52 protein-coding genes and 1 tRNA gene (1 of these 53 running past the window's edge) are annotated in these 57671 nt (G+C 41.9%); 43 read left to right on the forward strand and 10 right to left on the reverse strand.

All coding sequences use genetic code 11. From position 1 onward, the window contains the following. Positions 1-2: 2 nt before the first annotated feature. Positions 3-75 (reverse strand) — tRNA-Lys (locus P0106_RS04780). A gap of 99 nt (positions 76-174) precedes the next feature. After that, a complete protein-coding gene (locus P0106_RS04785; protein ID WP_004114090.1) occupies positions 175-438 on the reverse strand; it encodes a glutaredoxin domain-containing protein in 264 nt (87 codons plus the stop codon). Between the two features lie 151 nt (positions 439-589). On the opposite strand from P0106_RS04785, the gene ftsY reads away from it, so the two are divergent. The 10 genes from ftsY to P0106_RS04835 all read left to right on the forward strand — a co-directional run bounded on the left by ftsY (position 590) and on the right by P0106_RS04835 (position 11576). Then, the gene (gene ftsY / locus P0106_RS04790) at positions 590-1711 is read left to right on the forward strand and encodes a signal recognition particle-docking protein FtsY (RefSeq protein ID WP_410313977.1); all 1122 of its coding nucleotides are present in this window, start codon (positions 590-592) and stop codon (positions 1709-1711) included. A 114-nt stretch (positions 1712-1825) separates the two neighbouring features. Further along, the gene (locus P0106_RS04795; protein WP_285064499.1) at positions 1826-3649 is read left to right on the forward strand and encodes an ammonium transporter; all 1824 of its coding nucleotides are present in this window, start codon (positions 1826-1828) and stop codon (positions 3647-3649) included. Between the two features lie 357 nt (positions 3650-4006). Then, a complete protein-coding gene (locus P0106_RS04800) occupies positions 4007-5398 on the forward strand; it encodes an MATE family efflux transporter (protein WP_075038464.1) in 1392 nt (463 codons plus the stop codon). A 128-nt stretch (positions 5399-5526) separates the two neighbouring features. After that, positions 5527-7002: a replicative DNA helicase gene (gene dnaB, locus P0106_RS04805; protein ID WP_410310682.1), complete on the forward strand. Its 1476-nt coding sequence runs from the start codon at positions 5527-5529 to the stop codon at positions 7000-7002. Positions 7003-7067: 65 nt separating this feature from the next. Next, entirely contained in the window at positions 7068-8396 is a 1329-nt protein-coding gene (locus P0106_RS04810) for a MurT ligase domain-containing protein (RefSeq protein ID WP_422118835.1), read from the forward strand. Positions 8397-8412: 16 nt separating this feature from the next. Then, on the forward strand, positions 8413-9219 hold the full coding sequence (locus tag P0106_RS04815; RefSeq protein WP_048730808.1) for a type 1 glutamine amidotransferase: 807 nt from the start codon (positions 8413-8415) through the stop codon (positions 9217-9219). Between the two features lie 80 nt (positions 9220-9299). Continuing rightward, positions 9300-9497 carry a type II toxin-antitoxin system HicA family toxin gene (locus P0106_RS04820; protein ID WP_004116413.1) on the forward strand — a complete coding sequence of 66 codons (198 nt, stop codon included), beginning with the start codon at positions 9300-9302 and terminating at the stop codon, positions 9495-9497. Beyond that, positions 9497-9916: a type II toxin-antitoxin system HicB family antitoxin gene (locus P0106_RS04825; protein ID WP_004116411.1), complete on the forward strand. Its 420-nt coding sequence runs from the start codon at positions 9497-9499 to the stop codon at positions 9914-9916. The genes P0106_RS04820 and P0106_RS04825 overlap by 1 nt, the downstream gene beginning before the upstream one ends. Positions 9917-10135: 219 nt before the next feature. Next, positions 10136-11158: an amidase domain-containing protein gene (locus P0106_RS04830; RefSeq protein WP_473730512.1), complete on the forward strand. Its 1023-nt coding sequence runs from the start codon at positions 10136-10138 to the stop codon at positions 11156-11158. After that, a complete protein-coding gene (locus P0106_RS04835; protein ID WP_018617206.1) occupies positions 11124-11576 on the forward strand; it encodes a hypothetical protein in 453 nt (150 codons plus the stop codon). The genes P0106_RS04830 and P0106_RS04835 overlap by 35 nt, the downstream gene beginning before the upstream one ends. 132 nt (positions 11577-11708) lie before the next feature. Here the strand turns inward: P0106_RS04835 and upp are convergent, their stop codons facing one another. The 5 genes from upp to P0106_RS04860 all read right to left on the reverse strand — a co-directional run bounded on the left by upp (position 11709) and on the right by P0106_RS04860 (position 16995). Next, entirely contained in the window at positions 11709-12347 is a 639-nt protein-coding gene (gene upp, locus P0106_RS04840; RefSeq protein ID WP_004120306.1) for a uracil phosphoribosyltransferase, read from the reverse strand. A 297-nt stretch (positions 12348-12644) separates the two neighbouring features. Then, positions 12645-13307, reverse strand: coding sequence for a hypothetical protein (locus tag P0106_RS04845; protein ID WP_004114101.1), 663 nt, complete (start codon positions 13305-13307; stop codon positions 12645-12647). A gap of 46 nt (positions 13308-13353) precedes the next feature. After that, entirely contained in the window at positions 13354-14508 is a 1155-nt protein-coding gene (locus tag P0106_RS04850; RefSeq protein ID WP_048730804.1) for an NUDIX hydrolase, read from the reverse strand. 383 nt (positions 14509-14891) lie between these two features. Then, positions 14892-15614 carry an RloB family protein gene (locus P0106_RS04855; protein WP_473730513.1) on the reverse strand — a complete coding sequence of 241 codons (723 nt, stop codon included), beginning with the start codon at positions 15612-15614 and terminating at the stop codon, positions 14892-14894. A gap of 55 nt (positions 15615-15669) precedes the next feature. Further along, positions 15670-16995 carry an AAA family ATPase gene (locus P0106_RS04860; RefSeq protein WP_473730514.1) on the reverse strand — a complete coding sequence of 442 codons (1326 nt, stop codon included), beginning with the start codon at positions 16993-16995 and terminating at the stop codon, positions 15670-15672. A gap of 375 nt (positions 16996-17370) precedes the next feature. Here P0106_RS04860 and P0106_RS04865 point away from each other — a divergent pair, with 375 nt between their 5' ends. Further along, the gene (locus P0106_RS04865; RefSeq protein ID WP_473730515.1) at positions 17371-18738 is read left to right on the forward strand and encodes an ATP-binding protein; all 1368 of its coding nucleotides are present in this window, start codon (positions 17371-17373) and stop codon (positions 18736-18738) included. A gap of 89 nt (positions 18739-18827) precedes the next feature. Here P0106_RS04865 and P0106_RS04870 read toward each other — a convergent pair whose 3' ends face one another. Next, complete coding sequence (locus P0106_RS04870) at positions 18828-21065, reverse strand: RNA degradosome polyphosphate kinase (RefSeq protein WP_004114108.1); 2238 nt, start codon at positions 21063-21065, stop codon at positions 18828-18830. A 575-nt stretch (positions 21066-21640) separates the two neighbouring features. Here P0106_RS04870 and P0106_RS04875 point away from each other — a divergent pair. From P0106_RS04875 to P0106_RS04885, 3 genes are all read left to right on the forward strand, one after another. Continuing rightward, positions 21641-22372 (forward strand): MIP/aquaporin family protein, encoded by a 732-nt coding sequence (locus tag P0106_RS04875; RefSeq protein ID WP_004116393.1) that lies wholly within the window; start codon positions 21641-21643, stop codon positions 22370-22372. Positions 22373-22534: 162 nt separating this feature from the next. Next, positions 22535-23584: a glutamyl-Q tRNA(Asp) synthetase gene (locus P0106_RS04880; RefSeq protein ID WP_065189706.1), complete on the forward strand. Its 1050-nt coding sequence runs from the start codon at positions 22535-22537 to the stop codon at positions 23582-23584. 34 nt (positions 23585-23618) lie between these two features. Continuing rightward, a complete protein-coding gene (locus tag P0106_RS04885) occupies positions 23619-24419 on the forward strand; it encodes a YggS family pyridoxal phosphate-dependent enzyme (protein ID WP_101886652.1) in 801 nt (266 codons plus the stop codon). 49 nt (positions 24420-24468) lie between these two features. Here the strand turns inward: P0106_RS04885 and P0106_RS04890 are convergent, their stop codons facing one another. Then, positions 24469-25284, reverse strand: coding sequence for a fumarylacetoacetate hydrolase family protein (locus P0106_RS04890; protein WP_421785949.1), 816 nt, complete (start codon positions 25282-25284; stop codon positions 24469-24471). 218 nt (positions 25285-25502) lie between these two features. On the opposite strand from P0106_RS04890, the gene clpB reads away from it, so the two are divergent. The 11 genes from clpB to P0106_RS04945 all read left to right on the forward strand — a co-directional run bounded on the left by clpB (position 25503) and on the right by P0106_RS04945 (position 36990). Next, positions 25503-28097: an ATP-dependent chaperone ClpB gene (clpB, locus tag P0106_RS04895; RefSeq protein WP_473730516.1), complete on the forward strand. Its 2595-nt coding sequence runs from the start codon at positions 25503-25505 to the stop codon at positions 28095-28097. A gap of 255 nt (positions 28098-28352) precedes the next feature. Then, positions 28353-28541, forward strand: coding sequence for a hypothetical protein (locus P0106_RS04900; RefSeq protein WP_016812439.1), 189 nt, complete (start codon positions 28353-28355; stop codon positions 28539-28541). 44 nt (positions 28542-28585) lie between these two features. Then, positions 28586-29341: an ABC transporter ATP-binding protein gene (locus P0106_RS04905; RefSeq protein WP_032836330.1), complete on the forward strand. Its 756-nt coding sequence runs from the start codon at positions 28586-28588 to the stop codon at positions 29339-29341. 273 nt (positions 29342-29614) lie between these two features. Beyond that, the gene (locus P0106_RS04910; RefSeq protein ID WP_162860817.1) at positions 29615-29761 is read left to right on the forward strand and encodes a hypothetical protein; all 147 of its coding nucleotides are present in this window, start codon (positions 29615-29617) and stop codon (positions 29759-29761) included. Between the two features lie 110 nt (positions 29762-29871). Next, complete coding sequence (locus P0106_RS04915; protein WP_101887801.1) at positions 29872-30966, forward strand: hypothetical protein; 1095 nt, start codon at positions 29872-29874, stop codon at positions 30964-30966. Beyond that, entirely contained in the window at positions 30956-31687 is a 732-nt protein-coding gene (locus P0106_RS04920; RefSeq protein ID WP_004137763.1) for a hypothetical protein, read from the forward strand. The genes P0106_RS04915 and P0106_RS04920 overlap by 11 nt, the downstream gene beginning before the upstream one ends. 54 nt (positions 31688-31741) lie before the next feature. Then, positions 31742-33082 (forward strand): DNA recombination protein RmuC, encoded by a 1341-nt coding sequence (locus tag P0106_RS04925; RefSeq protein ID WP_004137617.1) that lies wholly within the window; start codon positions 31742-31744, stop codon positions 33080-33082. A gap of 57 nt (positions 33083-33139) precedes the next feature. After that, positions 33140-33988, forward strand: coding sequence for a hypothetical protein (locus P0106_RS04930; RefSeq protein ID WP_473730517.1), 849 nt, complete (start codon positions 33140-33142; stop codon positions 33986-33988). A gap of 57 nt (positions 33989-34045) precedes the next feature. Beyond that, positions 34046-34852 carry a TrmH family RNA methyltransferase gene (locus P0106_RS04935; RefSeq protein ID WP_004116368.1) on the forward strand — a complete coding sequence of 269 codons (807 nt, stop codon included), beginning with the start codon at positions 34046-34048 and terminating at the stop codon, positions 34850-34852. A gap of 132 nt (positions 34853-34984) precedes the next feature. Next, positions 34985-36004, forward strand: coding sequence for an ATP-binding cassette domain-containing protein (locus P0106_RS04940; RefSeq protein WP_004573631.1), 1020 nt, complete (start codon positions 34985-34987; stop codon positions 36002-36004). Then, entirely contained in the window at positions 36001-36990 is a 990-nt protein-coding gene (locus P0106_RS04945) for an ABC transporter permease subunit (protein WP_473730518.1), read from the forward strand. The genes P0106_RS04940 and P0106_RS04945 overlap by 4 nt, the downstream gene beginning before the upstream one ends. A gap of 129 nt (positions 36991-37119) precedes the next feature. On the opposite strand, the gene vly is transcribed toward P0106_RS04945, so the two are convergent. Then, positions 37120-38670: a cholesterol-dependent cytolysin vaginolysin gene (gene vly / locus P0106_RS04950; RefSeq protein ID WP_004573633.1), complete on the reverse strand. Its 1551-nt coding sequence runs from the start codon at positions 38668-38670 to the stop codon at positions 37120-37122. Between the two features lie 500 nt (positions 38671-39170). Here vly and gatC point away from each other — a divergent pair, with 500 nt between their 5' ends. From gatC to P0106_RS05040, 18 genes are all read left to right on the forward strand, one after another. Then, the gene (gene gatC / locus P0106_RS04955) at positions 39171-39467 is read left to right on the forward strand and encodes an Asp-tRNA(Asn)/Glu-tRNA(Gln) amidotransferase subunit GatC (protein ID WP_004114131.1); all 297 of its coding nucleotides are present in this window, start codon (positions 39171-39173) and stop codon (positions 39465-39467) included. 3 nt (positions 39468-39470) lie between these two features. Further along, the gene (gene gatA / locus P0106_RS04960; RefSeq protein WP_020760446.1) at positions 39471-41012 is read left to right on the forward strand and encodes an Asp-tRNA(Asn)/Glu-tRNA(Gln) amidotransferase subunit GatA; all 1542 of its coding nucleotides are present in this window, start codon (positions 39471-39473) and stop codon (positions 41010-41012) included. Between the two features lie 32 nt (positions 41013-41044). Next, positions 41045-42544: an Asp-tRNA(Asn)/Glu-tRNA(Gln) amidotransferase subunit GatB gene (gene gatB, locus P0106_RS04965; protein ID WP_004116355.1), complete on the forward strand. Its 1500-nt coding sequence runs from the start codon at positions 41045-41047 to the stop codon at positions 42542-42544. 221 nt (positions 42545-42765) lie between these two features. After that, complete coding sequence (locus P0106_RS04970; RefSeq protein WP_004114137.1) at positions 42766-43689, forward strand: GNAT family N-acetyltransferase; 924 nt, start codon at positions 42766-42768, stop codon at positions 43687-43689. Next, the gene (locus P0106_RS04975; protein ID WP_004105898.1) at positions 43686-44000 is read left to right on the forward strand and encodes a DUF2469 domain-containing protein; all 315 of its coding nucleotides are present in this window, start codon (positions 43686-43688) and stop codon (positions 43998-44000) included. The genes P0106_RS04970 and P0106_RS04975 overlap by 4 nt, the downstream gene beginning before the upstream one ends. Positions 44001-44103: 103 nt before the next feature. Further along, on the forward strand, positions 44104-45720 hold the full coding sequence (locus P0106_RS04980) for an NAD(P)/FAD-dependent oxidoreductase (protein ID WP_004114139.1): 1617 nt from the start codon (positions 44104-44106) through the stop codon (positions 45718-45720). Between the two features lie 179 nt (positions 45721-45899). After that, a complete protein-coding gene (gene rho / locus P0106_RS04985; protein ID WP_473730519.1) occupies positions 45900-47894 on the forward strand; it encodes a transcription termination factor Rho in 1995 nt (664 codons plus the stop codon). A 432-nt stretch (positions 47895-48326) separates the two neighbouring features. Next, positions 48327-48824 carry an Lrp/AsnC family transcriptional regulator gene (locus tag P0106_RS04990; protein WP_004114142.1) on the forward strand — a complete coding sequence of 166 codons (498 nt, stop codon included), beginning with the start codon at positions 48327-48329 and terminating at the stop codon, positions 48822-48824. Positions 48825-48831: 7 nt separating this feature from the next. After that, a complete protein-coding gene (locus tag P0106_RS04995; protein ID WP_004573640.1) occupies positions 48832-49191 on the forward strand; it encodes a chorismate mutase in 360 nt (119 codons plus the stop codon). Positions 49192-49289: 98 nt separating this feature from the next. Then, positions 49290-50342 carry a class II fructose-bisphosphate aldolase gene (gene fbaA, locus P0106_RS05000; protein ID WP_473730520.1) on the forward strand — a complete coding sequence of 351 codons (1053 nt, stop codon included), beginning with the start codon at positions 49290-49292 and terminating at the stop codon, positions 50340-50342. Between the two features lie 104 nt (positions 50343-50446). Then, a complete protein-coding gene (locus P0106_RS05005; protein ID WP_473730521.1) occupies positions 50447-51748 on the forward strand; it encodes an adenylosuccinate synthase in 1302 nt (433 codons plus the stop codon). A 47-nt stretch (positions 51749-51795) separates the two neighbouring features. After that, the gene (locus P0106_RS05010) at positions 51796-52353 is read left to right on the forward strand and encodes a fluoride efflux transporter FluC (RefSeq protein ID WP_473730522.1); all 558 of its coding nucleotides are present in this window, start codon (positions 51796-51798) and stop codon (positions 52351-52353) included. Next, a complete protein-coding gene (locus P0106_RS05015) occupies positions 52350-52769 on the forward strand; it encodes a fluoride efflux transporter FluC (RefSeq protein ID WP_004114152.1) in 420 nt (139 codons plus the stop codon). The genes P0106_RS05010 and P0106_RS05015 overlap by 4 nt, the downstream gene beginning before the upstream one ends. Positions 52770-52881: 112 nt before the next feature. Beyond that, positions 52882-54240 (forward strand): ClC family H(+)/Cl(-) exchange transporter, encoded by a 1359-nt coding sequence (locus P0106_RS05020; RefSeq protein ID WP_004114154.1) that lies wholly within the window; start codon positions 52882-52884, stop codon positions 54238-54240. 117 nt (positions 54241-54357) lie between these two features. After that, the gene (locus P0106_RS05025) at positions 54358-55539 is read left to right on the forward strand and encodes a CpaE/TadZ family protein (protein WP_004114156.1); all 1182 of its coding nucleotides are present in this window, start codon (positions 54358-54360) and stop codon (positions 55537-55539) included. Further along, positions 55520-56578, forward strand: a complete 1059-nt coding sequence (locus P0106_RS05030; RefSeq protein WP_473730523.1) for a CpaF family protein — start codon at positions 55520-55522, stop codon at positions 56576-56578. Before P0106_RS05025 ends, P0106_RS05030 begins: the two co-directional genes overlap by 20 nt. Before the next feature lie 30 nt (positions 56579-56608). Beyond that, the gene (locus tag P0106_RS05035; RefSeq protein ID WP_415686401.1) at positions 56609-57247 is read left to right on the forward strand and encodes a type II secretion system F family protein; all 639 of its coding nucleotides are present in this window, start codon (positions 56609-56611) and stop codon (positions 57245-57247) included. Positions 57248-57277: 30 nt separating this feature from the next. Next, a protein-coding gene (locus P0106_RS05040) for a type II secretion system F family protein (RefSeq protein WP_048730761.1) crosses the window boundary here: on the forward strand, positions 57278-57671 show its 5' portion. 224 nt of this gene lie beyond the right edge of the window; the window shows 394 of its 618 coding nt (coding positions 1-394); the start codon lies at positions 57278-57280; its stop codon lies beyond the right edge, outside the window.

The following is a 57671-nucleotide window of genomic DNA, read 5'->3' on the forward strand; positions in this document are numbered from 1 at the left end:
AGTGCCCCCTGTGGGACTCGAACCCACAACCCAAGACTTAAAAGGACTCTGCTCTGCCAATTGAGCTAAAGGGGCAACAAATGCCTAGTGTACTACATTTTGTAGACTAATCCAACTCATGTCTACATGTAGCGTGTGTTTTGTGGCAAGTTGCTGCAAAATTGCAGGCAAAAATCACAAATTGATCTGTCCTAATTCTTCAAGTTTTTCTTTAATCTGAGTTGCAGTCGGCTCAACCATAAAACTTCCATCGCTAAAAGTAACGACAGGAATATGCTTCTGCCCACTAATATCAATAGCCTTTTGTTCGGCGCCTTCTTCAGATTCAATGTTATGCCAAGTAAAAGCAGCATTAAACTTATTAAGCGCAGCTTTAGCTCTGATGCAATCGCCACACCAATCTGCTCCATAAACATCAATCAATGGCGAGTTTTCCATACGCAATACCCCAATTCAATTTCTGATTACAAAATTAACTTACAAAAGCATTGTATTAAAATGCTAATATTTACGTGATTTTTGCTTACTGTAGCAACAGTCTTCGTTACATTCTAATCAACTGTCCCTTTAATTTCATAGTCTTTATTATATGAATATAGTTATGGATTTAGATTTGATTATATGGTCCACTGTTGGCACAGTTGTTTTAGCAGTGCTTTTAGTGACTGCGGCAGTTGTGCTGAGAATTATCAGTAAGTCGCGAGGTCCTTTAATACCTACTAGCAAAGATAATCCACTGCCTAGCGTAGCTAAAAGTGATAGTAATGTTGATCAATCTGCGCCCGAAAACGTTGCCTCTCGAGTTACAAGATTGCGTTCTAAACTTGCTAATAGTGCGAATCCTTTTGGTCGTGCTCTGTTCAATATATTGAGCAAAGATAATCTTAGTGAAGACGATTGGCAAGATGTAGAAGATACGCTTTTAATGGCAGATGTTGGAGCACAGGCAAGTGATGAGTTGGTTGAATCACTTAGAAAAGATGCTAGGATTTCTGGAACAGCAAGCGCACAAGATGTACGTGAAATACTTCGTGCAAAATTGCTGGATATCGTTGGTGCCAAAACAGATAGAAGCCTAAATGCGGATTCTTCTAAAGCTCATAAGCCAAGTGTAATCATGATGGTTGGTGTAAATGGCACTGGTAAAACCACTACTGCTGGAAAGCTTGCGCGACTAATGGTTTCTAAAAATCGTTCTGTAATATTAGCTGCAGCAGATACTTTCCGCGCTGCAGCTGCCGACCAGCTTGAAACTTGGGCAAATGTTGTAGGTGTTAAAATCGTTCGATCCGAAAAAGACGGTGCAGATCCGGCTTCTGTAGCATTTGACGGTGCCGCCAAAGCTAAGGAATCCAATTCAGATGTTTTGATTGTAGACACGGCTGGAAGGCTGCAAAATAAGGCAAATCTTATGGACGAGCTTGGCAAAATTCGCCGAGTTATTGAAAAAACTGTTCCTGTAGATGAAGTCCTTTTGGTTCTTGATGCTACAACTGGTCAAAATGGCATGGTCCAGGCAAAAGTTTTTGCTGAGGCAATTGGAATTACAGGTGTGGTTTTAACTAAGTTAGACGGTTCCGCGAAAGGCGGTATCGTGGTTTCTGTTCAAAAAGAGCTAGGCGTTCCTGTGAAGCTTGTCGGATTGGGAGAAGGTCCAGACGATCTAGCTCCATTCGATCCAGAAAGTTTTGTGGATGGAATATTGGATTAATCTATCGTAATTAGTTATTAATCACGCAGCGCTAGTTGAGTAGAATATAAAAGAACATATAAAATAGAATATTGAAGACATAACCGCCGAGGGTTGTGTATTGTGAGGTGAAAGATGACCGCAATGGATCCGCAATGGGCATTATTGGCCGCTGCTTTAGTGTTTATAATTACGCCAGGGATTGCTCTATTTTATGGCGGTCGCGAACGAGCAACATCTATGGTCAATATGATGATGCTTTCTGCTGGAGCTATTGCGGTAACAACCATAGTTTGGACGCTATGGGGATGGTCAATGGCTTTCGCTGGTAAAGACATGATTGGCGGCGTTGTGGGTGATCCTGTGAGTGGTTTGCTTCTACGTGATTCAATGGTTGCAGATCATGGAATTTTTACTTCTATGGACGCAAACACAGGCTTGTCGGGCGGAGGTATTCCAGCAGCCTTTAGATTAGCGTGCGCTGTCGTAGCGGTTGCTCTTATTACTGGTGCGTTGGCTGGACGCGTAAAATACGCAATTTGGCTTATATTCGTGGCGGTATGGGTCACTTTAGTATTTGCTCCTCTAGCGCATATGGTTTGCGGAGGGGGATTGCTTTCCCCTAATGGCGCAATATCACAAGCTTTAGGAATTCAAGTACATGATTTTGCTGGAGGATCGTTGCTGCACCTGACTGCAGCAGTTTCTGCGCTTGCAATCGTGCTAATTATTGGTGGTCATGCGCACTTCCCGTTAAAGCGATTTGTGCTTCATACCAAATCCTCTACTGTTCAAGGTAACAGTAGTAATAATTTTGAGCATAAGGGAAATTTGGTTCGTGCATTGTGGGCTGACGTTGCGAGATTTAGTAAATTAGAGACTAATACGGGTTCATCATCTTCTAAGGCAGAAGATTCTAATGGTTCTGTTGAAGCTGTTAGTGATGTTGCTGATAATTCTGTAAATGTTCTAAAACGCCATCCGCATAATGTACCGTTTGTTGTTCTGGGAATTTTTATTATTTGGTTTGGCTGGCTTGGCTTAATGATTGGATCTTCTGTAGGTCTTCCTGGAGTTGCTGGATATGCTTGGGTTTCATCCACTATTACAGCATCTGCTTCTATGCTTGCTTGGGGTATTACAGAGCGTTTGCGTTCAGGTTGTTTTACTGCTGTTGGCGCCGCGTCTGGAATTATGGCGGGTTTGGCCGCTAGTTCTGCCGCTGCAGATGTGATTGCGCCTTTATGGGCAATGGTATTAGGAGTTATTGTTGGTGTCGTTACATGCCTTGCAACGCATTCTAAGACTTTTGCGCGTTATGATGGAGCGCTTCATGTTGTGAGCGTGAACGGCATCGCTGCTCTTATCGGTATTTTTGCAGTGGGATTATTTGCTGATAGTAGCGGACTGTTTTGCGTTGGTGACTGGCATCAGCTTATCGCGCAGATTTGTTTACTTGTAATCACTGTTCTTTATTCCGGTGCAGTTACTGCTTTAGTTGCATTTGGTTTAGAGAAGCTTTTTGGTTGGAGAATATCGGAAGCTAAAGAGCGTAAGGGTGTTGATTTGGCAGATCAGGGTGAGCGCGCATATGACTTTTCGAGTATTGCTCAAGCTAGAGCTGGAGCTGTTGTAGAAGTTGCTGATTCTGAAGAAGGGAAAACCCAAGTGGCAGTTCTTACTCCAGTAGCTATTTCTGTTGATGAATCAGTTGTAGACGCAGATGGTGATTCTGTAGATGCAGATGGTGATTCAACGGTTGCTGGCGATAATTCAGCTCATTCTGATGATAATGTTTCTGCTCAATCGCAAGACGAAGTTGAATTGGGCGAAGAGAAGATTGAAACTGAAAATGATGGAAAAGAGTCAGAAAATTCAGAAGAATCTGATTCTAGTTCTGTGGAAAATAAGTCAGATAAATCTAGAAGTAATTCTAAGAAATCTCAAAAGAAGCAATAAAATATCAAAGTTTGTGTAAAGTAATCCCCCATTGGTGTGAATATCTCAAGATTATGACACACACGGGCTAAGTGATGTGGATAAAAACTTTGAGTTATCCACATTTTAGGCGTGTTGCTGTGTGTATCTCAAAAAGTTATACACAAATGGGGGATAACATTGTGGATATCCTGCGGATAACTTTTCCAAAAACAATTTTGATTTGCAATTGGCAAATATTTATGATAGCGAAATAAAAAGGAAAAGTCGCAAGCTACCGAACATCAGATTTAGAAAAGTAATGTAATAAGTAATAAAAATAATAGTTTTATTAAATACTTAATCTAATAAGTTTTTTCGACAGTACAATAGTGCATTATGACAATAGCCAAGAGTAACGCAGCTACCAATAGACAAGAAGATAAAGAATCTGCTATAAACAAAAAAGATTTACTGAAGCATATATTTTCTCTAGCTATTCCTACATTTGGACAGCTTATTGCAGAGCCAGCGTTTGTTTTAATAGACACCGCAATAGTAGGTCATTTAGGTAAAACGCAACTTGCAGGGCTTTCAATAGGATCAACTGTGCTTTTAACAACAACGGGACTATGCCTGTTTTTGGCATACAACACCACAAGCCAAGTCGCGAGACTATTGGGTGCTGGGAAAAATCGTCAAGGACTAAGCGTTGGAGTGGACGGTCTATGGCTGGCTCTTGGGTTAGGTGTTGTTTTAACGCTTGTTTTAATGGTGTTCGCAGGTCCGCTTTGTCAAAGCTTTGGTGCAAGTGGAGATACGCTTAAAAACGCGATTATTTACACTCAAACTGTTATGCCAGGATTGCCTGCGATGCTACTAATTTACGCGGCAAATGGCATATTCAGAGGACTTAGCAAAGTAAAAATCACACTTTTTGCTGCAATAAGTGGAGCTGTGCTAAACGCTATTTTAGATATTCTATTTGTGTTTGGAATGAATCTTGGCATTTTTGGATCTGGAATAGCAACAATGATAGCGCAATGGTATATGGGTATTGTTTTAACGCTTCCAGCGATTTTTTGGGCAGCTCGCGAAAAAGCACGTTTGCGTCCGCAAGCGCATAGCATACTTAAAAGCGCTGGAAGTGGTATTCCGCTGTTTATACGCACATTGGCGTTGCGCGCGTGCATGGTTGCCACTGTTGCAGCGGCTGCTCGTCTTGGAACAAATACTTTAGCTGCATACCAAGTTGCAAATTCTTGCTGGAATTTTGTTATGAACATATTAGACGCTATAGGGATTGCTGCTCAAACAATAGTCGCCTCTGCGCTTGGAGCTGGATTATTAAAACGCGCTAACATAATCACAAAAATATGCGCACAAGTAGGCGCATTAAGTAGCGTAATCGTTGGAATTTTAATGATATTTGCAGGATGGCTACTATCCCCGTTATTTAGCCCAAACGTAGAAATACAACTTTTAGTTTCAATAGGAATGACGATTCTTGGAATTTTCTTGCCGTTATCTGGATTTATGTGGGCTTTAGACGGAGTGCTAATCGGAGCTGGAGACCACAAGTATTTGGCCAAATCGTGCTCGATTACAGCTATTGTGTACCTTCTTGCGATTAGTGCAATGTGCTTTGTAAATATAGCTTTCTGCTCTACTGACATAATTAGAACCGTGTCATTGTGGGTGGCTCTGAACCTTGTATACATTGGTGGAAGAGCTTTAGGAAATTCTCATAGGGTTAAAACAGATGATTGGATGAAGTCTGCAAGTCTGTAAGTATGTAAATATGTGAAATATTCAAATATGTGAAATATTCAAATATGTGAAATATTCAACTTGCGACTTGTGTTGGTTTATATCAACTTTTGTTGGTGTGCTCCGTGCAGGCGTTTATACTCGATTCTATGGCAGGTAATGATATGTGGAAGTCAAGTAGAAATGACGCAAACCAGTCAGGCAACGCATCATATAACAGTATTTTGTTTGACAAGGTTCCGCCTCACGACGAAGACGCGGAAATGGCCGTTTTAGGTGGAATGCTAATGAGCAAAGATGCCATTGGCGAAGTTTCGCAAATCCTAGAAACAGCAGACTTTTATGTGCCAAAACACCAAACAATTTACGACGCGATCATAAGCTTATTTTCTGGTTCACAACCAGTAGATGTTGTTTTAGTCGCAAACGAGCTTCTAAAAGACGAAAACCTGGAGAAAATTGGTGGAGCAGACTACCTGCATAGTCTAGTTGCATCAGTTCCAACAGCTGCAAACGCGTTATATTACGCGGATATTGTACACAAAAATGCGATTTTGCGAAATGTGATTGCTGCTGGAACAAAGATTGCGCAAATGGGGTATTCTGCCACGGGAGATCAAGCAGAAGACGTTGTAAATCTTGCACAATCCGAAGTTTACGAGATGAGTTCTGGCAAAGTTCGCCAGGATTATTCTGCTATTGGTCCTGTTGTTCAAGATGCTCTCGAACAATTAGACAAGTTGCAAAGTAACGAGATTGAAAAAGGCGTTCCAACAGGATTTAGAGATATTGACGAGATGACGCAAGGCTTGCAACCAGGGCAAATGGTAGTCGTAGCTGGTAGGCCTGCAATGGGAAAGTCAACTCTTGGAATCGACTTTGCGCGTTCTGCAGCGTTGCATCACAATATGACAACAATCGTGTTCTCGCTAGAAATGAACAAATTGGAGCTTGCTCAAAGGATAATTGCAGCCGAAACGGATATTCCAATGACGGCAATGCATCGCGGGACTTCAGAAGACATTACAACAGATAGATGGACTAAGCTAAATGCGTTTTGGTCAAAAATGAAAGACGCTCCGCTTTTTATAGACGATAGCCCAAATATGAGTCTTATGGAAATTCGCGCAAAATGCAGGCGACTAAAGCAAACGAACGATCTAAAGTTGGTTGTAATCGACTATTTGCAACTTATGACTTCTGGAAAGAAAGTTGAATCGAGGCAGCAAGAGGTCTCGGAGTTTTCGCGTGCATTAAAGCTTTTAGCAAAAGAGCTAGAAGTGCCAGTTGTTGCGCTAAGCCAGCTAAACCGCGGACCAGAAATGCGAAACGATAAAAAGCCTCAGCTTTCAGATTTGCGCGAATCGGGATCTATTGAACAGGATGCTGACGTTGTGTTTCTTGTGCATAGACCTGATTTTTACAACAAAGAAGATCGTCCAGGCGAAGCAGACATTATTATGGCAAAGCATCGTAATGGCCCTACAGAAACATTTAATCTAGCTTTTCTTGGAGCAACGTCTAAGTTTAAAGATATGCCGCAAGGATACCAGCCGCAATCATATTCGCAAGGTAATGATGCTCAAGGTTATGATTCGCATCAGTCTCAGGCATATCAGCAGTAGAGTTAATAGGGGGATTGATGATCGTCAAAAATAAAGTGGTAAAACGCTGTTGTTTTGGATTCATAATGCCAGCTGTAGGGAAACTGGTTAGGATGATTTCGCGCGCGACAAACCACGGAGGAAGTGCTTTACCAGGCAAAGTTGTGGAAACACTAGACCCTGGGTTTTTGGCTAGAACGCTAGGAAAATTACCTTATGGTGTTGTGTTAATTTCTGGAACTAACGGTAAAACCACTACAACTCGCATGGTTGCGTCTATGCTTAGAGATGCTGGATTGCGCGTGTTTACAAATCCTACGGGATCGAATTTTACACGTGGAGTTGTAGCAGCATTGGTGCAAGAAATGCCTGTTTTTGGCACAAAGTTAGATGCGGATATAGCTGTTTTAGAGCTTGATGAAGCTTATGCGGTGCATTTTGTAAATCAAATAAAGCCGCGCTATTCGCTTCTTCTAAACGTTATGCGAGATCAGTTAGATAGATTTGGCGAGATTGACACTACAGCTAAATTGTTGAGCAATGTTGCGCACGCAACTAAGCGAGTAGTTGTGTTAAATCGCGAAGATCCGCGAATTTCTGCGCTTTCTAAAGATGTTTTGCCGTCTTGTAAGGTAAAATATTTCGGTTTGGACGAATCGCTAAGAAGCATGTTTCCAACTGACGACGATTTGCATAGTGATTTGGGTTGCGATTTTAATGGCGATTCGCGTAATCTTCCGCATGCAGATGTTGTTTTGGCAAAAGTTGCAGATAATAAAGCCGATTTTTTGATTGATGGGCATAGAAAAACCACTAGCGTTAAGCTGCGAGGCGTGTATAACGTTTTTAACGCGGCTGCTGCGTCTACGATTGTGCGCGCTATTTTGGCAGATGCTGCTAAAAAAGATGCAACACTCGCAAAATTCGACGACGATGCGCTTATGGAAGCTATTTCTCGTGTAACGCCAGCATTTGGTCGAGGCGAAGTAATCGAAGTTAACGGCGCTCCTGTGGAGCTTGTTCTAGTGAAAAATCCTATTGGATTTAGACTTGCGCTCGCTTCGGATAAGCCTGCAAATCATGACACAATGATTGCGATTTGTGACGAATACGCGGATGGGCGAGACATGAGCTGGCTGTGGGACGTTGATTTTACATGCTTTAGTGGCACTGGAGTCACTTGTGTTTCTGGCACGCGCGCGTGGGATATGGCTTTGCGTTTACAATACGACAAAGTTGCCTCTAGAAATGTGAACACTGATTTAGAAGAAGACGTTAAAGCTTTTGTGAATGGCGATTTTAGTAGCAATGCTAAAAACGCAAAATGCATATATTGCACATACACTGCAATGCTTCGCGTGCGAGCTGCATTAGGGCAAATCGCAAGCGTTAAAGACGTTGGAGTTGGAAAGTAGCAAGAAAGTAGTCGTCATGAATGATATGAGTGATGTTAATTATATTAGTCAAGCGAATGCTACTAATAAAGCCGAAAATCGTGTATTAGATATTGTGTCGCTGTACCCGAAAGACATGAATATTTACGGTGACTATGGCAATGTACTTACGATTATGCGTCGAGCGGAATTGTACGGTTACAAGCCTGTGCTTCACGAGTACAACGTTGGCGATGATTGGCCAAAGCGAGTAGATATGGTTCTTGGTGGCGGCGGTCAAGATCATGGTCAAAGTAGAGTTACGGATGATTTATTTGCGCGCGCGGACGCGATTCGCGAGCTTGCAAAAAATGGCGTTCCAATGCTTATGATTTGCGGTCTTTACCAGCTTTTTGGAGAGTACTTTGAGACTATTGAAGGCCAAAAGCTTAAAGGCATAGGCATACTCGGAGAGCATACGGTTGGTCAAGACGTGCGCATGATTGGAAATCTTGTTGAGCATAGCCGCGATTTTGGAGATATTGTGGGATACGAGAACCATTCTGGTCGCACAAGTTTGGAGAGTGGTACGCAGCCACTCGGCTCAGTTGATGGCGAAAATTGCGGAAATAACGGCGAAGATCATACGGAAGGTGCGCGCAAATACAACGTTATCGGCACTTATATGCACGGATCAGTTTTGCCAAAAAATCCGCGTTTGTCTGACTTTTTAATTTGTACAGCTGCGCAGAATCGTTACGGAGAATTTGCGCCAAAGCAGACTAATGCTCAGCGTGCGGAGCTTGAAAAATTGGACGAATTAGCAGATCGCGCTCGCGAAGTGGCAGTAACTCGTCCGCGGTAAATTAACATAGGCGTATGCGCGATTTAGTAAAAATTTGATTGATTATTTTATTTTATGCGCATAGTGTGTATAATCTTTTTATGAGATACAAAGAGATTGAAAAACGTCTTAAGAAGGACGGCTGGATACTTTTTGCACAGCGTGGAAGTCATTGCCAATTCGTACATAAAACTAAAGCGGGTAAAGTCACAGTGCCTAAACATCCAGGTGATATTAACCCATCTGTTGTTAAGTCAATTTGGCGTCAGGCGGGAATTAGTGAAGCAAAGGTGAAATGATGAAATTAGCGTATCCTGTTATTCTTACTCCATACGAAGATAATAGCGGAGGTTTTGTTGCAGAAGTCCCTGATTTGCCAGGGTGTGTAACTGGCGGTAGTAATCTTGCAGAGGCTCTGATTATGGCAGAAGATGCAGCAAGTGGATGGGTTCTTACGGAACTCGAAAGTGGTAAAACTGCGCCAAAAGCTAGCGATATTAGTGATATTGTTGTAGAAAATCCTAATTCAAAGTTGTCTATGGTTGCGCTTGATATGGATTCCTATGCTGCAAAATACGGTTCTCAGGCAGTTCGTAAAAATGTTACTGTTCCAGCTTGGCTTGACACTTGGGCACAAAAAGCTGGCATCAGCTACAGTGGAGCTTTGCGAGATGCTTTAGAAGCTTTATATGCTAAAGGAGCTGTGAATAAAGCTTAGTTGTATTATTAGCTATATTATCTGATTTGTTATGCAATATTGCAGCAATCAATTAATACAAAATAACCTGCTGAAAATTGCAAAGTGTTGCAAATCAGCAGGCTATTTAAATGTAGAACTGATGAGTATATGATTACATAGCCGCTGTGTATATTTGACAACTGGTATTTATTGTGATAAAATAGTAAAAAGGAATTTTATATAATAATGGAGTTATATATGAAAAACAAAGTTGTTTTGCATTATGCATTTATATCTGCGCTATTTTCTATTATTTTAATATTGTCATTTGCTAATGTTGCTCAAGCTGAATCATCTGACTATAAACCAGAGACTTATGTAGATTTTCCCAAAAAGCAGCATAAGACAAAATTTCAGAGTATGTATTTTTCTTTACTAGATACTTATGAAAATCCAGAGTTAGTAAAAAAGTTCTATATTTCAAAATATTTTACAGAATTACAAAGAATACAGAGCGAAGCTATGCTTCCTTCTCTTAGTGAAGAAACAGCTACTATTTACAAGAATTCTCTTTTTAATTCCTCGCATAAAGATAACAATAATGTAACAAAAATATTGCAATTTCTAGATATATATGAGAATAAATATGAAAATAATCAGATTCTATCAGAATTGCATAAATTAGAGTTAAAAGTATTAAAAAATGAACTAACACAAAAGGAAGCTATTAATATTGCAAAATTGTGGCTTCCATCAAAGCAGGAGGTTACACCTCGCAAACCTTTACTTACTGAGAGAAATTCAGGCATAAATCTTGAAGCGGCCAGAGCATATGCGCGAGAATGGGCGTGGAAAATAAATCCAAAATATGGTGAAGAAAAAAGTAAGTTAATATTTCCGGCAGATTGCACAAATTTCGCTTCGCAAATTCTATATGCTGGTGGTATTGGTATGGATAAGCATAATGATGTATTTAAAGGGTGGTGGTGGAAAGCTAGAGGAGATCGTTCGGTTTCTTGGATTAATGCCAATGTTTTTAAAAATTATATGGGGTATGGATTTAGTACAAGTTATTGGGGAATGTTAGTAGATAATGTTAGGGATGGAGATTTTATTGGTGTTGATGAAAGTAATGATGGTACTGTCGATCACATAGGGTTTGTATTCCTAAAAAGCAACGGTAGATTGCGTATAGCTCAACACACTGAAAATTATTTAGATTGGGATAAGAATTGGTATTCATTCAATGGTGAAGGAGCTTATTATCGTGTTCGTCGTTAAATATTGGAAAGAATGGTTTTTACCATTATCTTTTGTATTTTTAGCAGTTTTATTGCTTATTAAAATGCCAGGAAAGTATCCAGCAGATTTTGATTTAAGTCTTTTGGGTGTTGTGTTAGTTTCAATTATTTCACCAATAATTCAAATGATTGTTGGGTTGTGTAATAGAGGATTAATTCGTAAGAAAATATTAATTATTATTGATAGCATATTAATACTTGCTGGCTTTATTGAAATATTCTTTGGCCAATTTATTGTTGTACATGTTTTGAATCGTGGAATGGTCAAGTACACAATGGATCGTGGACCGCAAGTTAATGTTGCTACTGTTGCAGCTGCATCTATCGTAGTTGTCTCAATGGTGTTATGGAGTATTCACGAACTGGAATTTAATAGTAATAAAATTAAACGAATATGAGACCGGCAAATAATTAAAGATGTAAATACAAAAGCCTGCTGAAGCTTGCAAAGTGTTGCAAATCAGCAGGCTATTTTGTAGTTTTATTTCTAGCTTTTGATTCTAGTTTTCGTTTGATTTAGCTAGTGACTATTAGTCAATCAAGCCGTACAAGCGATCGCCAGCGTCTCCAAGACCTGGAACGATATAAGCTTTGTCGTTCAAATGCTCATCAACAGCGCAAACAACAACCTTAAAGTCAATAGAAGGATCAATCTCCTTCTCAATGCGCTCCAAGCCTTCTGGCGCTGCCAAAATGTTAATAGCAGTAACATCTTTAGCGCCGCGCTCTGCCAAGTAGTGCGTAGCAGCAATAAGAGTGCCGCCAGTGGCAAGCATTGGATCCAGCAAGAAGCATTGACGACCAGTCAAATCTTCTGGTAAACGGTTAGCATAAGTGACGATGTCGAGAGTCTGCTCGTCGCGCTTCATACCAAGGAATCCAACCTCAGCAGTTGGAAGAAGGCGAGTCATGCCGTCAAGCATACCCAAACCTGCGCGCAAAACTGGCACAACCATTGGGCGTGGGCGGTTCAAATGCTTGCCAGTCATCTTGCAAATAGGAGTTTCAATCTCGCGATCGCTAACTTCCAAATTGCGGGTTGCTTCGTATGCTTCGAGAGTTACCAATTCGGAAACTAACTCGCGGAAAATGTTAGAAGGTGTATTCTTATCACGCAAAACGGTGAGCTTGTGGTCCACCAGCGGATGATGTAAAACATGAAGATCCATACCTTCTAGATTAGTGCAAGTGCGGCATGTTAAGCTATCGGCGTGCCGTGACTATTTAGAAAAAATATAAACAAGTGTTAATGAAGGTTGAATTTTGTGAATTGCTGGAGAATTAAAACATACTTAAAAACGCTGACTTGCGAAAGCGCCTGTCGGCGCAAACGCCGCTCGCAGCGGCAAAAAATGGAGCCCGGGGCTTAAACACAAGCCAGCGTCACTTCCCGAGTATACATGCTTTTAGATTTCAGCGCGCCGCGCTGTTGTATAACAAATAAACGCAGTGTGATAACAAATAAACTAATCGAGTTTTCCAAGTCTCCACAATTTAGCTCCATTAGCGAAGCATAAGGAAAGTGCATGCATGTTTGCGGATTTGTGCAAAACGCTAGCAAGACGCTGTGAATCATCTCTTTTGGAATCGTTCATCTTCTGTGTTAATTTTTTCGCGTAAGAACGCATTCCGCACGAAATAATCGCAGTAAACGCAGAAGCTCGATATAGAGCAACAGCAAAATCGCCCGTAAAAGCACCAGAAAGAATAGAATCCGCGAGTCGCGCAATATCTTCTCCTGTAGGAGATTCGTCAATTCCAGTAATTGCGGAAGCGCTAGTTGCAGAGGGTTCTCCAAGATTCCAATACTCCGCATATGCTTCTCGCTGCTTACGCAAAGACTCCCTAAGCAAATATAGCCTAAAAAGCATTCCAGGAAGCGAATCTGGTTGCGCTTGACTCCACAAGTCTGCGATGACCTCAATACCCTCATTTTCAACCAAATTCAGTACGCGTTCCACAATCTCTGGAGATTGTGTTTTATGCACGCGGTTAAGCAGAACTGCTGCTGAAGTGTGGCTGATTTCGTTTACAATTTGTGGATCTGTGCCGCCTTCAATTTGCGCGAGCATTGCAGGATCCATTTGTGCAGGTCTGCTTGGGCGACTTGCACCTATTGGACTTGGCATAAAAGCAGATCTGCTCGAATGGATAGAACTCGATTGTGAATTAAGGCTAGTAGACAATTGGTAACACCTTTTCAATATCAATAATGCGAGCGCCTTTAGAAGTATTGCTAATATGCAAAACTATTGCGCTACCAGTAGGCATGTATGGAGATTTTTGGCTAAGTATACGTTTATGCGCTCGCGGTTTTGTGATTCCTCGCAAATAGTCAAAGAAAGTGCCGATAATAGGGCGATGCAAACACATAACTATTGAATTGTTAATATTTGCTTCTGTGTTTTGTGTGTTTTGTGCGTTGCAATCAAGATTTTGTATTTCACTTATAAGAACAGATAATGTAGATTTTGGTTTATTCTCATGATGATCTTCAGTAAGTTCCGCAATCTGTTCTATAGAAAGAGAAGAATCGTGTGCAAAAGTTGCAACAGTTTCCACGCAACGTTTCCAAGGTGACGAGACAATTCGATTTGGAGCATAGCAAGCAAGCTCACGACCTAGAGCGTAGGATGCTGCAGATCCAAGAGGAGTGATTGGACGAGTTGCTTCGCTGCCTTGCCATGATTTACGTGATTCAGCTTTTCCATGTCGTACTAGTATCAATGTCTTATATTCAGTTTGACCATCGTGTAGCTTTTCAAGAAAAGCATCTAAAACTTTTCTATCGCTATCGTGTGTGAGTTTTTTGCGAGCTTTAGAAGGAGTAAGCCATATAACATTGCCAATTTCAGTAGGTTTTGCTGGTTTTATTGGACCAAATGCTGGTAGTCGCTTCATTGCGGCATTCTCGTCTATTTCGCGCATCATCCAGTAGTGAATTCGCTTAACTACTTCTGTTTTGTTGTTGTTTTGTGAACTGTTTTTCGCACCGCTTTTTGAGATTGATTTTTTGCCTTCGTTTTCAAGCGGATATTCTATTTGTGCAATGTGAGGTCCTAGTGTTACTGCGTAGCCTGTTTCTTCCCCAACTTCGCGCACAGCTGTGTGACGATGCGATTCTTTTGGCTCATTCTTTCCTTTTGGCCAGCTCCAATCGTCATATTTAGGACGGTAGACTAGGCAAAGCTCAAAGTCGTCATCGCTTATCATGTTCGCTTGATTGCTTGTTTTTTTCAAGTCACTTGTGTTTGAGCTGTCTATTGTATTTCGCTTGCGATAAATAATTCCGCCAGCCGCCTCAACGTATCGCGTCGTTACTACACTCATATTCACTATTTTAGCGGTTTTCTTTCGCAACTTTTAGTTGTTCCTGGTTATTTATTACGATTCGTTTATTCGCTTATTTGGTTAGAGTCAATTTAGTTGCTGGTTTTCGCATATTTACGTTGCTTACGTTTATCACAGTCATGATAGTGATAAAAGCGCTGTGACTGTCATTTTTTCAATTTTGACAGTCATCTACTATTTGACAGTGATTTTTCGTATTTGACCGAGATGTGTCGACTTATGACTGTCATTTTAACTTCCGTGACTGTGATAATTCACTCCACAGACGTGATGACTCATCAATATTGCGCCATCATCTCACCCACATCTAGATTATTGCTGTTAATAACAGTAATGAAGACATATGTAGTTACATCATTAATTCACAATTTTTCTGACAAATCTATTCCTGATACACGCTTGCATTCATTTAATATTGTTTCTACTATTTCTGGAACATCTGTCCAAGGAGCGTAGTTTGACTTTTGAGTTACTGAAGGGTGATTTTTGCGATTTTCTATCTGTTCGGTTTGCATATGCTGCTTTGCGTTTTTAAAAGCATTCTTATAGTTTCCAGTTAATTTTTCTAATTGGATATGCTTATTTTTATTCCCAGTAGTGTTGTGAAGTAGCCCAAGTTCTTTTGCTTCTTTTTGGCAATCTCGCGTTTCTGTGCAAGAAAGAGGACAGCTTTTTATATGGTCAATAAGCCATACTTCGAAGCAAGGGTTGGAAATTACTAATTTTATCTTCCCACAAGTTGAATCCGACTTAGATTGAGCTTGTTGAATTTTTTCTCCAAATTCATCAACGTCTGTTACAACCCATACCAGTGTAAACGGATCGTAGTTTTCTTTTTTCGCTTCTTTGCAGTCTAATCTCTCAAGTTTAATCGCATAATTTGTTAAAGTGAGTGGATCTACGCCCTCTTTTTCTATGTTAATTGATTTATGAATATCCCATGATGTAGCACAATATTTACTTACTTCTGATTTTATATAGCTAAAATACTCAAACTCTGTAACTACACCGTCACAAACAATGAGGAATCTTTTATTTCGTTTCGACTGTTTCTTTGAACGGCCGTGTGATGGAACATGAACCATAGCCCGCTCCTCATGAATACTAGTGTTTTATATCGTTTTGAATACTGGTAGTGTTTTAGCTTCTGTTAGTATTTGTAAGTATTTCCGCAAAAACATCATATAGAGACGGTTGTGGTGCTGAAGCGTATATGTTGTGTTGATAGTTTTTACCAAAGTTTACATTGCGGTTTTCCCATTCCGTAAGTGGATGTAGTGAAGATTCACCTAATGTGTTTTTCTCTATAAACCAAATTTGATCTCTGTCGAGAATAGTTTTGTCGGTTCCAGAATTACTAATAAGACTTAAATCGTGAGTAGTAAAAATTAATTGCGATTGGTTAGGATTCGTTTCTGGATTACTGTAAAGCTTGAGTATTTCAGACACGAATTGCATGCTTAGACTTGTGTCGATTTCATCGATTAGAAGTATGGAATGTTTTGATAATGCATCTATAACGAAAGCAAATAGCAATAATGCTGTTTTAGTTCCTAAAGATTCAAAATCTTTAGGAAGTTGGCAATCTTTTTGACCAGAATGTGTAAACATTAAACGTGAAACACTGAATTTTTGCAATTTTTTAGCGTTTTCAGAAGTGTTATCTGTAAGTTTATTGTTGTCTCCGTCAAGTTCATTAAGAAGATTTGCGAGTCTCGCTAGTTTTTCTGATTGTTTAGCATCTAGCTGTTCGGATTGGACTGTTACACCTTTTAATCCTAAATCTGCATATTTTAGCAACTTGCTAATGTTGGATGCAAAATCTGGATTTTCTTGTAAAACTGTTATCAAATTATTGGAATACTTATCAAAGTCAACTGTTTTGCATTGCTGTGTAGAAGTTATTTCTTCGTATGCAGCTTGCAATGCTTGTACACCTGATGCTGCAGCTGCAGATAGAAATAATGCGTTGTCTCTCGTAATTTTTTCTACAGTTTTTCCTATGGTTTTTAGATTTGAGCCAAATCGCATTGGCTTGCCATGCTCTCGTTCAAACAGCACAGTTTTTCTGTTTGTTGTAGAGCGGAAAAGCCATAGTGCCTCTTCAATAATGTAATCATTATTGAAGGTAAACCAATATTTATATCTGTTGTTATCTTTTGCAATAAATTCTATAAAGAATGTTGACGGTTCATTTTCAGACTCTTTATTTAAAAGAAAAGGGAGTGCATTTATTTTTGAATTTGAGTTACCGGCCTTGAAGCTTCCTTCCACAAAATTTTTTAGAAATGTTATGCATTTTAGCAGATTTGTTTTCCCTGAGGCATTCCCTCCGTAAATGGCTGCAAGAGTTGATACATCTGGATGAGGCCACGAACTGTTTTTTGCATGTACGGTTCTTTGCATGCTGAATTGTTGCGATCGACGAAAGCTTAGTGCGTTTTCTACGCTAAAATTAAGCAACATAGTTGCCTCCAGTGCTAAGTTTGCTATTTGTTTACAAGTAGCATCAAAATTTTTCTGATTATTATCTACTATCTACAGCGATATTCCTTAATATAATAATATCCTAAAATGTCATATTTACAATCTACAAACAGTTTTTTGTATGAAATTTACATAAAAGTAGTTGAAAATTCAAAAAATAAGATTGTTGTTCGTATGTGCGCGGTAGGTAACTTATACTAAACGTAATCGACGTTAAATTCCCAAACTTCCAAAAACTGGCAAATTATGGCGTAAAAAACATGCCAAAACTGGCAAATAATTGCTCAAAAAACCTCCTAAAACTGGCAAATAATGCTATAATCGTTGTAATATCAACATTAAAAAGAGTAAGCCATGGAACGACTAGCATTACAAAAATTAATCGCCTGGAATAGCAAGCCGAATAGCAAGCCGCTAATAATATGGGGTGCGCGCCAGGTTGGCAAAACGTATCTAGTAAAAGAACTTTTTGCGGAAAAATATTATAAAAATAGTTATATTTACATCGATCTTAAAAAAGAAGATGAGGTTCGTAACTTTTGCGAAAGCACAGCAAACGCAGAAAAGATTATAGAATACTTGTCTTTGCGATTTTCCAAGGCTATAGATGAAGGCACTTTGCTGATTTTTGACGAGATCCAAGAATGCCCAAATATTATTTCGTCGCTTAAATATTTTTGCCAAGATTTTAGAAAAATTCACGTAATTGCAACGGGTTCAATGGTGCGAATTAAATTGCATCGCGAAGCTCACAAGCAAAATTCGTCGAAATCAGCAGTTGGTCAATTCCTCTTTCCAGTAGGCAAAATTGACCAGATAACAATCTATCCAATGACTTTTGGTGAGTTCCTACTAAACAATAATAGTCTTCTATATTCAAAGGTGCGCGAAGCCTATGATTCTAAGCAAGCGCTGCCTACAGAAATTCACAATCTTGCGTTAAATGAAGTGTATAAATATTTGCTGATTGGGGGTATGCCAGAAGCAGTACAGGCATACATTGAACGTAAAGATTTACTAGAATCGCGTGAGATTTTGCGCTCGCTTTATGACAATTATCTTGCAGATATGGAGTTGTACCAAGCAAGTAGCGAATCGATTTTAAGATCTCGACTTTTATTTGAGAATATTTTCAGAGAGCTTAACAAGGAATCAAAAAACTTTTCAGCTGGTCTTATTAAAAAAGACAGTAGAACTAGAGATTTTGCGACGTCCATTCAGTGGCTGCTTATGACTCATATTGTTAATCAGTCATTCCAACTCAAAGAGCATATAACCACGCCGCTTATGCAAGAAAACGAAAGTAATTTCCGACTATTTTTGTGCGATATTGGCATGTTCTCATATCAAAGCGGAGTTAATGCAGCATCTTTTATTTCAAACGAAAGAGACAATACGCTATCTGGTATTTTCTTCGAAAATTACGTTGCAAACGAACTTAGCGCAAATGGTTTAAAACTGTTTTATTGGCGCGGAAAATCAGATTCAGAATTGGAATTTATAATTGAATCAAATAACAAACTTTTTCCGATTGATGTTAAAAAAGGCAGAGGAACTCTTAATTCTCTAAATAAGTTTGCAATGCACAACAAGTTTGAGTTTGCAATAAAAGTTTCTAAAAATAATTATGGCTATGATGCAAATCAGAAAATCGCGACTATGCCATTTTATTTTATGACGTTCGTGGCTAGCGATTTGGCTGAGGGAACGCTTGAGATTTAGTCAGATTAGAAGGAGCAATAAATACAACAAGAGCCAGAATCATATTTCTGAATCTGGCTCTTTGCCTATTGTTTATTAGTTACTCGCAATCAGTTCACACCTCGAGGTTTGCGTGTGTGAGTATGAATTAGATATTCCTGACTGTCGACTAGAGGACGACCTTCGGAATCGCGAGAATGCAGCGTGTATGTGCCATCTCCATCCATCCACCAAGAAACTGTTGAATCAGCCATTTGCAAATCAATGTATTGAATCAACGCCTCCACCTGGTCTGGAGCGCTTATGCGAACCAGTGTTTCAACGCGGCGATCAAGATTTCGATGCATCAAATCGGCCGAGCCAATCCACACTTCTGGGCCACTTGCAGGACCATCGCCAATTTGCGGACCGCAAGAATTAGCAAAAGCATAGATTCGGCTGTGCTCAAGGAATCTGCCAAGAATAGAGCGAACTCGAATATTCTCGCTCAATCCTTCAATGCCAGGCTTTAGCGAGCAAATTCCACGCTCAACAATGTCAATCTTTACTCCAGCTTGAGCCGCGCGGTACAAAGCGTCAATCGTCTTTTCGTCAACAACAGAATTGACTTTAATCTTAATCCACGCTTCTTTTCCAGCAAGAGCCGCTGCCTCTTCCCTGCGAATTCGCTCAATAATGCCCGTTCGAACTGTGCGAGGAGCCACAAGCAAGCGATGGAAACTAGACTTTGGAGCGTAACCCGAAAGCTGATTAAACAAGCGAGTCAAATCTTGACCAACTACAGGATCGCAAGTAAGCAAGCCCAAATCTGTGTAAAGGCGAGCCGTCTTAGGGTTATAGTTGCCAGTACCAACGTGGCAATAGCGGCGCAATCCTTCGGCTTCTTGGCGAACCACAAGCGAAAGCTTGCAATGCGTCTTCAATCCAACAATGCCGTAAACAACGTGAACGCCTGCGCGCTCAAGCTTACGCGCCCAAGCGATGTTAGCGTCCTCGTCGAATCGCGCTTTAATCTCAACAAGCGCAAGAACCTGCTTGCCAGCGTGTGCTGCGTCAACAAGAGCGTCAATAATTGGCGAATTGCTAGACGTGCGATACAGCGTTTGCTTAATTGCAAGCACCTTTGGATCTGCCGCCGCTTGCGCCAAGAACGCCTGAACAGAAGTAGAGAACGAATCGTAAGGGTGATGAAGCAAAATATCATGCTCGCGAATCGAAGCGAAAATATCTTGCGCATGGCTAGTTTCAACTTCTGCAATTTGGCGATTTGTAGTAGGAATAAACGGACGATACTTCAAATCTGGGCGATCCAGCGCTTGCAACTCAAAAAGAACCGTCATATCTAGCGGCGAAGGCAAACGATATACTTCTTCTGGGCTTACGCGCAACTGATTAGCCAGCAACTGAGACAAGAATGGGCTAGCTTCGTCGGAAATCTCAAGACGAATAGGCGGCCCAAAACGACGACGCAAAAGCTCCTTTTCCATAGCGTTGAGCAAGTTTTCTGCATCGTCTTCCTCAACGTCAATATCTTCGTTACGCGTAACGCGGAAAGATCGCGCTTCTTTAATAATCATGCCTGGGAAAAGCGATTCCAAATGTGCTGCAATCAACTTTTCCATAGGAATAAAGCCGTAGCGCTCTTCGCGACCCTCTTCGTCGGTTAAATCGTCAACTGGAACAAGACGATTCAAATTATCTGGAATCTTTACGCGAGCAAAATGCGATTTTCCAGAATTTGGATTCTCTACAATAACAGCCAAGTTAATAGACTTGCCAGAAATATATGGGAACGGGTGTGCAGGATCCACTGCAAGTGGCGTTAATACTGGGAAAACCTGCTTGCGATAATAGTCTGAAAGTCTATCTTTTTCGGATTGCGTAAGCTTGTCCCAACTGAGCATAACAATGCGCTGCTTAGCAAGCTCTGGCAAAATGTGGTCAATAACATAATGCGCATGCTCATCTTGACGACGATGTGTAACCTCGCTAATTGCTCGCAACTGCTGACGCGGGCTAAGCCCACTTGCAGCGGTTACTGCGATTCCTGAGTCGATTCTGCGCTTTAAGCCTGCAACTCGGACCATAAAGAACTCGTCTAGGTTGGAAGCAAAGATGGCTGCAAAATTAGCGCGTTCAAGAAGTGGTAAATCAGTATTTTGCGCTAACTCAAGCACGCGACGATTGAACTTTAACCAGCTAAGCTCGCGGTCAAAGAAGCGATCTTTTGGCAACGGTAGCTCGCCCTCACGAGCTTCACGCTTTTCTGCCTTTTCGTCTTCGGCGATGTGCTCTGCAATTTGACCGCGCAGAATCGCCTTTGAGGGAGCGTCAAAAATTTGTACCATACTCCGTAATTGTATGCGCTGTAAGGGAAGTGCGCGACTGAGTGTCGGCAGCTGCGCGTGCTCGACACGCCGATAATTGCAATATGTGAACGCATCTGAACATGACAACCATTGCATATTCACAAAATGATGCAAAACCATCTATTTTTTATGTGCGAATGAACACTAATTACAATATGCGAACAAAGATGATTTTGTACTTTACTAAAGAACAAAAAACAGTAATAATAAGAATCACAAGAACAAATTAAAAGAGCGGTAGACCACAGAAAATGTATGGATGTTAGATTCCAATTACGTTGGACGGATACATAAGACTTTACCGTTGCAACGAGGATGTTGTGCAGATAGAACCGCTGAAGATTGTTTTTGTAAGTAAGAGGCTCGCCAGTGTGGCGGGCCTCTTTTGATATATGACTATTTGATATTTACTCGCAGTGTCGTGTTCATAGGGGAAACTATCAAAGAATAATTGTTGGAATAATAATTGCTGGATTCATTTTCTTAGCTTCTTTGAAAATGAGATGTGGTACAAAAGCAAAAGCAGCAAAACAATTAAGAAGGATCGAAGGACCATGCAACACTCATTTACAGTAATGTTGGCAGCTGAGTTTATTGGCACTGCCATTCTTATGATTTTTGGCAATGGAGCCGTTGCCAATGTTGAACTTAAAAACACTAAAGGTCATCACGCAGGCTGGCTAAACATTGCTATGGGCTATGGTTTTGGCGTTATGTTCCCAGTGCTAATGTTCGGTGGAATTTCTGGCGCGCACATAAATCCTGCTATGACAATTGCGCAAGCTGTTTGCGGAATGTTCCCTTGGGCAAACGTACTTCCGTATATTGTGGCTCAGCTTTTGGGTGCATTGGTCGGTCAGCTTATTGTGTACGTAACTTATTTGCCACATTACAACGAAACCGAAGAGCCAGAGGCTATTCTTGGCACGTTCTGCACTACGGATGCTTACAATAACAAGCTTAACTACTTCCTAAACGAATTCTTTGGCACGCTCGTGCTTGTTTTGGCTGCGCTTTGCTGCCTTACTTCTCCTTGGGGAGAGAAGAATTTGGCTGGAGCATCAATCGTAGTCGGCTTTGTTGTTTGGGGATTGGTGACTTCTATGGGTGGTCCGACTGGTCCTGCTTTGAATCCTGCTCGAGACCTTATGCCGCGTTTGCTCCACACCATTTTGCCTATTCCACACAAGGGTTCTTCTCGTTGGGGCGAGGCGTGGATTCCAGTCGTAGCCCCTATTGCCGGCGCAATCTTGGGCGTGCTTATGTTTAAGTCGCTATTTGCATAAAACAGTTGCTTTTAACTGTTATTGATTGTGATTAATTGCGGTTGTAAGAAGCGCGTGATGCTAGTATGAATGCGTTACGCGCTTTTTATTTTGCAAGTTTATGTTTTGCAAACTTGTGCTCATTAAGAAAGATTTTAAGAAAGATATTAGAAAGACGAAATCATGTTTTCTAAGTCACCTATTGCAATTGGTCGTTTTGCGCCGACTCCTTCTGGGCGTATGCATATTGGCAATATGGTAGCAATGTTGGCTGCTTGGCTTTCTGCAAAGTCGCAAGGTGGAAGCATGATTTTGCGTCTGGAAGATCTCGATATTGCTAGAATGCCAAAAGATGCAAGCGCGCGAGTGATTGACGATTTGAAGTGGGCTGGGCTTGATTGGGTTGGTGAGCCGACCTATCAGCATGAGCGCACTGCACTCTACCAAGAAGCTCTTGATGCGTTAGAATCTTTGCAAGACGGAGACGGGAATTCCCTGATTTACCCGTGTTTTTGCTCGCGTTCCGATATTCGCGCGATTGCAGCGCCGCAAGAAGGCGACGGCTTTATACGCTATCCCGGTACGTGCAGAAATCTTCGCAAAAATGCGCAAGGCTTGGCGCAAATCGAAAAGCGTTTGCAAAATAATCAACAACATTCTTTGCGGCTTGCTGTACCGACTGCTGATTTAAACCAAGCGAATGTGAGTTTTATAGACGCGATTTTTGGTGCGCAATCGTTTAACATTAATCGCGACTTGGGAGACATGGTGATTCGTCGCGCGGATGGCGTGTTTTCCTACCAGCTTGCGGTTGTTGTTGACGATGTGCTTTCGGGAGTAAACGACATTGTGCGCGGACGCGATTTGCTGCGTTCGGCGGCTCTTCAAATTTGGATTGGTGAGCTGTTAGAAAAATCGGGATTTTTTGCGGCTAACGGCGTGCATTACGTGCGTCCGCAATTTGCGCACTTGCCACTAATTGATAACGCTCAAGGCGAGCGACTCGCAAAAAGCAAGCATTCACTAGATGTTGGCGCACTTCGTGAATCTGGCTGGAGCGCCGAGCGCATGATTGGTTACTGCATGTATCTTTTGGGATATAAGAATCCTGAGCAAACTCGCCCAGCAGATATGAGCGCTGCAGATGCGCTCGCGTTATTTAAAAGCGACGAAACGCCGTGGAATTCTGTTCGCGCAAACTTAGCAGACAAATCCGTGCCCTTCCTCGACTAAACTATGTATTTAGAATGATAGATTGGGGCAATAAATGGCATATATGACGCAAAAAGATTTAGCGAATACTGAGGTAGATTGTGTTCGCGCGCGTCAAATTGCCGACGGCGTGCACAGCGTGCAAGACGCCATTGCTCAAGCCGAATCGCGTTACGGGCGCAAAGCTGGGTCTGTTACGCTGCTTGCTGCAACTAAAACGCGAGATGTTGGCGAAATCATGGCAGCGCTCAGAGCAGGAGTGCGCGTAATTGGGGAAAATCGTCCGCAAGAAATTGTTGCAAAAGCAGAAATTTTACGCAAGGAAGCTGCGCGCGAGAATTTAAGCGTTGGTGTAAACGGCGAAATTCCGCTCTACTTAATAGGTCAGTTGCAAAGCAATAAAATAAACAAAGTCTTGCCTCTTGCAAATGGGATTCAGTCGGTTGATAGCATTGATCTTGCGCAAAAAATATCTGCTCGCGCTCAAAATTTGGGACTTCGCGTAGACGTTATGCTGGAAGTGAACGTTTCGGGAGAAGTTACGAAATCCGGATGCGCGCCAGAATGCGCGATTGACGAAGCGCTCGCTATATCTAGCTTGCCGGCGCTTAATTTGCGCGGATTCATGACGCTTGGAGCGCGCGTGGATGATGAAAAAATAGTGAGAAGTGGTTTCGCAAAATTGAGAGAAATTAGAGATTGCGTGAGTGAACAACTCGCACAAGATTATGATGAAGACTCTGCAAAATTAGAGCTTTCAATGGGAATGTCTGGCGATTTTGTGTGGGCGATTGCCGAAGGTTCGACGATGGTCCGAATCGGTTCGGCAATCTTTGGCCCGCGCGCATTTGTGTAGTATTAAGTTTTGTCTAGCTTCTGATTTTCATCTTTTACTTTTATTGCCGTTACGCATGCATAATCACATTGCGCAGCGAACCAATACCATTTACATGCACAATCGCTTCGTCGCCAGCGTGCAAAGTTCCTGCTGGATACGGCGTTCCAGTCAAAATAACATCTCCTGGAAGAAGCGTTGAGAAGCTTGAAATCGCAGCAATTTGCTCTGGGATACTGTGAATCAATCGCGCTGTAGTGCCGTCAGCTTCCGGAACATTTTCGCCATTAAGCGTAAACGAGATATGCGCGTCTCGCCAATTTAGCTCGGTTGTAATCCATGGACCAAGTGGGCAAGACGTGTCGAATCCTTTTGCGCGCGTAAACATTGGATCGCTGCCTGCGCAATCACGCAAAGTCACGTCGTTTACACATGTAAAGCCAAAAACGTAGTCCATTGCCTTATCTACCGACACATTTTTGGCGATTTTGCCCATAACAACAGCCACTTCTGGCTCAAAATTCATATCGTTCGAAAAAGCCGGAATAACAATCGGATCGTCAGGTCCTATTACAGATGTGCTCGGCTTTGTAAAAATCACCATGTCTGCTGCCGTGTGACTTGACAACAAAGCAGAAGATGCGCGCTCTTCAGCAGAACGCGTATCGTAGTTTTTTGCCAATCCGTAGACTTTTGAAGGAATTACTGGTGCAAGCAGGCGCACGCCATCGGCGTCTAACTCGTAGCGCTTACCTGTTGGTTTAACTCCTTGAGGGCTTAGTGGATGGCCTTCTAGCGCTACTAAATAATCCTTACCGTCTGCTTCGTCTTTTTGAACGAAAGCGTACTGCGGAACTTCATTATACGAAAAACGTGCAATTCTCATATTTTTAAGATTACGACATATTTAATACTTAGGAAAATACTTAGGAAAAGTCGCAAGCAACCGTTGTATAAGGAAACGCCACAAACATCTTGAAAACAAAACTTGAGTGTAGTAGACTCAAGTTTTAGAAATTGACGGAATGTGGTTTGAGCGTAATTGCAAAAATTGCACGCAAATCACCTAAAATCCGCTAGATAGCGGTGCAAATGGGGGTAAATATGGAACAAAAGTTTACAACCTTAGCGCAAGATGCATTAAGCGATGCTGTGCAAAGCGCGGCGGCAGCTGGCAATGCGCAAGTAGATACGTTACATTTGGCAGATGCCTTACTTCGCCAAGAGCAAGGCGTAGTGCGCGCGCTTATTGCACAGGCTGGTGCAGATGCGCAACAAATCGGCGCTGAAATTCGCAACGCATTAGTGGCACTGCCTTCATCTACTGGCTCAACTACAACTAAGCCAGACGCAAGCCGTCAGCTTTTAGCTGCTTTAAGTCAGGCAGAAAAAGAAATGCGCGCAATGGGAGACGAATACGTTTCTACAGAGCACATGCTTATTGGCATAGTTGCAAGCGCGCCGAATGCTGTTGCGGATATTTTCAAAAAGCACAATGTTTCTGCAGACGCGTTGCGCAAGGCTGTGCCAACTGTACGCGGAGGCGCGAAAGTTACAAGCCCAGACGCGGAAGGCAACTACAAAGCGCTCGAAAAATATTCGGTTGATATGACTGCGCGCGCTCGCGAAGGAAAGCTTGACCCTGTGATTGGGCGAGATCAGGAGATTCGCCGCGTGATTCAAATTCTTTCTCGCAGAACTAAGAACAATCCTGTGCTAATTGGCGAGCCAGGCGTTGGAAAAACGGCAGTTGTAGAAGGATTGGCTCAGCGAATTGTGGCAGGAGATGTGCCTACGACTTTGCAAAACAAGCGTCTTATCAGCCTCGACTTGGCTTCGATGGTTGCAGGTTCGAAGTATCGCGGCGAATTTGAGGAACGCTTAAAGGCAGTGTTGAAGGAAATTCAGCAATCAGACGGTCAAATTATTACGTTTATTGACGAAATTCACACTGTTGTTGGCGCAGGATCTGCAGAAGGTTCAATGGATGCTGGCAATATGCTTAAGCCAATGCTTGCGCGCGGTGAGCTGCGCTTGGTTGGTGCAACTACGCTTAACGAGTATCGCGAGCATATTGAAAAGGATTCGGCGCTTGAACGCAGATTCCAGCAAGTGTTTGTTGGCGAGCCTTCTGTTGAAGATACGGTGACGATTTTGCGTGGACTTAAGCAACGTTACGAAGCGCACCACAAGGTGACGATTAGTGACGATGCAATCGTAGCTGCAGCAACGCTTTCAAACCGCTATATTACTGGCAGACAACTTCCAGATAAGGCGATTGATTTGGTTGATGAAGCGGCAGCTCACTTGCGTATGGAGCTTGATTCTCAGCCAGAAGAAATCGACGAATTGCAGCGCAAAGTTACGCGTCTTGAAATGGAAGAAATGCAATTAAAGAAAGCAGAAGATGCTGCTGCACGCGAACGCTTAGAAAAGTTGCAGGAAGAATTAGCAAACTCGCGCGAAAAGCTTACTGGATTGAAAGCGCGTTGGGATGCGGAAAAAGCTGGCCATAACAAGGTTGGTGATTTGCGAGCGCAACTCGATGCTAAGCGCGTAGAAGCCGACAAATTCACGCGCGAAGGCAATTTGGAGCAGGCAAGCCGTATTTTGTATGGCGAAATTCCAAGCATTCAAAAAGCTTTGGAAGAAGCGGAATCACAGGCTGCTAATGCTAAGAGTGAAGCGAAAGAGCCAATGGTCCCAGACCAGGTTGATGCCGATTCTATTGCAGGAGTTGTTAGCGAATGGACTGGCATTCCTGTTGGTCGCTTAATGCAAGGCGAAAATGAGAAGCTGCTCAACATGGAAAAGGAGCTTTCTAAGCGCGTTGTTGGCCAAAGCGAAGCAATCCGCGCTATAGCGGATGCTGTGCGCAGAAGCCGTGCTGGAATTGCAGACCCGAATCGCCCAACTGGTTCGTTCCTATTCTTGGGTCCTACTGGCGTTGGTAAGACGGAGCTTGCAAAGGCTCTTGCCGACTTCTTGTTTGACGACGAGCGCGCAATGGTTCGCATTGATATGAGCGAGTACATGGAAAAGGCTTCCGTTTCGCGTCTAATCGGTGCTGCTCCTGGTTACATTGGCTACGAGGAAGGCGGTCAGCTTACTGAAGCTGTGCGCAGACGTCCGTATTCTGTAGTGCTTTTTGACGAAGTTGAGAAGGCACATCCAGAAGTATTCGACGTTTTGTTGCAGGTTTTGGATGATGGTCGTTTGACTGACGGACAAGGTAGAACGGTTGATTTTACGAATACGATTTTGATTATGACATCAAACTTGGGTTCGCAATTCCTTGTGCAAGAAGGCTTGGACGATGCTGCTAAACGCAAGGCTGTTATGAACGCTGTTCACGCTGAGTTTAAGCCAGAGTTCATTAACCGTTTGGATGAGCTTGTTATGTTCCATCCGTTGAGCCGCGAAGAGCTTGGTGGAATTGTGTATATTCAAGTTCGCCAAGTGGCTGCACGCTTGAGTGACCGCCGCATTAGCTTGGATGTGAGTGATTCTGCTCGCGCTTGGCTTGCGGAGCATGGCTACGATCCAGTTTATGGTGCTCGTCCGTTGCGTAGATTGGTTCAAACGGAAATTGGCGATCAACTTGCGCGATTGCTGCTTTCTGGCAAGGTGCATGATGGCGCTCGCGTAGTTGCGGATTGTGAGAATACTAGCGACCATGTAACTCTCAAGATTGCGTAATATATGCACTATTTAATGTAGTCAAATAAAACAAAGCGTGCTGTTTATTGGATTATTTTCCATTAGACAGCACGCTATTTTTGTATCTAAATAAAAAATATTTGTAGAAGGAACTTGAAATAAAAAGGTGGAATCCCCCTTAATTTTTCAAGTTATTGCTGATAATTGGCATTATAGGATATGCATATCTTTTAAAATTTTAATTGGTTTTTATAAAAATCTATTTTTTTTTCATATTAAATTATCATAAAATATATGTACTTATTCAAGGCTGAATACGTTATGAAGCAGATTGAAAATGGAGATACGAATATGTTCGCAAAGAAAGGATTTGCAATAGTTGCGCTTGCTACTATTGTTTATGCTGTGCCAATTTCAGCTTATGCTCAGATGAGTGGTTCTGTAGTTGGAATAGACAGAGAAAATATACGAAGTTGTAGGTAAGTAGTCTAGTTATTAAGTGGTGAGATATGCAACAAGAATCATTTATGGGCTCAGATGTGCAACTTGTTAATGTGAATTTTTCGTATGGGAAAAAACAAATTTTGCATAATCTTTCTATAGATTTATCTTTTGGCATATGTGGTCTTTTGGGGCCAAATGGTGCTGGGAAAACTACTCTGCTTAACGTTATAGCGACGATTTATGCTCCCTCTAGTGGAAAACTTTTTGTTCATGGCTTTGACGTAACTTGTCGTGCGGAAAGGGCTAAAGCTCGGTCAAATATTGGTTATTTGCCACAATCATTTGAACTTATGAATGCATCGAGTGTGTTAAAAAATGTTCAATATGCCGCATGGGCGCGAGGTTTATCGTGGAGCGCTGCGTATCAAGCTGCTTGGAATGCTCTCAAACAGGTTGGCTTGGAAAAACAAGCACATCGCATCGTTGCTAAAATATCAGGAGGTCAGCGTCAGCGTGCTGGTATTGCTTGTGTGATTGCTAGTCAGCCTGCAGTACTAATACTTGATGAGCCTACTGTTGGTTTAGATCCTGAGCAGCGTATTGATATTCGTAATTTTCTTAAGTCTTATTCGCAAAAGCATACTGTTATTGTTAGTACACATTTAGTAGAAGATTTAGCAGTAATTGCGGATCGGGTTATAGTTCTTAATGAAGGAATTATATTGCTTGATGGGAAAATGGATAATCTTCTTCAGTATGCTAATCGTGAAGATCTTATGGTAACTCCATGGGAATCAGGATATAGGCATTTGCTATCTAAATTTCATAAAAGTGAGTAGTAGCAGTAACTGGATATGTATAGTTTCTTATTTTGTTAATGTGGTAGTGAGTAGGGATGTGATTAAATATGCGTCAATATTCTAACTTTTTAACTGAATTCAGATTTTTTACGAAAAGTCATAAGAAGTGCACGATTGTTTCACATATTATGTCCCCATTATCTCTAATAAGCAGTTGTATTTTTAGCTTATTTTTGATTGCATATCCTATTTTTTTGGGTGTGGCAAATTTTTTAGCGCATAATAATAATTATGCGCTTTGGTTAAGAATTGATGTCACATGGATGCATTGTTTGTCTGATATTGTTGCTTGCATTTTTGGCGCATGGTGTTCATGTAAAGCTTGCTCGCCCAGATGTTTGGTCAATTCTGCGTGGTGTGCAGGAAAATCAGCCAGTCGTTACGCTATTCCTATACTAAAAGGCGCTATACTGTGCAGTTTGTTATATTGCGTAAGTATATTGCCAACAGTAATTCAGAGTGATGTAAATATTACAAATTTTCCGTATTTTCCACTATTGTGTGGAGGCGTGACGCCGAGTGCATTTTTTGCAATTGGTTTTACTTTAGGGGTAATTATTGGCAATCGTTGGGCAATTGTATTATCAGCTTTATTATCTTTTGCAATAATTTGGTGCTGTATTTATGGCGTCATTATAATGCATAATGGCGTTATCCCTCAGGGAGATATTTTTCCTAGATATTGGGGTAGTAGTTTATACGCAATACTTCCAGTGTCGGATGCTGGTATTGGTGCTGAGCCTGGTTTGCGAATGAACCCATGGTTGGTGACTTTGCGCATATTCTTTGTGTGTGTTGTTATCGTTTCATGCATTCTTTGTTGCGCGCATATTAGATATTTTTGGCAAAAGGGATCTTATTGGTGCATAAAAGCAATAAGTATTTCTTTAATTATGCCAATAGTATGTGCTTGTTGTATAGCTATGTGGGGTCCAAAACCTTGGATTCGCTCTGGACCTTTTGTGCCTCAGTGTACGACGTTTAAAGATACTGCTTTTTCTGTTTGTGTACATCCTGAAGAAGCTTATATTCGTAAACTTCGTGCTGTTAAACATTTGAAAACTGTTGCTTCTTGGTTTCCTAAGAATCAGAGAGATTCGCAAGGCAAAGGAATTGTGCTTGTGCTTGGAAATGCGTTTACTCCAACAAATACTGAAAAATCTTGGAATCTTACTAATAGTGGTTTAATAAAGTTACGTAATCTTAAAGCTACTGTTATTCAACAACAAACAGATACATTTGTTAGGCGTTCTGAGAAATATGGTGATATGACTGGTATCGCTCAAGAAGTGTTACAAAGATTTGTGCCTGCAAAATGTGCATCAAATGCTATGAAAGAAGTATATGTAAAAAAGAATCTTGATTCAAACGCTTCTGTTACAGCATTTTTGCTTGCTCAGCTTCCTTCTCGTATAAGTAATGATGTGTATGGGTCATATGGATTTATTCCAGGTGAAGCAAACGATAAAGTGGCTATGAGTATTAATAATGCTGATGATGCTAAGCTGAAACAATTTGTAAAAAATCATGTTAAAGAACTTAATCAATGCCGCATAACTCCACAACAAGTCTTATCGGAACTTGGTGATAAGCATGAAAAATAATTTTCGCGCTTGGCTTGAAGGTAGGCATTATATTGTTGCAATCGTTGCAATTTTATTGTCCGTAGTCCTTCCCTCTTTAATGCTTGTTATATTCAGATCATTTGTAACGCAGTTGCCAGTTTATGTTGGTTATATTTGTTTGCCGGATTCTGCTAATGTGCATAATGCGGTAGGAGGTATAACGTTTCAATGTCAATCTGGTAGTAGTGTTGTTAATTTTGTTGTTCCTCTGTATGAAGTTATTGTAGTTGGGTTTATTGCCGCGGCATTCGTTTGTCTTGCTCCGATTATGGTATCGTGGGAACGTTTCGTGATGAAAAGGTTGCGAATATATGCATTGAGTGCTGCTTTATTGTGTTTGTTTGTTTCATTTGGCGCTTCAGTGTTGATTGTTCGTATAGTTGACTTGCAGCTATTTAGTACATTGCAGATGATTTTAGGTAATGCGTGGATTGATATTGTGCTCATAATGATTGGATTAGCCTGTTTTGGAAGGTTTTACGGTCTTGCATTTGGTGTCTTTTTAGTGGTGATGAATATTGCTACACAAGGTTTGCAAAGTAAAATTGGATTGATTTTGCGATGGTATCCTTCTGGAACTTTGCCTGTAATTCCTGGACAATCCATATTGTTATACGTCATTGTTGTGCTTACTGTAATTGCAGTTTGCCTATGGAGCGGCACGTGTGGACGTGGATTGCTTTATTTTGAACGTGCTTAAAAGACGTGTCTAATTATGTTTCAAAAGTCAACTCAATAGTGTTTAATAGAACGTATGTTCGATAATATTGTGATGTTTGTTTTAATGGTGGTTGCTGTCGTAATAACCGCCATTGTTGTGCTGGCTATTGTTAAGCACAACAATGGAACGCAAGGCTCTAATGGCGTAAGCCAACGCGAATTTAACGAATTGCGCTCGCAGTATGAACAAGCGCGCGCTCAAGCGCAGGAAAATGGCAATCAAGCTATACGGTATCGCACTCAAGCAGAGCAGCTTGCTGAGCGATTGAAATTTGTGGAGTCTGAGCTGCTAAAAGCGCAGCAAGCAGAACAATTGCGAGTGAATCGCGAAGAACAATTGCGTGCAGAGCGAGAAGAACGCGAACGATTAAATCGTGAAAAAACTTTGAAAGAGCAAGGTAAAGTCTTGGAAGCGCTTGCTCCAGTAAAAGACAATCTTGAAGCTCTGAAGAATAAAGTTTCGCAGATTGAAGAAGGACGCAAGCAAGAAATGGGTGTGCTGAGCACTCAGCTTAAAGGCTTAAGCGAGCAGCAAACAAGGCTTGACCGCGAAACTAGTTCGCTTTCTGCAGCATTGCGTAATAACAAGGTTCGCGGAGCTTGGGGTGAGGCTCAGCTAAAGAATATTGTGGAATCTGCAGGTTTGCTTGAGCACGTTGATTTTGATACGCAGGTTGTTGTAACTGGAGTAAATGGCGAACAGCAGAGGCCAGATATGGTTGTGCATCTGCCAGGAGGCAAAACAATTCCAGTTGATGCAAAAGTTCCATATGCGGATTATCAGCGTGCTTGCGAAATCCCAGATAACGCAAGTGACGAAGAATTAGCTAGAAGGAGCGAGCTTCTAAAAGCGCACGCTAAGGCTTTGCGAGAGCATGTTAGAGTATTAGGAGCTAAAGCGTATTGGCAGGCTTTTGAAACAGCACCAGACTTTGTAGTTGCATTTATTCCAAACGAAGCGTTGCTTCAGGCGGCTCTTGAAGCGGATCCAACGCTTATGGATGATGCCTTTGCGCAAAAAGTAGCACTCACTTCCCCAGTTACTTTGTGGGCTGTGCTTAAGTCTGTTGCGTACGCATGGCAGCAGCAAAGTCTTACAGATGATGCGAAAGAACTTTTCGATTTATCTAGAGAATTGTACGATCGCTTTGCGGTTCTTGGAGAAAATGCTTCAAAACTTGGCGTATCTTTGGCAAGAACAGTTGCAGCTTACAATAAGTTTGCTTCCTCGCTTGAGTCGCGAGTGTTGGTAACAGCGCGTAAACTTCAGAAGTTAGATCAAAGTAAAGTTATTGCTTCAATAGATCTTATAGATTCTGATAAAGCTGATGTTAAAGAGCTGAGTGCTCCGGAAGTATCAGTAGAAGATCGTTAAGCATAAAAACATTAAAGCATCAAAAATTGAACAACTCTAAATGCTAAGGAGTGCAAAATGACAGAATTACAAGAAGAGCGCGCGGAACTTAAGCGCATGCTTTGTGCGGATATGAGTGCGAAACCATTTAGTGAACTGTTTTCTGTTACATTTGCTCAGCGCGGCTCCAAGTTGGTTGGTGATGTTCTTTTTGATGCAATTGAGAAAGCTGGGTATTCGTTAGAACGCGATGTTGACGCAGTTGGAGCGTTAACTGCTGCTGCAGTGCCTATGGTTTTTGCGCTTATTCATGCTGCAGAACGTAAAGGAATTGCACTCGACGGCTTTGTTATGGATTTTGTTTTCCCTGCAACAAAAGGTCCGTCAGTTAAAGGCAAGCGAGTATTGTTATTTGACTCTTGGCTTTCTGAAAAATCGTATGTTCAAACTTCTTCGCTTGTGACTTTACGACACGGAAATGAATTAAGTCTTGATTTTGGCATTGTTAATCAGCAAGGTGCGCAAATTCTTGCTATAGTTGCATTAATTGGTGGTGTTGACGCCGACGAACAAGGCACAAGGCATCTTCAATTAGTAAATCCAATAAGTGAGGAGAGTACTAAAATGGCATTTGTTCAAGCTTTCAGTGAAGAAGAATTACGCGCAGATGCAAATCACGAAGATTGCTGCAACGATCATTGCTGCGGCGGTCATTGCAAAGTAGAGTGCACGGGCGATTGTGCTCACGATGGCTGCACTGAGCCATGTTGCGAAGACAATTGCTGCGGCGGTCATTGCAAAGTAGAGTGCACGGGCGATTGTGCTCACGATGGCTGCACTGAGCCATGTTGCGAAGACAACTGCTGTGGCGGTCACTGCAAGTCAGACTGCACAGGAGATTGCGTAACAGACGGCTGCCAAGACTAGCTGCAAAGACTAGCTGCCAATACTAAGCAAAAGTATTAAACGGAGCAAAACTTATACATGCACGAACCGAATCCAATTACTTTGGCTGCAAAAGCTTCCGATGAGCCAGAATTCCGACCTATAGGAGTTGGCCCATGGGAAGAAGAACATCCAGGTGAGCCTCGTCCAGATAATCCAGAATCGCCAAATTACGATGTGCGGTTTAGCGCTGAATTACTAGACGAAGGCGACCAGCGTAACGTCTTAGATTGCTACCGATACTGGAAAGTAGAAGATATAAAAGCGGATCTCGATTCTAAAGGCCGTCATGAGTTTGAAGTAGCTGTAGAAAATTGGACTCACGATTTCAACATAGGCTCTATGGTTCGCACTGCAAACGCGTTTACTGCGAAAAAAGTGTATATCGTAGGGCCTCATAAATGGAATCGCAAAGGCTCGTTAATGACTGAGCTTTACCAATACGTTGAGTGCTGCCCAACTATTGAAACTCTAGTAACTAATTGGCGCGAAAATATAGCACGAGAAACAGAAGAAGCGCATCAACTTTTGCTTAAAGCACAAGCAGATGGCAATAAAGAAGCCGAAAAAATCGCAAATATCAAGGAACAAGACGCTAAAAACGCTCGCGTTATAGCGCTCGATATTATTCCAGGCGCAGTTGCTATGGAAACCTACAAGTTCCCTAAACGTTGCCTTATGCTTTTTGGCGCGGAAGGTCCTGGTCTTTCTAAAAAAGCACTAAAAATGGCGGATGACGTTGTTTACATTTCGCAATTTGGCTCTGTTCGCTCGCTAAACGCAGGAGCAGCCGCAGCTGTTTCCATGCACGCGTGGATTGCGCAACATGCAGCACCAAATTGCTGAATCTTAATAAGAGATTAATTAAAATTTCATCAGCAAGATCTCAACAAAAATATTAATCAAAATGCAGCAGCCTGTACTCATAAACACTTACATTTTAGGTGTATTTTTTTTTATTTGTGATATTGTTAATTTATGTTAGAATTTCAACATATTACAAAGCGTTTCGGCGCAAAAACAGCGCTTAACGACGTTTCTTTCGTCGCCGAAGACGGCAAAGTCACAGGCTTTTTAGGACCTAATGGCGCTGGTAAATCTACCACCATGCGTTGCGCGTTAAATCTTATTCATGCCAATAGTGGTACTTCTCTTATTGACGGAAAACCTTACGCAAAAATCGTATCCCCAATGACAGAAGTTGGCGCAGTTCTTGACGCAAAGTCTGCTCACAGGGGCCGTACGGCTTACAATCACCTGTATTCATTGGCTTTAACTCACGGAATATCAAAAAAGCGCGTTGACGAAGTGATTGATATTACTGGATTATCAAGTGTTAAAACCCGCAAAGCAGGATCTTTCTCGCTTGGTATGAGCCAGCGTCTTTCCATTGCGGCGGCTCTTTTAGCAGATCCGCACAATCTTATTTTGGACGAGCCAATTAACGGCTTAGATCCAGAAGGCGTTAAGTGGGTTCGTGAATTATGCAAGTATTACGCAAGCGAAGGCCGTGCAATACTTCTTAGCTCGCACTTAATGAGCGAAGTTGCGCTTACTGCAGATAACCTTGTGATTATTGCGCATGGCGAGATTTTGAAGCGCACAACGGTTCAAGATTTTGTTGACGCACATTCGCAGCACGCTGTGCGACTTGTAACTCCAGAAGGCGAAAAGCTAAAGCAAGTGCTTGCTCAAAATCATCCTGAGTGCAAGATTTTGCCAGATAATCGCACACCTCAAGACGTTCAAGAAGGCGAACTTTTTAGAATAACAGATTGCGAACTAAGTCAGATTGCGCGAGAAATTGCGGATAATCAAATTTTGGTATATCAGCTTAATTACGAGCACGCGTCACTTGAGGAAGCATATTTGGCTCTTACACACGGTCAAGAGCAGTATGTAACGAAGGCTGTTCCTAGCAGCGGCTCGAAGCCGAGTGAACAAAAGCCGAGTGAACAAAACGTAGAGCAATCTAATAATGAGGAGAGTGCAAAATGAGTGAGCAAGTAGCAAATCAACAAGTGCAATCTTCTGAGTTCAACGCACACCAATCCAACGCGTACAAAACAGGCCGCAGCATGAACGCTCAACACTTGCGCCTAACATTTATGCACACGCTTAAATCCGAGATTGTTAAGTTGCGCGGACTTGCATCCACCTGGTGGTGCATGGCATTAACAATTGTTTTGCCAGTAATCTTTAGCTTTATTATAGCGATTGTGCAAAAAGCAATGTCTAAAGTTGACATTAAGAATGGAGCAAATCAAGGCAAATCAAGCGCTGCAATTACTGTTGGGCCGAGCAATAAAAGTAGCCTTATTGCATCTCAAGATAGCATTTTCCACTTAGTTATTAGTTTTGCTTCTGTATCTTTGATTGTTCTAGCGATTTTTGCAGTGCTTGCTGTAACCGCGGAGCATTCTACAACTTCGATTCAGGCTTCTCTTACTGCTGTACCTAGAAGGGGTATGTTCTTTACGGCTAAATTTATTGCTGTTGCAATCTACGTTTTTGTAGTGCAACTTATTGCAATGGCAGTTTCGCTAGGCGCTGCAGAATTAGCCTTTATAGGAGACAACACTTCTGGATTATCTGGAAGCAACGCGTGGAAATTGCCTCTTACGCTGTTTCTTGGCGCTCCTGCAATTATGGTTGTTGTAGCAGCAATGGCGTACGGCTTTGGCATGATTTGCAAGTCAACTGCTGGCGGAATTATGTGCGTTATTGGAGCCGTGATGATTTTGCCTAGTGTTCTTAGCATTATTATGTTTGCAAGCAATTTCGCGAAGTGGAATTCAATACTTATACAGCTTTTGCCAGCCACAGCGGTGGAGAAATTCTTGGGCGGCTCCCCTAATTCGGGTGCACAGCTTCCACCAAACGCATATGTTTTTACATGGTGGCAATCAGGCTTGGTGGTTCTTGCTTGGGGCGTAGTCATGTATGCAATTGGCCACGTTGTGGAAAAGCATCGCGATATTTAGCGCGATATCTAAAATATTTAAATATTCTGCAAATAATATTTTGCAAAAACAATAAGGGCTTTATCTCGTAACTGACTACAAGATAAAGCCCTTTCCTGTGTTTACTTTTCTATTTTTCTATTTATGAATTCAGTCGTTCTTTACAGTTTCAGCAACGCGAGGCCACAAGGTTGTGCCCCAGTTGCTAATAGTACGCTGACGAACTAGTGGCAAATCAGAACGGTCATATACTGTGCGCCATGGTTCCCAAACCAAACCAGTCTTTTCAACCAACTTGATTCGTAGATTGCGTACATTTCCTTTGAACTGAATAGTGGTGTTGAAGTGAGCTGTACGATACTTACCATTGCCTTCCCAAGCGCGAGAACGCACGTAAGGAGTGCCGTCAATTTCGGTGCCGTACTCATCCCAGTAGATGTAGTAGCGAGCTACATAAGCTCCACGGTGGTCCAAAGTCAAGTAGCCATTGCGATAAGAAGAAACCTTCGTTTCAATATAATCGCTGTTGGATTGCAAAGTTGCTACTTCGTTATCCTTGACGAAGGAAGTGGTGTATGCAATTGGAACCGCTGGGCTAGAGGTGCTCAAATTTGCACCTTCCTGAATCAAAGCCTTAAGCGTATCGATATTGCCTGTAATAACTTTAGCTGCACCATTAGCGCTGCCACCAAGAATCACTGCAGTAACAGAAGTATTCTGGAGAATGCGATGGAATTCGGTGTTTGGCTTGATTTCTACGCCCTTAATTGCTGCTTCTACCGCAGCCTGGAAATCAGTGCTCTTGCTGGTGGTATCGAACTTTACGTACATTGAGCGACCATAAGCTACGTTTGACACGTAAACTGGTGGGCGCTTGTTGTCAACGCCACGGTTCTTCAAGCTGTCTGGCGTAGTGCAAGGAGCAAAGAAATCTGCTGGGCTATCTGGTGCATCAACGCTTACGGTGTAGTAAGTTTGCTTGAAGTTCACAATTTGAGTCTGCTTCTCACCCTTGTGTACTGCATCGAAATCAATCTTCAGCGGAACACCAATCTTGGCAAAATCAGCACCAAACTTAGCCTTGAGCTGGTTCATGCTTTGTGCGCTTGCAGAATCGTACTGCATGCGAGCTGCAACATGATGACTTGCTCCATATTGTGCATTCCACTTAGAAACTAAGCCGTTCACTGCGGAAGTTACAGAGCTCTTGGTTGGGCGCTGAACAGTTACAGCACTTTCGCCGCCGTGGAATCCCGGCAAATCAACGCTCAACGTTATTGGAGCGCGGTTTGCAGAAATCAGGCTTGGCATATTGTCCATCAAATTCTTATCAGCACGGAAAAGAGCACCTGGGTATACGCGATCATCGTTGGCGGAAGTAACCGACAAATTTGAAGTTGTATTGGTGATGTTCTTCTTCTGATGCTCAACAACAACGAATTCACCGTTCTTGTTGAAGCTGTCGCTGGAGAATTTGTTCTCAATGGTTTCGCCATGACGGGCGAGAATGTTTGTTTTATCGTATTGCAAATCCCACAAATAATTATTCAACGAGTCTTTCTTAGCTGCGCAAGATGTAGCTGGTTCAGAATCCTTAGCGGAAGGAGCGGCCATTGCTGGTGCTGCTAAGCATTGTGGAACAATAGTTGCGCCCGCGAGGAGCAACATTGCTGCATTACGGTAGAACTTTGTACTCTTCATATGTATCCTTATATTATGATATTTTCTGTTATTTTTTATGAGATACCGTAACTTATTTGCTTCTATGCATGGCATGCTTCGCTACATTAGCTTAATATCTCATAGCATCTTATTATTACATGCTTTTTTATTTCTGGGATAGTGAAATAAAACAAATTTTTTTATTCTGCAAATAAACGTATGAAGAAGGTTGGAATGCCAACATTCTTTTATTGAATTATTTACATTTCATGGCGTGTTGACATGCATAGACCTTCGTTTTCACATATTTTATACTCGTTAATTTTATGAAAACTGTATGTGACAATAATTGTTATTTCGCTTATTGTCTCACTAATAAAATTTTTTTAATATTACACATAATTTTCCCTAGAAAATATGGATCGACAATCATGTTCTAAAATTGGGAAAATATTTCTACAGTAACGTGTGTAAATCTTTTATCAATATTGCTTTTTTCTTCTATAAGAAGGTCACGCATCACACATATAGTTGAGGTTATGCCTACATTCACACGCGAAGAAATTGAGCATTTGGGTGTTTTGTCCCAGATTGCTTTAAGCGACGAAGAAATCAGTCGCTTGCAAGGCGAATTAAACGTCATTGCAGAATCTATTAACAAAGTGCAGGAAGTTGCTGGCGAAGATGTGCCACCTACTGCAAATCCAGTACCTCTTGAAGCGTATTTGCGCCCAGACGAGCCTGCTACGCCATTGACTCAAGAAGAAGCGCTTTCTGGCGCTCCTAGAAGTGAGTCTGGCATGTTTGTAGCACCTCGAATTTTGGGGGAGGAATAAAACATGACTAATACTCAAGATTTAGTAAAGCTTTCTGCTGCCGATATGGCAAAGGCTGTAAAAGCTAAAGAAGTCTCTAGCCGCGAACTTGTTGAAGCTCACTTGGCAGTAATCGAAGCAGCCGAACCAGAAATCAAAGCATTCTTGCATGTTTCTGCAGATATTGCTCTTGAGCAGGCAGATGCTTTTGATGCTAAGAACGCTAAGGGTGAGACTGAAGGATTGCCTGAGCTTGCAGGTGTTCCAATTGCCATTAAAGACATGATTGTTACTAAGGGCATTCCAACTACTGCAGCCTCTAAGATTCTTGAAGGCTGGGTTCCACCTTACGATGCTACTGTTATTGAAAAGCTCAAGGCAGCTGGCATGCCAATTCTTGGCAAGACTAACCTAGATGAATTTGCTCAAGGTTCTTCTACCGAGCATTCCGCTTACCAAACCACTTGCAACCCTTGGGATACTGAGCGCGTTCCTGGCGGTTCTGGCGGCGGTTCTGCAGCTGCTGTTGCTGCATTCGAGACTCCTATTGCTTTGGGTACAGATACTGGCGGCTCTATTCGTCAGCCAGGCGCTTTAACTGGTACTGTTGGCGCAAAGCCAACTTACGGCGGAGTTAGCCGTTTTGGCGCAATCGCCATGGCAAGCTCGCTTGATCAGATTGGCCCTGTTTCTCGTACCGTTCTTGACTCTGCACTTTTGCAGGAAATCATTGGCGGCAACGATAAGCGCGATTCAACTTCGATTCCTGCTCCTGTTCCTCCAATGGCTCAGGCTGCGCGCGAGGGTGCTCGCCGTGATTTGAAGGGCGTAAAGGTTGGTCTTGTTAAAGAGCTTAGCGGAGAAGGCTTCCAGCCAGGCGTTGAAGCACGCTTTAATGAGGCTGTGCAATTGCTTAAGGATATGGGCGCAGAAGTAACAGAAGTCTCCTGCCCTCATTTCCCTTATTCTTTGGCTGCTTACTACATTATTATGCCTTCCGAAGTTAGCTCTAATTTGGCTCGCTACGATGGCATGCGCTACGGTTTGCGCGTAATGCCACCAGCAGACAAGCCTCAAACTGCTGCAAACATGATGGCTGCAACTCGCGAAGCTGGCTTTGGCGACGAAGTAAAGCGCCGTATTATTCTTGGCACTTACGCACTTTCCGCCGGCTACTACGATGCTTGGTATGGCTCTGCGCAAAAGGTTCGTACGCTTATTATTCGCGACTTTGAAGAAGCGTTTAATAAGGTAGATGTTCTAGTCTCTCCAACAAGCCCTACAACGGCATTTAAGTTTGGCGAGAAGATGAACGATCCACTCTCCATGTACATGAACGATATTGCTACGATTCCTGCAAACATGGCTGGCGTTCCAGCTTTGAGCCTCCCAGCTGGCTTAAGCGACGATGCCCTGCCTGTTGGTATTCAGATTATTGCTCCGCAATGCCATGATGAAAAGATGTACAAGCCTGCAGCAGCGTTGGAAGCAGCGCTCGAAGAAAAGTGGAGTGGCCCAATCTGGAAGTCGCTTAAAGCTGGTTGGCTCGATTCATTGGCTAAGTAAAGTGAAATAAAGCTTAAGTAAGAAGGATTCTCATGGCTGAAAAACTTATGAAATACGCCGATGCTGTGGAGCAATTTGACCCAGTTTTCGGCTTGGAAACTCACGTTGAGCTTTGCACGCGCACAAAGCTGTTCTGCCCAGCAGAAGTATCTTTTGGTGGCGAGCCAAATACTCAGCTAACTCCTGTAAGCCTTGGTTTGCCAGGCTCTTTGCCAGTTGTAAACAAGACTGCAGTTGATTACGCGATTAAGCTTGGCTTAGCGTTGCATTGCGAGATTGCTGAGTGGAGCCAGTTCGCTCGTAAGAACTACTTCTACCCAGATATGCCTCGCGATTACCAGATTTCCCAGTACGATAAGCCTACTAACGGCAACGGTTACTTGGACGTTGAGCTGGAAGACGGCACCGTGTTCCGCGTGCCGATCGAACGTGCTCATATTGAGGATGATGCTGGCAAGAATACTCACGTTGGCGGTGCTGACGGTCGTATTGAAGGCGCAAATCATTCTTTGGTTGATTACAATCGTGCAGGCGTGCCTTTAATTGAGATTGTAACTAAGCCAATCGAAGGTGCGGGTAGCCGCGCTCCAGAAATTGCTGGTGCTTATATGCGTGCTATTCGCGATATTGTTCGCGCTCTTAACATTTCCCACGCTCGTATGGAGCAGGGCAATATGCGTGCTGACGTGAACGTTTCGCTTCGTCGCAAGTCGACTGATCCATTTGGTACGCGTTCCGAAACTAAGAATGTGAACACATTCCGCGGTATTGAAAAGACGCTGCAATATGAGATTCGTCGTCAGGCTGCTATTTTGAGCGAAGGTGGCGAGATTTTGCAGGAAACTCGTCACTGGGATGAAGCAACTCAGACTACTGCTGGCGGTCGTGTGAAGTCGGATGCTGACGATTATCGCTACTTCCCAGATCCTGATTTGGTTATGCTTCATATAACTAAAGAGCATATTGAGCGCATGAAGGCCGAAATGCCGGAAATGCCTCGCGAGCGCCGTAACCGTTTGCAAAGCGAATGGGGTATTAGCGATCTTGAAATGCGAGATATTCTTAACGCGGATGCTCTTGATTTGGTTGAAGAAACCGTTAAGGCTGGTGCAAGTGCTGCTGGTGCTAAGAAGTGGTGGCTTGGTGAGCTTGCTCGCGAAGCAAACACTCGTGGCGTGACTTTGGAAGAATTGCCTATTACTCCGCAAGATGTGGCTGAAGTTGAAAAGCTAATTGCAGATGGCAATCTTAACGATAAGCTCGCTAAGCAAACTGTTGCATGCGTTTTGGCTGGCGAGGGTAAGCCTGATGAAGTTGTTAAGAAGCACGGATTCAAGGTTATGAACGACGACGGCGCTTTGGAAGCTGCTGTTGACGCTGCTCTTGCTGCTGATCCTGAAGTTGCAGAAAAGCTTAAGGCTGGAAATATGAAGCCGATGGGCGCAATTATTGGCGCTGTTATGCGTGCGACTAAAGGTCAGGCTGATGCTAAGGCTGTTACTAAGATCGTGATGGCAAAGATTAAAGGCTGATTTAAATTTTAGTTAGATTAAAATTTAGCTAGAAAAGAATAGTTTATAGATGCACTTTTTGCATTTTATGCTTTGCGTTTTAACCTTGTGTTTTATAGCATTGTGTAGAGTGCAAAAAGTGTAATCTTATATTGTAGTTGCTTACGCATTTGTATTTTGCTTATGCTTTTTGTAGAACTTTTTGTAACGCAAGGTCAATTAGGTACAGGAAACAGGTGAATATGCAGGAAGTCAATGCTGACTCTACAAACTCTCGAGAGTTACCAGAAAGTATTGTAATTCCGTCAATACGCGGCGAGATGGCTCGTCTTAGGCAAGCAACCATCGAAGATTTAGCGAGGATGGATTCATTACATGCTTTTGATGGTGCGGCTGTTATAACTGGCAAGGATTCACAATCTGAACGTGCTATGGTTCATGCGTGGGTTGAGCGTTCTGTGCAGTGGTCTTTGGGCAATAATGATAAAAGTATGTCTGATTATGCTGGGGTTGTTGGAGATGCTCAATCACGCCCAACAATCGCATGGTCAATTGTGCCAGATCTTATTGATGACGCTAAAAATACCAATGGCGATATTATTGGAATGATTTTTTTGATCGACATTGATGGTTGGTCTAAATCCGCTAGAATTCAGGTGATTCTAGGACGCGATTATAGGGGTCGTGGGTATTCTAGAGATGCAATGCCTAGAGTTATGACGTATGGTTTTGCTCCAGACACAGTTGGTTTAGCATTGCATAGGATTTGGGTTGGTGTTCCAGCAGCGAATACGCGTTCTCTTTCTGTTTATCAGTCTCTTGGTTTTGTAAAAACTGGAACAGCTAGAGATGCTTTGTGGGATTCACAAAATCAAAAATATCAAGATTTTGTTGTTATGGACACTCTCGTAGATGAATATGATGCCATTCGTTCTTTAGACGCTTTTGGTCTGCACGTTATTGAAGATAATCCTGGTGTTTGTGAAGCGCTAAGTGCGCATGAGCATTCAATTGCAATACCTGTTAGCAAAGATAATTCCGACGAATCGTGGCCGTATAATGCGGCTACAGTCAAAGAAGATTCTTCTAAACGTGCATGGTGGCGTATTATAGGACGCGGTCGTAAGCGTAACACTAATGGCAATAATGCGGAAGGGAAGCGATGAGCGCTGAAGATCTCGACAATTACGAAACTGACGCCGAGCTTGCGTTGTACAAGGAGTATCGTGACGTTATTAAGCTTTTTACGTATGTTGTAGAAACTGAGCGACGATTCTATTTGGCAAACAAGGTGGATTTTAACGTGCGTTCTGCAGGTCAAGATGTGTATTTTGACGTGCAATTAACAGACGCTTGGGTGTGGGACGTTTACCGCCCTTCGCGGTTTGTGAAAAACGTTCGTATTGTTACGTTTAAAGACGTAAATGTGGAAGAAGTGCAGAAAACAGATATCGATATTCCAGAATCTATCGCATGATAAGAGTATGCTAGTAAAGCTTATGTTTAGATTTTAATATAGATACGTGCTTGCAATTTTGCGATTTTGACTTTATAAAGCGTCTTTTAGGTATGGAGGAAAATTGACTGATACACAATCCCAGAAACAATCTGTAGTGATTATTGGTGGCGGTCCGGCAGGGTTGACGGCTGCATGGGAGCTTGTAAAAGATGGCGGAGCTAGCCGCTACGATGTAACTGTTCTTGAAGCATCTAAAGAGTTTGGCGGAATTTCTCGCACTGTAAAATACAACGGAAACCGCATGGATATTGGCGGTCACCGATTCTTCTCTAAAGATGATCGAATTATGCAATGGTGGCGAGATATGCTGCCACTTCAAGGCGCTCCTTCTTACGACGACAAAAAACTTGGCAGACACCACGATTTAGAGAATGGCGGCCCAGACCCAGAAGTCGAAGATGAGGTTATGCTTAAGCGTCATCGCGTTTCTAGAATCTTCTGGAATCATCATTTCTTCGACTACCCTATCTCTCTTTCTGCGTCTACTTTGCGCTCTATGGGCTTTGTTCTTACTATGAAGGTTGGTTTTAGCTACCTTTGGTCTATGATTCACAAGTTGCCAGAAACAAACCTCGAAAACTTCTACATTAATCGCTTTGGCAAAAAGCTGTATTCTATGTTCTTTGAGGGCTATACCGAGAAGCTTTGGGGAAGGCATCCAAGTCAGATTTCTGCAGATTGGGGTGCTCAGCGAGTTAAGGGTTTGAGCATTGTTGAAGTTTTAAAGAATGCTTTCTCTAAGCTTATGCCGAAAAAGAAGGCAAATCAGGAAGTTGAAACTTCACTGATTGAAGAATTCTGGTATCCTAAGCTTGGTCCTGGTCAGCTTTGGGAGACTGTTGAACGTCGTTGCCGTGAAAATGGCGCTACTGTTTTAACAGATGCAAAAGTTGTTGCTATTAAACAGTGCGACGGTAAAATTTCTAGTGTTGTCGTTGAAAATCAAGATGGTTTGCAGCAAGAACTTCATGCGGATCAGTTTATTTCTTCTATGCCAATAAAAGATTTGGTTGCAGCTATTGAGCATGGCGCCGAAGGAAATGAGTCTGTGCAGGTTCCAGCCGAATTACAACGAGTTGCTAAAGGCTTGCCTTACCGTGATTTCGTAACCGTTGGACTTCTTGTTAAGCGTATGCGTTTGCGTAATACGACTGATATTCCAACGTTAGGTAACCCTCCTATTGTGCCTGATTGCTGGATTTATGTGCAGGATCCAGGATACAAAGTTGGTCGTTTGCAAATCTTTAACAACTGGAGCCCATATCTCGTTAAGGATGTTGACAACACTGTGTGGATTGGTCTTGAATACTTCTGCAATGAGGGCGATGATTTTTGGAATATGAGCGACGAAGAGGCTCGTAAATCTGCGATTGATGAGCTTACTCGTATGCAGGTTATTGATGGCGAAGATGATGTTTTGGATGCGCATCGTGAGCGTGTTCCAAAGGCTTATCCAGCTTACTTCGATACTTATGCTCAGATGCCTGAGCTTGTTAAGTATTTGGATGGTTTTGGTAACTTGTATTGTGTTGGTAGAAATGGTCAGCATCGTTACAATAATCAGGATCATTCTATGGCTACTGCTATTGAAGCCGTGTCTAATATTAACAGTGGAAAACAGTCTAAAGATAATGTTTGGTCTGTTAATACAGAAAAGTCATATCACGAAAAGAAGTAGCGTTTTTTCTTTTTGCCACGCCGTGTTGTTGTGAGTCGCATGAGTGTAGTAGCATACATTTATCAGCGATTAAGTCACATTGTTATGTGCTTATCGTTGTATTCACAACGGATTTTTCCGAAATCTTCCATGTAAAGCTCCAAGTAGTTTGTTTCTTGGGGTTAGGGAAAGGTATAACTGTGGCAACAAGCCAAAATCTTGATGATATGAAGCTTTCTGAGCTTAAGGATCTTGCGAAGCAAATGGGCTTGCGCGGTACGTCTACAATGCGTAAGCCGGATTTGATTGCTACGCTTACCGCTGCGCGCAATGGTGGGGATGCGCCAGCAGGAGTTAGCGTACATGTTCCTAAAAGCATTGTTAGGGATAGTCGTTCGTCGCTTAATGATGAGGATGAGTCTAAATACGATTCATCTTCATCTTTTAGGTCGCGCCGCAATTTTGATGACGATAGTGGTGAGTCTGCTCGCAAGTCTGCCGATGAGGATTTGTTAGAAAATCTCGGCTTGCCTGATTCTGTTGAATCTTCTGATTCTGATGATTCTGTTGATTCAAATAGAAGCAGTAAGTCTAGGCGTCGTCGTGAGTTTACGCGTGATAATCAATCTCAGCGTCGTCGTCAGTCTGATTTTAAAGATAATTATCGCGGAAATAATTCGGATGATGCAGATGATGCGGAAGATGATCTAGATCAGATTCTTGCTACTTTGCCAAGTGAAAAGTCTTCTGATTCTAACGCAAATCGTGATTCTGAATCTCGCAGGCAACGCGGAGCTTCGCGTTCTAATGGTGATGACGATTATGATACGCATTCAGATAGGAATGACAGGTATCAACGCCGTATGCGTGGCCGTGGACGCGATAGAGATGATTACGATTCCCGCTCGGATCGCTCTGATCATTTAGAGCGTGAAGATCGCCCTACGAGGAATGATCGTTCTGATCGCAATGATATTCGTGAAGACCACGAGTCTCGTGAATCAGCTTCTCGTAGAGAGGAACCAAAAGAAGAGCTTGTTCCAGTTGCTGGTATTGTAGATGTGCTTGAATCTTATGCGTTTGTGCGCACTTCTGGATATTTGCCTGGTCCAAATGATGTTTACGTTTCTATGAGCCAAATCAAAAAGTATGGTTTGCGCAAGGGAGATGCTGTTCAAGGCTCTATTCGTGCTCCTCGCGAAGGTGATCGTAGGAATCAGCGCCAAAAATTTGTTCCTTTGCAAAGCGTTGACAGCATTAATGGCATGAGCGTAGAAGATGCTCAGAATCGTCCACAATTCGCTAAGCTCACGCCTTTGTATCCGCAAGAGCGCTTAAAGCAGGAGACTACGCCAAATCGTATGCTTGGCAGAATCATTGACCTTGTGGCTCCTATTGGTAAGGGTCAGCGTGGTTTGATTGTTTCGCCTCCTAAGGCTGGTAAAACAATCACTTTGCAAAATATTGCGAACGCGATTGCTGTTAATAATCCAGAAGTGCATTTGATGGTTGTTCTTGTAGACGAGCGTCCAGAAGAAGTTACCGACATGGAGCGCACTGTTCAGGGTGAGGTTATTTCTTCTACATTTGACCGTCCAGCATCAGACCACACTACTGTTGCGGAGCTTGCGATTGAGCGTGCTAAGAGGCTTGTAGAGCTTGGCCAAGATGTTGTTGTTCTTCTTGATTCTATGACTCGTCTTGCTCGTGCATACAATATTGCTGCTCCTGCATCTGGTCGTATTCTTTCTGGTGGCGTGGATGCTCAGGCGCTTTACCCTCCTAAAAAGTTCTTTGGTGCCGCGCGAAACATTGAAAATGGCGGTTCTTTGACTATTATTTCTTCCGCTTTAGTGGAAACTGGTTCAAAGATGGATGAAGTTATTTTCGAAGAGTTTAAGGGCACTGGAAACATGGAGCTTCGCTTGAGTCGCGATTTGGCAGATAAGCGCTTGTTCCCAGCAGTGGATATTAATTCTTCTGGCACGCGCCGCGAAGAGTTGATTACTCCTGCTCAAGAATTGCCTATTATTTATCGCTTGAGGCGACTATTTGGCGGACTTGAGCCAGAGCAGGCTTATCAGACTTTGGTGCCACGCTTAAAGAAAACTGCGTCGAATCGCGATTTTCTTGCGGCGATTGTGCAGCAAGCGAATAACTCTACAAATGGCGGGTCGCCAGCAACCGCTGCTTAAGTAGGTTATGTTCGTGTAATTTTATAAATATAACTTTAAAAAATACACTTTAATTACCCCTTGGTTTGATCAATCGAGGGGTAATTTTTATTGTTTATTTTTTAATACTGTTTTTATTACAAACTAATTTTGTGTTTTAAAATAAAAAAATATACGTTTATATATAATTATTTTCCTATAAAATACACTATTCTTGGTAATTTTTACTATTGATAATGCGTATGCAAATAATAAAAATTAAATAATTATAATTACTTGTCAAAAGTTTATTCCTATAAACATTTGATATTTAATGTGAAAAACCGTGATTTTTTATATAATTTTGTTCTTTTTCGTTAAAAAATACGATACGATTGAAGAGACTGCAGGGTAGCGCAATCTGAAATCTACAACAGTATTCAGGAAGATGCGCTGTATGAGGATGGAGGTCGTATGACAGGAAACTCTCATAAGATTGAAAATAATATTCCTTCTGGCTTGAACGCTAATGTGAGCACAGTTGCTCCTATAGATTCTACAGATGCGATTATTGTAGATATTCTTGAACATGATGGTCGTGCAACATTAACCAGACTAGCTAAAGCATCTGGATTATCGGTTTCTGCCGTACAATCTAGAGTACAAAAGCTTGAGCGCAGAGGAATTATCACTGGTTACCGTGCGTTGATTGACTATGAGCGCAGAGGCTTGCCAGTAAGCGCATTTGTTGCTGTAACACCTCTTGACTTTGAGCAAGAAGCATCTGTTCCAGCCAAGTTGAAAGATATTGAAGGTATTGAAGCCTGCTATTCTATCACTGGAAGCCCAAGTTTCATGCTCGTAGTTCGTGTTGCTACACCTAGCAAGCTAGAAGAGCTAATTAACACGATTCATAGGATTGTGCCAGTTAGCACAGAAACAACTATGGTTTTGCAGACTTATTTCGACTAGAAGTAATATGTGTGAATTTCCTAAAGAATCGGTTGGCGCGCGTAAGCATCAGATTGAACCGAGTTGCAATGATTGTAACGATTCAATAAGCGAGATTTTTGCGTTGCGTCAATCGATTGACAATATTGACAATGCAGTTGTTTCACTTCTTGCAGAGCGTTTTAAAGTTACGGAAAAAGTCGGAGAAATAAAAGCTCGCGCAAATCTTGCTGCGGAAGATAAATCTAGAGAAAATCGCCAAGCAAATCGACTTAAAAAAATTGCTGAAGAATCTGGATTAAAAGAAGAAATTGCGCTCGAATATTTACATTTTGTTGTAGCTGCCGCAAAAAAGCGCCATCAAGAAATAAAAGATAGCCAGAAATAGTTAAAAATAGCTACAAATTTAATCAAAAATCTAGTCAAATTTAGTAAAAAATCTAGCAAAATATAAAAAATATGCGCGCTTAGAGTCATAATAAAAATATGACTATTGCAACCGTTGAACGTTACGCACAAATGCTTGATGCCGCCAGCAAAGGTGGATACGCCTACCCTGCAATTAATGTTACTAGCACGCAGACTTTAAATGCTGCACTACAAGGATTTGCAGAAGCGCAAAGCGACGGAATTATTCAAGTATCCGTTGGGGGGTCCGCGTATTTTTCGGGACAGTGCGTAAATAATCGCGTTGTTGGATCAATCGCATTTGCTCAATTCGCACATCAAGTTGCTGCACAATACCCAAACATTACGGTTGCATTGCACACAGATCATTGTGCAGAAAGCTATTTAGATGATTGGATTAAGCCACTTTTAGCCTATGAGGCAGATCAAGTTGCGCACGGCAAAGAGCCGATTTTCCAGTCGCATATGTGGGACGGATCCACAGTTAAGCTTGAACACAATTTAGACGTTGCGGAAGAATTGCTTGAGGCGTCGGCGAAGGCTCATACGGTGTTAGAGATTGAAATTGGGGCCGTGGGAGGCGAAGAAGACGGTCATAGAGCAGACATTGATGAAAAACTATACTCAACGCCGCAGGACGCTATGCGAGTAGTTGAACGATTAGGTTTGGCAGAGAGCGGAAGATATATGGCTGCTTTTACGTTCGGCAATGTGCATGGTGCATACAAGCCTGGTGTTGTTAAGCTGCGACCACAGTTGCTAGACAACATTCAAAGCGCTGTATACAACAAGTACAAGCTTGATTTATTTAATCGCAAGTTTGGTGTGCCAACAAAACCATTCTTATTGGTATTCCATGGAGGTTCTGGATCTACTCCCGAAGAAATTGCGCAAGCTGTAAGCTACGGCGTAGTAAAAATGAACATCGATACAGACACGCAATATGCGTTTACTCGAGCAATAGCAGATCACATGTTCCACAACTACGACTCAGTTCTTAAAATCGACGGAGAAGTTGGAGCCAAAAAACTCTACGACCCAAGGTCTTGGGGCAAAGAGGCAGAAAAAGCAATGGCTCAGCGTGTTGTTGAAGCCTGTGTACAGCTTGGCTCTGCCGGTAAAGCCTTATAAGTTCATCAAGTTGCAAATTAAATTCGGTATTGGCTTTGCGCTAGTCTTAACACGTAGGAATTGTGTTTATTTGGGCAACGTTAGCCCAAAAATGGAGGTTCAGCATGCCTGGAATTGTGCTTATTGGCGCTCAATGGGGTGACGAGGGTAAAGGCAAAGCGACTGATTTAATTGGTTCTAAGGTAGATATTGTCGCAAGATTTAATGGCGGTAATAACGCTGGACATACTGTTGTTGTGGGAAACGAGTCTTACGCTTTGCATTTACTTCCTAGCGGTATAATCAGCCCTAATGTAACTCCTGTTATTGGTAATGGTGTTGTTGTAGACCCAGAAGTTCTGTTTGAGGAGATTGACGCACTTGAATCTAGAGGTGTTGATTGCTCTCGTTTGAAAGTGAGCGAGTCTGCGCATGTGATTACACCTTATCATCGCGTAATTGACAAGGTTACGGAGAGGTTCCTTGGCAAGCACAAGATTGGTACAACAGGTCGCGGAATTGGCCCGACTTATGCAGATAAGATTAATCGCGTTGGTATTCGTGTGCATGATTTATTTAATGCAGAGCATTTGAGGGATAAGGTTGAAGCTAGCTTGCATCAAAAGAATCAGATGTTAGTTAAACTTTACAACCAGCATCCAATAGATATTGATTATGTTACAGCACAGCTTGTGGAGCTTGGAAAGCGTTTGAAGCCTTATGTTGCAGATACTTCGCTTATACTGAATCAGGCTATAGAAAATGGCAAAACCGTGCTTTTTGAAGGCGGTCAGGCAACCATGCTGGATGTCGATCATGGAACTTACCCATTTGTAACATCCTCAAATCCTACTGCAGGAGGTGCTTGCACGGGAACTGGCGTTGGTCCAACTCGTATTACGCGAGTAATTGGAGTTGCTAAAGCCTATATCACTCGTGTTGGTGAAGGTCCATTCCCTACGGAACTTTTGGATGAAAGTGGCGATTGGCTGCGTGAGCAGGGTCACGAATATGGCGTAACTACTGGTCGCCCTCGCCGATGCGGATGGTTTGATTCCGTTGTAAGCCGCTATGCTACTCGCGTAAATGGCTTAACTGATATTGTCCTTACTAAGTTAGATGTTTTGACTGGCTTAAAAGAAATTCCAGTTTGCGTAGCTTACGATGTAACTTTGTCTGACGGAAGCGTTGAGAGAATGAACGAAATGCCAGTAGATCAGTCTCTGTTTGCTAGCGCTAAGCCAGTTTACGAGATGCTTCCAGGATGGAGTGAGGATATTTCGCAAATTCACAAGTTTGAAGAATTGCCAGCAAATACTCAAAGCTACGTAAAGCGCTTAGAAGAACTTTCCAAGTGCCGTATTTCGGCAATTGGTACTGGTCCTCAGCGCGACCACATTATTAGCGTTCATTCGTTGATTGATTAGTGACTATTTGAATAGCTATTTAAGGCTATTTAAGGCGGCTAAAAACTATGAGTATTCCAAGCAGTAATTGCCACGACTTGCCTAAAAAGCATAAGCATAAATCACTTGGTGCAAAAACATATTTTGTTGTGTTTATTGGCGGATTGCTTGGCGCTTTTGTGCGTAGTGAAATAAGTGGTTTTACGCACGGCATGCATTGGGACTCGGGATATTCTATGCTTTTTAGCCGCTTTACTTTTGCAACTCTTTTGTCGAACATTTTAGCATGTTTTATTCTTGCTTTAGTAAGTTCACTTGTTGTAAGTGGGAAGAGCTGCAAGAACAAAGACTTAATAAAATACGGTTTTTGCACGGGATTTTGCGGCGGACTTTCAACAATGTCTACTTTTGCTTTTGAGGGCGCGCATTCCGCATTTACTGCAATGAACATTGTAGAAGTAATTGCCATTATGGCGTTGTCTATGGTTCTTGGCGTTTTAGCAGTGCTTGTTGGGAGTCTAATTGGAGATAAAATTTTTGCTTTTAAAGGCAATGGCAGCGTAAAAAATGCTGGTGATTCAAACGTCATCAATAAAATAGACGCTAACAGGGGCGGTGCAAAATGATGTCTTACGCATATGTTCTTTTTTGGCTGCCTGTTGTTTTCGCTGGACTTGGTGCTGTTCTTCGTTGTGCAATATCTGACGCAATCGGGCGCGTTTATAACCATGATTTTCCAATCGCAACTTTGCTAATCAACGCTTTTGCGTCTTTTATAATGGGCTTAGTTGTATTTTTAAGTTCTTCGATTATATACGATTTAACTTTTGCTTCGACTATTATTTACACGTGCGCATTGGGATTTTTAGGCGGATTTTCAACGTTTTCAACCGCAATCTTAGAAATCGTAAGCCTGTTTAAGCTAAAGAAAATCAAGCTTGGACTATGGCTTTTTATTAGCGAACTAATAGTGCCATTCTTGTGCGCATTTATTGCATACGCTGGACCGTCATTTGTAATATTTATGCTTCTAAAGTCTTAAGTTTTGAATTTTATTAATTGACGTATTTTATTAATTTATATTTATTGTGTTATTAAAAATGTTAAAATGCTTGATGTATTTGTTTGCGATTTGATTTAAGAATAGGTTTATTGTGACTTTAAAGAACGTAGGCGGTTTTATACGCGATTTTTTGCGCGACTTTTCTGATCGCGTTCTTAAAACGCTTAAGCATCTTAGATGGAAGATGGTTCTTGCTGGCATAGTTGTTGGTCTTGTTTCTGGCGCGCTTGTAGCAACTTATAGACTTGGGATTGAGTACGGAACCGATTTTGCGCGATGGATGTATGCGCAAATATTGCAAAACATGCTTTGGATTGTGCCTTGCGTGGTTTTTGCAATTGCTGCTGGGCTTTTTATTGGCTGGATGAGTCGCAAAGAAAGTATGGCGTCTGGAAGCGGCATTCCACAAGTTGTTGGATACGTTCAACGCGGTCTAAAAATGTGTTGGAACACTATTTTGCCTGTTCGATTTGTAGGCGGATTGTTGGGTTCGCTATTTGGCTTGTCTCTTGGGCGCGAAGGCCCTTCGATTCAAATCGGAGCTTGCGGCGCGCAAATGATGTCTCGCATCTTTAGAAAGGGCAATAAAAACGATACGCAAGAGCATTATGTTGTAACCGCTGGAGCGGCAGCTGGCTTATCTGCAGCGTTTAGCGCTCCACTTTCTGGGCTTATGTTTGCTATGGAAGAAGTTCAACACGGATTGTCTTCTACAGTTCTTATGGGAGCTGCTGCTGCATCTATTTGCGCGGACTTTGTGTCTCAAACATGCTTTGGACTTCGACCTGTTTTAGACTTTGGAAGAATTCCAGACTTACCAATGACACTTCATTTTTGGCTGATTCCACTTGGCATTTTTGCAGGGCTTATTGGCTCTTTAATGAACAGATCCTTGCTTGGATTACAAACGCTGTATAAGTATTTGCCAAAGTGGGCTCCCGTATCTGTAGCATGCTTAATCGCGATTCCTGTTGGCTTATATTTGCCAGATGTTCTTGGAGGAGGATCGAATCTTGTTAAGCTCTCTGAATATGGAAAAGCAAGCATAGCGCTTCTGTGCATCCTGTTTGTTGCAAAAATGCTATTTACTTCTACAAGTTTTGGATGCGGAGCGCCTGGCGGAATTTTTATGCCAATTCTTGCTGTCGGCGCACTTGCAGGCGGCGTTGCTTCTCGCGCAATAATAAGCATTCCGATTCTTGGCATTGACGCAAAGCTAATGCCAATTTTTACAGTGTGTGTTATGGCTGGCACGCTTTCGGCTTCTGTAAAAGCTCCGCTCACTTCGATTTTGCTAACTGTAGAAATGTCGGGAACAATGATTCACACTCTTCCAGTTGCTGCATCTGCTTTTATTGCGCTTCTTGTATCCGATATTTTGCACACTAAGCCAATCTATGGCGAACTTCTGGAAAGATATATGGCTTCTAATCCAAAACTTGTGCGTTAATACAACAAAAACAGCAATGTGGATAACTTTTTGGCGGAATTGCAACGTTTATTGATCCTTTAACCACATTGTTTAAATAGTATTGCCTAATGGTTTAGTATGCGATTCAATAGCCACATGGACAATATGACTATTGATAATTACGATGCTCCTTCTTGCGTTCCGCGCATTATAGAAACGTACCCGCCTCAGGCGAGTGCGATAAAAAGTATGCGCAAAAGTACATCTGATAGTAATAAGTTGGAAGATTCGACTGTTATCGCATCTTTGAATCATGCGAATCATGTGGATAATGCAGATTACGCAAATCATGTAGATTACGCGACTGGTGTATCTTCTACTTCAGTTCATAGCGATTTTGATGCATTAGATAATCATAGTGTTCAAAAAAATATTGGTAGCTTGAACTATTCGCTAAAGCCTTTTCCAAAAAATGTTGTAATCGGTTCATCGGCAAATGATGGAGTTGGTTTAAGCACTACTCTTGCTCTTCTGGCAAGTCATATATCTAGTAAAAAATATGTTGTTGCACTAATCGACGCAGATATTTCTAACGGCGGATTAGATGTTTTGTTGGGATTGGAGCAGGACGAGGGTAGAAGATTGCAAGAGGTTCAAGCTCCTTTAGGACGATTAGACGGATATGTATTGCGTTGTGAACTTCTGCACTGGAATAACGTTGATATTTTGGCTTACGCTCCTTGGAAAAGTGAAGAGCCTAAGCCATGGGTTATTGAAGCTGCTATTAGAGGTCTTTCCAACGCTTGTGATGTAGTAATTGTTGATATTGGATCTGGTTTTTCAGCAAGAAGGCTTTTAAAGAATCTTCCAACTTTAGCGCAAGTTCCAACCATATTTGCTGCAGAGCTTAGTGTTCTTGGTCTTGCCAGATTGCGTGCATATTGGCGAAGCCTAGAATCTGACCATAAAGATTACTCTAGAAAACAAACTTCTATTGTCGCAGGATTAAATCCGCGTGGTCTTTCTAAAAGGTTTTGCCCTGTAAATGTTAATGAAGCTTGTGATTATTTGCTTTGCGATGTAGAAGGTCCAATTGGTCACGATCCTAAAATGTACGAAGACATAATATCTGGTTACGGTATAAGAGATATTCCAAAATCCGCCAAAATTCCAATAGAAAAAATAACAACATGGTTGCTTGGAGACTCCTCTAATTCCTCTTTGAAAATATCTGGAAAACAATCTGAACAACAATATAAACAATCAAATTCACAATCATATGAATCTGAAAGATTCTCAAAAATATCAAGGGGTAAGCATGGTTTTAGAAGATATTGATTTTGGCATTCTGCAAGAGCTTGCAGATAACCCTCAAACAACAGATATTGTTGTTACAGACACAGGTCACGTTTGGGTAGATAAAGGTTTTGGGTTGCAAGAGTACAATCCAAGAATTCCATTTGATAATCCTATGATTTTGCGAGAATATGCAGTTTGGCTTTGTGCACAATTAGGCAAAAGATTAGATGATTCATGCCCGATTGCAGATGCTTCTAGCCCAGTAGGAGTGCGAGTACACGCTCTTATTGCTCCAATAGTTTTAAGTGGTGCTGCTATTTCGATTCGTTTTCCCGCTTTAAAACGCTATTGTTTAACAGAGTTAAGTAGTAGAGGAATGTTTCCTATTGAATTATCTAGAATACTTTATTTATTGGTAACTCAACGTGCGAATATTTTGATTACGGGAAGCACTGGCTCTGGTAAAACAACGTTAATGAAGTCTCTTTTAGCTTCTTGTGATGAAAAAGACAGAATAGTTACTGTTGAAGAAACAAGAGAATTAGGTTCATTATCTAAGGATCATGTGTCTTTAGCTACAAGAGAAGCAAACGTTGAAGGAGTAGGCAGCGTTGGCTTGTCGAATCTTGTAAAGGCAACTTTGAGGATGAGACCAGACAGAATTATTTTAGGTGAGTGCAGGGGTCAAGAAATAGCTGATTTATTGCGCGTTTTTACATGTGGTCATAAAGGTGGAATGACAACTTTGCATGCTGATAAAGTCCAAAAGGTGCCAGCTAGATTAATGTCTTTAGGGCTTCTTGCAGGACTGGAACCTTCTGCTTTATGTGCTCTTGCCGCTGATGCTTTTGATGTTGTTATACATGTAGAAAGAGTAAATGGTATGCGAGTTGTAAAAGAACTTGGAGTATTGCGTTCTACGGATTCTGGCGCGTTAGAAGGTATGCCAATTTTAAGATTGAAAAATTGCGTTAATTCTAATGATAGTAATTTTTCTGCTCAGATAGAGGCAACGTCTGCTTGGAAAAATTTTGCCATTAAATGGCATTTACCGTTGGATACAGGGTTGTTTCTGTAATTGATAAAGACAGTAAAGGATTTTTTGAAAATGGGTATTGAAGAATCACTAGCTGCTCTTGTGGCTTCTTTGCGTTCTGGTGCTTCTTTTGAATCGATTATAAGAGGAGACAGCAATAATGATAATCGCAATGGACTTATTAAAGAGACCGATAATGGCAATAACAATTACAACAGCAATAACAGCGAAAGCTATTTCCAAGTTATAAACGTTGAATCGGTGTTTAAATGGATTGATTCTCGCTGTTCTAATAGGATTAAGAATCTTAGCGCTCGCCAAAGAAGTAAAGTTAGAAAAGACATGCGCAAGGTTGCGCAATCGCTTATGTCTGTATACGAATTGAGCAGTTCTATCGGATGCTCTATGACTGATTGCGTTCAAGCTGTTTCTGACTCTTATCATGCCAATAAGAGGGTTAATGATTTAAGCTCAGAAGTTTTTGCAATGCCTAAAGCAACTATTAGGTTGCTAACTGCTCTACCATTTTTGGCTCTTCTTACTGGACAATTGTTGGGTGTAAATCCAATATTGATGATTTTTACAAGTTCTAGAGGATATGCACTCTTAGGTATTGGCTTATTGTTTTATGTAATCGGTCTTTTATGGGTTACATGGATCATGAAGTCATCTAAAAAAGCAATGCTGAGTGCTGTTTCTAATGTCGATTAATGAGTTAATGGTTATTAAGGATCGTGGAAAATGTTTAAGGCAATTATCGTTTGGATTATTTTAGTAGCTTATATAGTTACATTATGCAAATTTTTTACTAGACAGATGATTCTTAACCCGTGCTATGAGCGCGCTTGTAAACCTGCGATTTCTATGAGAGACAATTACGATTTTAGGCGTAACAAAGTTGAAGATATAGATCCAATTTTGGGTTTGCAAATGATGATAGTTGCTTTAAAAAGTGGAGTCGCAATTACTAGAGCACTTGACGCTGTTGGGTCATCTATTCCTGGAGGAAAAGGGATTTGGCTAAGGAATGTTTCTAAAGCACTACTTTCTGGAGATACTTGGATAGAAGCTTGGAGTGCTCCTTATGTGTGCTTCGATAAAAAAGATAAAAATCCATCTGCATCTTTTGTGTTAA

Source organism: Gardnerella sp. c11Ua_71 (genome assembly GCF_055818025.1).

What these genes read in the sequence shown, in the direction of transcription:
- P0106_RS04885 (WP_101886652.1), top strand. Translation starts at nt 23,619, where the DNA reads ATGGCATATATGACGCAAAAAGATTTAGCGAATACTGAGGTAGATTGT.
- clpB (WP_473730516.1), top strand. Translation starts at nt 25,503, where the DNA reads ATGGAACAAAAGTTTACAACCTTAGCGCAAGATGCATTAAGCGATGCT.
- P0106_RS04890 (WP_421785949.1), bottom strand. Translation starts at nt 25,284, where the DNA reads ATGAGAATTGCACGTTTTTCGTATAATGAAGTTCCGCAGTACGCTTTC.
- gatB (WP_004116355.1), top strand. Translation starts at nt 41,045, where the DNA reads ATGGCTGAAAAACTTATGAAATACGCCGATGCTGTGGAGCAATTTGAC.
- P0106_RS04860 (WP_473730514.1), bottom strand. Translation starts at nt 16,995, where the DNA reads ATGTTGCTTAATTTTAGCGTAGAAAACGCACTAAGCTTTCGTCGATCG.
- P0106_RS04820 (WP_004116413.1), top strand. Translation starts at nt 9,300, where the DNA reads ATGAGATACAAAGAGATTGAAAAACGTCTTAAGAAGGACGGCTGGATA.
- P0106_RS05005 (WP_473730521.1), top strand. Translation starts at nt 50,447, where the DNA reads ATGCCTGGAATTGTGCTTATTGGCGCTCAATGGGGTGACGAGGGTAAA.
- P0106_RS04935 (WP_004116368.1), top strand. Translation starts at nt 34,046, where the DNA reads ATGCACGAACCGAATCCAATTACTTTGGCTGCAAAAGCTTCCGATGAG.
- P0106_RS04970 (WP_004114137.1), top strand. Translation starts at nt 42,766, where the DNA reads ATGCAGGAAGTCAATGCTGACTCTACAAACTCTCGAGAGTTACCAGAA.
- P0106_RS04855 (WP_473730513.1), bottom strand. Translation starts at nt 15,614, where the DNA reads ATGGTTCATGTTCCATCACACGGCCGTTCAAAGAAACAGTCGAAACGA.
- P0106_RS04905 (WP_032836330.1), top strand. Translation starts at nt 28,586, where the DNA reads ATGGGCTCAGATGTGCAACTTGTTAATGTGAATTTTTCGTATGGGAAA.
- P0106_RS04995 (WP_004573640.1), top strand. Translation starts at nt 48,832, where the DNA reads ATGTGTGAATTTCCTAAAGAATCGGTTGGCGCGCGTAAGCATCAGATT.
- dnaB (WP_410310682.1), top strand. Translation starts at nt 5,527, where the DNA reads ATGGCAGGTAATGATATGTGGAAGTCAAGTAGAAATGACGCAAACCAG.
- P0106_RS05030 (WP_473730523.1), top strand. Translation starts at nt 55,520, where the DNA reads ATGGTTTTAGAAGATATTGATTTTGGCATTCTGCAAGAGCTTGCAGAT.
- P0106_RS04870 (WP_004114108.1), bottom strand. Translation starts at nt 21,065, where the DNA reads ATGGTACAAATTTTTGACGCTCCCTCAAAGGCGATTCTGCGCGGTCAA.
- P0106_RS05015 (WP_004114152.1), top strand. Translation starts at nt 52,350, where the DNA reads ATGATGTCTTACGCATATGTTCTTTTTTGGCTGCCTGTTGTTTTCGCT.
- P0106_RS05035 (WP_415686401.1), top strand. Translation starts at nt 56,609, where the DNA reads ATGGGTATTGAAGAATCACTAGCTGCTCTTGTGGCTTCTTTGCGTTCT.
- gatA (WP_020760446.1), top strand. Translation starts at nt 39,471, where the DNA reads ATGACTAATACTCAAGATTTAGTAAAGCTTTCTGCTGCCGATATGGCA.
- P0106_RS04975 (WP_004105898.1), top strand. Translation starts at nt 43,686, where the DNA reads ATGAGCGCTGAAGATCTCGACAATTACGAAACTGACGCCGAGCTTGCG.
- P0106_RS04815 (WP_048730808.1), top strand. Translation starts at nt 8,413, where the DNA reads ATGAATGATATGAGTGATGTTAATTATATTAGTCAAGCGAATGCTACT.
- P0106_RS04930 (WP_473730517.1), top strand. Translation starts at nt 33,140, where the DNA reads ATGACAGAATTACAAGAAGAGCGCGCGGAACTTAAGCGCATGCTTTGT.
- P0106_RS04845 (WP_004114101.1), bottom strand. Translation starts at nt 13,307, where the DNA reads ATGCCAAGTCCAATAGGTGCAAGTCGCCCAAGCAGACCTGCACAAATG.
- gatC (WP_004114131.1), top strand. Translation starts at nt 39,171, where the DNA reads ATGCCTACATTCACACGCGAAGAAATTGAGCATTTGGGTGTTTTGTCC.
- P0106_RS04880 (WP_065189706.1), top strand. Translation starts at nt 22,535, where the DNA reads ATGTTTTCTAAGTCACCTATTGCAATTGGTCGTTTTGCGCCGACTCCT.
- vly (WP_004573633.1), bottom strand. Translation starts at nt 38,670, where the DNA reads ATGAAGAGTACAAAGTTCTACCGTAATGCAGCAATGTTGCTCCTCGCG.
- P0106_RS04785 (WP_004114090.1), bottom strand. Translation starts at nt 438, where the DNA reads ATGGAAAACTCGCCATTGATTGATGTTTATGGAGCAGATTGGTGTGGC.
- upp (WP_004120306.1), bottom strand. Translation starts at nt 12,347, where the DNA reads ATGGATCTTCATGTTTTACATCATCCGCTGGTGGACCACAAGCTCACC.
- P0106_RS04925 (WP_004137617.1), top strand. Translation starts at nt 31,742, where the DNA reads ATGTTCGATAATATTGTGATGTTTGTTTTAATGGTGGTTGCTGTCGTA.
- P0106_RS05010 (WP_473730522.1), top strand. Translation starts at nt 51,796, where the DNA reads ATGAGTATTCCAAGCAGTAATTGCCACGACTTGCCTAAAAAGCATAAG.
- P0106_RS04850 (WP_048730804.1), bottom strand. Translation starts at nt 14,508, where the DNA reads ATGAGTGTAGTAACGACGCGATACGTTGAGGCGGCTGGCGGAATTATT.
- P0106_RS04875 (WP_004116393.1), top strand. Translation starts at nt 21,641, where the DNA reads ATGCAACACTCATTTACAGTAATGTTGGCAGCTGAGTTTATTGGCACT.
- P0106_RS04800 (WP_075038464.1), top strand. Translation starts at nt 4,007, where the DNA reads ATGACAATAGCCAAGAGTAACGCAGCTACCAATAGACAAGAAGATAAA.
- P0106_RS04795 (WP_285064499.1), top strand. Translation starts at nt 1,826, where the DNA reads ATGACCGCAATGGATCCGCAATGGGCATTATTGGCCGCTGCTTTAGTG.
- P0106_RS04940 (WP_004573631.1), top strand. Translation starts at nt 34,985, where the DNA reads ATGTTAGAATTTCAACATATTACAAAGCGTTTCGGCGCAAAAACAGCG.
- P0106_RS04810 (WP_422118835.1), top strand. Translation starts at nt 7,068, where the DNA reads ATGCCAGCTGTAGGGAAACTGGTTAGGATGATTTCGCGCGCGACAAAC.
- P0106_RS04865 (WP_473730515.1), top strand. Translation starts at nt 17,371, where the DNA reads ATGGAACGACTAGCATTACAAAAATTAATCGCCTGGAATAGCAAGCCG.
- P0106_RS04990 (WP_004114142.1), top strand. Translation starts at nt 48,327, where the DNA reads ATGACAGGAAACTCTCATAAGATTGAAAATAATATTCCTTCTGGCTTG.
- P0106_RS04910 (WP_162860817.1), top strand. Translation starts at nt 29,615, where the DNA reads ATGTCACATGGATGCATTGTTTGTCTGATATTGTTGCTTGCATTTTTG.
- P0106_RS05025 (WP_004114156.1), top strand. Translation starts at nt 54,358, where the DNA reads ATGGACAATATGACTATTGATAATTACGATGCTCCTTCTTGCGTTCCG.
- P0106_RS04830 (WP_473730512.1), top strand. Translation starts at nt 10,136, where the DNA reads ATGAAAAACAAAGTTGTTTTGCATTATGCATTTATATCTGCGCTATTT.
- P0106_RS04945 (WP_473730518.1), top strand. Translation starts at nt 36,001, where the DNA reads ATGAGTGAGCAAGTAGCAAATCAACAAGTGCAATCTTCTGAGTTCAAC.
- fbaA (WP_473730520.1), top strand. Translation starts at nt 49,290, where the DNA reads ATGACTATTGCAACCGTTGAACGTTACGCACAAATGCTTGATGCCGCC.
- P0106_RS04920 (WP_004137763.1), top strand. Translation starts at nt 30,956, where the DNA reads ATGAAAAATAATTTTCGCGCTTGGCTTGAAGGTAGGCATTATATTGTT.
- P0106_RS04825 (WP_004116411.1), top strand. Translation starts at nt 9,497, where the DNA reads ATGAAATTAGCGTATCCTGTTATTCTTACTCCATACGAAGATAATAGC.
- ftsY (WP_410313977.1), top strand. Translation starts at nt 590, where the DNA reads ATGAATATAGTTATGGATTTAGATTTGATTATATGGTCCACTGTTGGC.
- P0106_RS04900 (WP_016812439.1), top strand. Translation starts at nt 28,353, where the DNA reads ATGTACTTATTCAAGGCTGAATACGTTATGAAGCAGATTGAAAATGGA.
- P0106_RS04835 (WP_018617206.1), top strand. Translation starts at nt 11,124, where the DNA reads ATGGTGAAGGAGCTTATTATCGTGTTCGTCGTTAAATATTGGAAAGAA.